At 65.1% G+C, this 50,230-nt stretch carries 41 protein-coding genes and 1 pseudogene; 22 read left to right on the top strand and 20 right to left on the bottom strand.

Annotation, left to right across the window (positions count from 1 at the left end; translation table 11 throughout):
- Positions 1-210 precede the first annotated feature (210 nt).
- The gene (gene ppnN / locus ACGTN6_RS17745) at positions 211-1,572 is read right to left on the bottom strand and encodes a nucleotide 5'-monophosphate nucleosidase PpnN (RefSeq protein ID WP_394594174.1); all 1,362 of its coding nucleotides are present in this window, start codon (positions 1,570-1,572) and stop codon (positions 211-213) included.
- A gap of 153 nt (positions 1,573-1,725) precedes the next feature.
- Here ppnN and ACGTN6_RS17740 point away from each other — a divergent pair, with 153 nt between their 5' ends.
- Entirely contained in the window at positions 1,726-2,694 is a 969-nt protein-coding gene (locus ACGTN6_RS17740) for a LysR family transcriptional regulator (protein ID WP_394594171.1), read from the top strand.
- A gap of 71 nt (positions 2,695-2,765) precedes the next feature.
- Here ACGTN6_RS17740 and gcvP read toward each other — a convergent pair whose 3' ends face one another.
- Together gcvP and gcvH are read right to left on the bottom strand one after the other, a co-directional pair.
- Complete coding sequence (gcvP, locus tag ACGTN6_RS17735; RefSeq protein WP_394594168.1) at positions 2,766-5,660, bottom strand: aminomethyl-transferring glycine dehydrogenase; 2,895 nt, start codon at positions 5,658-5,660, stop codon at positions 2,766-2,768.
- Between the two features lie 76 nt (positions 5,661-5,736).
- Positions 5,737-6,129 carry a glycine cleavage system protein GcvH gene (gene gcvH / locus ACGTN6_RS17730; RefSeq protein ID WP_394594165.1) on the bottom strand — a complete coding sequence of 131 codons (393 nt, stop codon included), beginning with the start codon at positions 6,127-6,129 and terminating at the stop codon, positions 5,737-5,739.
- 519 nt (positions 6,130-6,648) lie between these two features.
- Between gcvH and ACGTN6_RS17725 the strand changes: the two genes are divergently transcribed.
- On the top strand, positions 6,649-8,025 hold the full coding sequence (locus ACGTN6_RS17725; protein WP_394594162.1) for an alanine/glycine:cation symporter family protein: 1,377 nt from the start codon (positions 6,649-6,651) through the stop codon (positions 8,023-8,025).
- Between the two features lie 66 nt (positions 8,026-8,091).
- A complete protein-coding gene (gene gcvT, locus ACGTN6_RS17720; protein ID WP_394594160.1) occupies positions 8,092-9,201 on the top strand; it encodes a glycine cleavage system aminomethyltransferase GcvT in 1,110 nt (369 codons plus the stop codon).
- A 137-nt stretch (positions 9,202-9,338) separates the two neighbouring features.
- Here the strand turns inward: gcvT and ACGTN6_RS17715 are convergent, their stop codons facing one another.
- The gene (locus ACGTN6_RS17715) at positions 9,339-9,809 is read right to left on the bottom strand and encodes a MarR family winged helix-turn-helix transcriptional regulator (RefSeq protein ID WP_394594157.1); all 471 of its coding nucleotides are present in this window, start codon (positions 9,807-9,809) and stop codon (positions 9,339-9,341) included.
- A 420-nt stretch (positions 9,810-10,229) separates the two neighbouring features.
- Here ACGTN6_RS17715 and ACGTN6_RS17710 point away from each other — a divergent pair, with 420 nt between their 5' ends.
- Positions 10,230-12,119 carry an FAD-dependent monooxygenase gene (locus tag ACGTN6_RS17710; protein ID WP_394594154.1) on the top strand — a complete coding sequence of 630 codons (1,890 nt, stop codon included), beginning with the start codon at positions 10,230-10,232 and terminating at the stop codon, positions 12,117-12,119.
- A 75-nt stretch (positions 12,120-12,194) separates the two neighbouring features.
- On the opposite strand, the gene ACGTN6_RS17705 is transcribed toward ACGTN6_RS17710, so the two are convergent.
- The 7 genes from ACGTN6_RS17705 to ACGTN6_RS17675 all read right to left on the bottom strand — a co-directional run bounded on the left by ACGTN6_RS17705 (position 12,195) and on the right by ACGTN6_RS17675 (position 19,856).
- The gene (locus tag ACGTN6_RS17705) at positions 12,195-12,815 is read right to left on the bottom strand and encodes an alpha-ketoglutarate-dependent dioxygenase AlkB family protein (RefSeq protein ID WP_394594152.1); all 621 of its coding nucleotides are present in this window, start codon (positions 12,813-12,815) and stop codon (positions 12,195-12,197) included.
- A 55-nt stretch (positions 12,816-12,870) separates the two neighbouring features.
- Positions 12,871-13,410, bottom strand: coding sequence for a phosphatase PAP2 family protein (locus ACGTN6_RS17700; RefSeq protein WP_394594149.1), 540 nt, complete (start codon positions 13,408-13,410; stop codon positions 12,871-12,873).
- The gene (locus ACGTN6_RS17695) at positions 13,382-14,539 is read right to left on the bottom strand and encodes a glycosyltransferase family 4 protein (RefSeq protein WP_394594146.1); all 1,158 of its coding nucleotides are present in this window, start codon (positions 14,537-14,539) and stop codon (positions 13,382-13,384) included. Before ACGTN6_RS17695 ends, ACGTN6_RS17700 begins: the two co-directional genes overlap by 29 nt.
- A gap of 145 nt (positions 14,540-14,684) precedes the next feature.
- On the bottom strand, positions 14,685-15,599 hold the full coding sequence (locus ACGTN6_RS17690; RefSeq protein ID WP_394594143.1) for a LysM peptidoglycan-binding domain-containing protein: 915 nt from the start codon (positions 15,597-15,599) through the stop codon (positions 14,685-14,687).
- Positions 15,548-16,417, bottom strand: a complete 870-nt coding sequence (locus tag ACGTN6_RS17685; protein WP_394594140.1) for an acyltransferase — start codon at positions 16,415-16,417, stop codon at positions 15,548-15,550. Before ACGTN6_RS17685 ends, ACGTN6_RS17690 begins: the two co-directional genes overlap by 52 nt.
- Positions 16,418-16,917: 500 nt before the next feature.
- On the bottom strand, positions 16,918-18,867 hold the full coding sequence (locus tag ACGTN6_RS17680; RefSeq protein WP_394594137.1) for an acetoacetate--CoA ligase: 1,950 nt from the start codon (positions 18,865-18,867) through the stop codon (positions 16,918-16,920).
- An 86-nt stretch (positions 18,868-18,953) separates the two neighbouring features.
- On the bottom strand, positions 18,954-19,856 hold the full coding sequence (locus ACGTN6_RS17675) for a LysR family transcriptional regulator (protein WP_394594134.1): 903 nt from the start codon (positions 19,854-19,856) through the stop codon (positions 18,954-18,956).
- Positions 19,857-19,991: 135 nt separating this feature from the next.
- On the opposite strand from ACGTN6_RS17675, the gene ACGTN6_RS17670 reads away from it, so the two are divergent.
- A complete protein-coding gene (locus tag ACGTN6_RS17670) occupies positions 19,992-20,693 on the top strand; it encodes a CoA transferase subunit A (RefSeq protein ID WP_394594131.1) in 702 nt (233 codons plus the stop codon).
- Between the two features lie 68 nt (positions 20,694-20,761).
- Positions 20,762-21,424, top strand: coding sequence for a CoA transferase subunit B (locus ACGTN6_RS17665; protein WP_394594128.1), 663 nt, complete (start codon positions 20,762-20,764; stop codon positions 21,422-21,424).
- A gap of 201 nt (positions 21,425-21,625) precedes the next feature.
- Here ACGTN6_RS17665 and ACGTN6_RS17660 read toward each other — a convergent pair whose 3' ends face one another.
- From ACGTN6_RS17660 to ACGTN6_RS17650, 3 genes are all read right to left on the bottom strand, one after another.
- The gene (locus tag ACGTN6_RS17660) at positions 21,626-22,393 is read right to left on the bottom strand and encodes a VOC family protein (RefSeq protein WP_394594126.1); all 768 of its coding nucleotides are present in this window, start codon (positions 22,391-22,393) and stop codon (positions 21,626-21,628) included.
- 147 nt (positions 22,394-22,540) lie between these two features.
- Entirely contained in the window at positions 22,541-22,816 is a 276-nt protein-coding gene (locus ACGTN6_RS17655) for a GrxA family glutaredoxin (protein WP_394594123.1), read from the bottom strand.
- Positions 22,817-23,009: 193 nt separating this feature from the next.
- Complete coding sequence (locus ACGTN6_RS17650) at positions 23,010-23,831, bottom strand: inositol monophosphatase family protein (protein ID WP_394594121.1); 822 nt, start codon at positions 23,829-23,831, stop codon at positions 23,010-23,012.
- Between the two features lie 108 nt (positions 23,832-23,939).
- Here ACGTN6_RS17650 and hybE point away from each other — a divergent pair, with 108 nt between their 5' ends.
- Both hybE and ACGTN6_RS17640 read left to right on the top strand, forming a co-directional pair.
- Complete coding sequence (hybE, locus tag ACGTN6_RS17645; RefSeq protein ID WP_394594118.1) at positions 23,940-24,368, top strand: [NiFe]-hydrogenase assembly chaperone HybE; 429 nt, start codon at positions 23,940-23,942, stop codon at positions 24,366-24,368.
- A 134-nt stretch (positions 24,369-24,502) separates the two neighbouring features.
- A complete protein-coding gene (locus ACGTN6_RS17640; RefSeq protein WP_394594116.1) occupies positions 24,503-25,273 on the top strand; it encodes a 3-hydroxybutyrate dehydrogenase in 771 nt (256 codons plus the stop codon).
- A gap of 299 nt (positions 25,274-25,572) precedes the next feature.
- Here ACGTN6_RS17640 and ACGTN6_RS17635 read toward each other — a convergent pair whose 3' ends face one another.
- Positions 25,573-26,112 (bottom strand): response regulator transcription factor, encoded by a 540-nt coding sequence (locus ACGTN6_RS17635; RefSeq protein ID WP_394594113.1) that lies wholly within the window; start codon positions 26,110-26,112, stop codon positions 25,573-25,575.
- 19 nt (positions 26,113-26,131) lie between these two features.
- The gene (locus ACGTN6_RS17630) at positions 26,132-27,403 is read right to left on the bottom strand and encodes an ATP-binding protein (protein WP_394594111.1); all 1,272 of its coding nucleotides are present in this window, start codon (positions 27,401-27,403) and stop codon (positions 26,132-26,134) included.
- A 336-nt stretch (positions 27,404-27,739) separates the two neighbouring features.
- On the opposite strand from ACGTN6_RS17630, the gene ACGTN6_RS17625 reads away from it, so the two are divergent.
- The 3 genes from ACGTN6_RS17625 (at position 27,740) to ACGTN6_RS17615 (ending at position 33,272) form a co-directional block, all read left to right on the top strand.
- On the top strand, positions 27,740-28,174 hold the full coding sequence (locus ACGTN6_RS17625) for an REP-associated tyrosine transposase (RefSeq protein ID WP_394594109.1): 435 nt from the start codon (positions 27,740-27,742) through the stop codon (positions 28,172-28,174).
- 689 nt (positions 28,175-28,863) lie between these two features.
- Positions 28,864-30,156 (top strand): efflux RND transporter periplasmic adaptor subunit, encoded by a 1,293-nt coding sequence (locus ACGTN6_RS17620; protein ID WP_394594107.1) that lies wholly within the window; start codon positions 28,864-28,866, stop codon positions 30,154-30,156.
- Entirely contained in the window at positions 30,153-33,272 is a 3,120-nt protein-coding gene (locus tag ACGTN6_RS17615) for an efflux RND transporter permease subunit (RefSeq protein ID WP_394594104.1), read from the top strand. Before ACGTN6_RS17620 ends, ACGTN6_RS17615 begins: the two co-directional genes overlap by 4 nt.
- Positions 33,273-33,326: 54 nt before the next feature.
- Here the strand turns inward: ACGTN6_RS17615 and ACGTN6_RS17610 are convergent, their stop codons facing one another.
- From ACGTN6_RS17610 to ACGTN6_RS17600, 3 genes are all read right to left on the bottom strand, one after another.
- Positions 33,327-33,641, bottom strand: a complete 315-nt coding sequence (locus ACGTN6_RS17610; RefSeq protein ID WP_394594101.1) for a helix-turn-helix transcriptional regulator — start codon at positions 33,639-33,641, stop codon at positions 33,327-33,329.
- Positions 33,638-34,327 carry a hypothetical protein gene (locus ACGTN6_RS17605; RefSeq protein WP_394594098.1) on the bottom strand — a complete coding sequence of 230 codons (690 nt, stop codon included), beginning with the start codon at positions 34,325-34,327 and terminating at the stop codon, positions 33,638-33,640. Before ACGTN6_RS17605 ends, ACGTN6_RS17610 begins: the two co-directional genes overlap by 4 nt.
- Before the next feature lie 719 nt (positions 34,328-35,046).
- Positions 35,047-35,631, bottom strand: a complete 585-nt coding sequence (locus ACGTN6_RS17600) for an OmpW/AlkL family protein (protein WP_394594096.1) — start codon at positions 35,629-35,631, stop codon at positions 35,047-35,049.
- A gap of 764 nt (positions 35,632-36,395) precedes the next feature.
- Between ACGTN6_RS17600 and ACGTN6_RS17595 the strand changes: the two genes are divergently transcribed.
- The 11 genes from ACGTN6_RS17595 (at position 36,396) to ACGTN6_RS17545 (ending at position 50,062) form a co-directional block, all read left to right on the top strand.
- On the top strand, positions 36,396-38,159 hold the full coding sequence (locus ACGTN6_RS17595) for an SLC13 family permease (protein WP_394594093.1): 1,764 nt from the start codon (positions 36,396-36,398) through the stop codon (positions 38,157-38,159).
- Between the two features lie 160 nt (positions 38,160-38,319).
- On the top strand, positions 38,320-39,156 hold the full coding sequence (cysQ, locus tag ACGTN6_RS17590; protein WP_394594090.1) for a 3'(2'),5'-bisphosphate nucleotidase CysQ: 837 nt from the start codon (positions 38,320-38,322) through the stop codon (positions 39,154-39,156).
- 188 nt (positions 39,157-39,344) lie between these two features.
- On the top strand, positions 39,345-40,262 hold the full coding sequence (gene cysD, locus ACGTN6_RS17585; RefSeq protein ID WP_394594087.1) for a sulfate adenylyltransferase subunit CysD: 918 nt from the start codon (positions 39,345-39,347) through the stop codon (positions 40,260-40,262).
- A 56-nt stretch (positions 40,263-40,318) separates the two neighbouring features.
- Positions 40,319-40,672: a four helix bundle protein gene (locus ACGTN6_RS17580; RefSeq protein WP_394594085.1), complete on the top strand. Its 354-nt coding sequence runs from the start codon at positions 40,319-40,321 to the stop codon at positions 40,670-40,672.
- A 58-nt stretch (positions 40,673-40,730) separates the two neighbouring features.
- On the top strand, positions 40,731-42,644 hold the full coding sequence (gene cysN / locus ACGTN6_RS17575; protein WP_394594082.1) for a sulfate adenylyltransferase subunit CysN: 1,914 nt from the start codon (positions 40,731-40,733) through the stop codon (positions 42,642-42,644).
- A gap of 239 nt (positions 42,645-42,883) precedes the next feature.
- Positions 42,884-43,279: a DVU3141 family protein gene (locus ACGTN6_RS17570; RefSeq protein WP_394594079.1), complete on the top strand. Its 396-nt coding sequence runs from the start codon at positions 42,884-42,886 to the stop codon at positions 43,277-43,279.
- Between the two features lie 62 nt (positions 43,280-43,341).
- Complete coding sequence (locus tag ACGTN6_RS17565; protein ID WP_394594177.1) at positions 43,342-45,027, top strand: polysaccharide biosynthesis/export family protein; 1,686 nt, start codon at positions 43,342-43,344, stop codon at positions 45,025-45,027.
- Between the two features lie 180 nt (positions 45,028-45,207).
- Positions 45,208-46,020, top strand: coding sequence for an ABC transporter permease (locus ACGTN6_RS17560; protein WP_394594077.1), 813 nt, complete (start codon positions 45,208-45,210; stop codon positions 46,018-46,020).
- Between the two features lie 159 nt (positions 46,021-46,179).
- Positions 46,180-47,070, top strand: coding sequence for an ABC transporter ATP-binding protein (locus ACGTN6_RS17555; RefSeq protein WP_394594075.1), 891 nt, complete (start codon positions 46,180-46,182; stop codon positions 47,068-47,070).
- 110 nt (positions 47,071-47,180) lie between these two features.
- Positions 47,181-48,266: a chain-length determining protein gene (locus ACGTN6_RS17550; protein ID WP_394594073.1), complete on the top strand. Its 1,086-nt coding sequence runs from the start codon at positions 47,181-47,183 to the stop codon at positions 48,264-48,266.
- A 56-nt stretch (positions 48,267-48,322) separates the two neighbouring features.
- Positions 48,323-50,062 (top strand): coiled-coil domain-containing protein, encoded by a 1,740-nt coding sequence (locus ACGTN6_RS17545; RefSeq protein ID WP_394594071.1) that lies wholly within the window; start codon positions 48,323-48,325, stop codon positions 50,060-50,062.
- Positions 50,063-50,098: 36 nt separating this feature from the next.
- Here the strand turns inward: ACGTN6_RS17545 and ACGTN6_RS17540 are convergent.
- Positions 50,099-50,230, bottom strand: a pseudogene (locus ACGTN6_RS17540) (IS481 family transposase); the annotation flags it as partial.

Genomic DNA, 50,230 nt, shown 5'->3' with positions numbered 1-50,230 from the left:
GACTCCAGCGAATGCTGGACCACATGGCGTTTGAACTCCAGGGAGTACTGGCGACGGGTTTTCAAGCGCATAGCACCTTACCTCCGGGGTTGCAGGTAAGGTGTCTACAAATTCAGGGGCACATCAGATCGTAGCGTTGACGAGCACGGCGTGCAGGGTCACTCCATCTTTCTCCCTTCTTCTCTCTCCTCCTTCTTGGTTCTTACTTTATCAGCCCAGCGTATAGCAGGGCTTGTATTCTCCGGCGAGCTTCATTCGGCCCTGGGCGACGAACGAGTTCAGTAGCTCGTCTAGCTTGGTCATCAGCTCGGGCTCTGCGCTCAGGCGGAAGGGGCCGTGGGCCTCGATCAGCCGGATGCCGCGCTCCTTGACGTTGCCGGCGACGATCCCGGAGAAGGCCCGACGCAGGTTGGCGGCGAGTTCGTGGACCGGCTGGTTGCGGTGCAGGGCCAGGCCGGCCATGGACGCGTGGGTGGGCTCAAAGGGCGCCTGGAAGTCTCGCGCCACGGTGAGCCGCCAGTTGTAGTAGAAGGCGTCCTGGCGGGCGCGGCGATATTCGGTGACGCCATCAATACCCTTGCGCATGGTGCGGGCCACCTCGACGGGGTCGTCGATGATGATGTCGTACAGCCGCCGCACCGACTCGCCGAGGGTGTAAACCAGGAACTCGTCGATGCGCCGGAAGTAGTCGGCGGAATCGGCCGGTCCTGTCAGGATCAACGGCAGCTCCATATCGACGTTGTCCGGATGCAGCAGGATGCCCAGCAGGTAGAGGATCTCCTCGGCGGTGCCGACGCCGCCGGGGAACACGATGATGCCGTGTCCGAGGCGCACGAAGGCTTCGAGGCGCTTCTCGATGTCGGGCATCACCACCAGCTCGTTGACGATCGGATTGGGGGCCTCGGCGGCGATGATGCCGGGTTCCGAAACGCCCAGGTAACGGCCTTCAAAGCGTCGCTGCTTGGCATGGGCGACGTTGGCGCCCTTCATCGGCCCTTTCATGGCTCCGGGGCCACAGCCGGTGCAGATGTCCAGCTCGCGCAGTCCCAGGTGGTAGCCGACGTGCTTGGTGTAGTCGTACTCCTCGCGGGAGATCGAGTGCCCGCCCCAACAGACCACCATGCTCGGATCGCGGCTGGGCTTCAGGGTGCCGGCCTTGCGCAGGATGTGGAAGACGGCGTTGGTGGTGCCTTCACCGGTGGTCAGGTCGAAGCGGTCGTGGGTCTGGATCTCGTTGTAGACGTAGACGATGTCGCGCAGCACCGAGGAGAGGTGCTCGCGGATGCCGCGAATCATCTTGCCGTCGACGAAGGCTTCTGCCGGCGCATTGGTGAGCTTGAGCCGCACGCCACGATCCTGCTGGATGACCTCGATGTCGAAATCGGGATAGGTCTCCATCAGGGCCAGGCCGTCGTCGGTCGGGTTGCCGGAGTTGAGTACCGCCAGCGCGCAGCTGCGCAGCAGATCGTGCAGTCCGCTGCGGGAGGTGTCGTGCAGCCGGTTCACCTCGTGCTGGGAGAGAATCTCGAGGCTGCCTTCCGGGGAGATGATGCTGGAAATGGTATCGGCCATGCAGCGCGTCCGTGTCACTGAAGAAGGGAAGGGCGGCGATGCGCCGCCTGTCTTGATGCTACCACGCGACTGGCCGGGGCGCAGCGCTGCGGCGCCCCGGCCGAGCTGATAGAATGAGGGCGCTCCGGTCCCCTGGTCACGATGCGATCCGCCATGTTCAATGCCCAGTATTTCCGCACCTTCATCACTCTCGTCGAGACCGGCAGCTTCACCCGGACGGCGCAGCGCCTGGAAATGACCCAGCCCGGGGTCAGCCAGCACGTCCGCAAGCTGGAGCGCTACCTGGGCAAGTCGCTGATCGACCGCCAAGGGCGCCGTTTCGTGCTGACCGAGGCCGGGCGACGCGCCTACGACTACGCCCTCAAACTGTTCGCCGAGCATGAGCAGTTTCGCCACTCCCTGGACGACGAGAGCCTGGACAGCGGCGAGTGCCGGATCGCCTCGCCGGGCAGCGTGGGGTTGATGTTCTACCCCTTCATTCTCGGCCAGCAGCAGATGCACGCCGGTCTGACGGTGAGCTACAGCTTCGCCTTCAACCACGAGATCGTCACCGACGTGCTGGCCGGCCGCCACGACCTGGGCATCGTCACCGAGGCGGTGCGTCATCCCGAGATCGACTGCGAGGCCTGGCATCAGGAGTCGCTGTGCCTGGTGGTGCCGGCGGACTTCTCCGGTACCGGGCTCGCAGACCTGATGGCTCTGGGCTTCATCGGCTATTCCGACGGCGTCAATCGGGCCGGAGGCATGCTGCGCCAGAACTTTCCCGGCGAATTCCGCTCGATGAGCCACTTTCCGCGCCAGGGTTTCACCAACGAGGTGAGCATGGTGCTCGACGCCGTGGCCCGTGGCCTCGGCTTTACCGTCGTTTCCCGGCTGGTGCTCGAGACCTCGCCCTGGCAGCGCCAGGTCAAGGAGCTGCCACTGCCGAATCCGGTGCAGGAAACCCTCTATCTGATCAGCCGTCGCGGTATGCGCATGCCGCGACGCTACACCCGGCTGCTGGAAGCCTTCCGCGAGCATCGTTTGCACGAGCGCTATGGCCATGGCGAGCCGAGCCTGGGTGAGAGCGGCGAGCTGGGGCAGGGGGGACTGGCCCAGGCCTCGGATGAGAAGGCGGGCTAGCCGACAAGCGCCTTACTCAACGCAATGCGCCCCGCCAATTGGCGGGGCGCATGTCGTTCAGGAGGCAGGGATCACTCCCGGTAGGCGTCGATGCTGGGGCACGAGCAGATCAGCTGCCGGTCGCCAAGCACGTTGTCGACCCGGTTCACGGCCGGCCAGTACTTGGCCGCCTTGACCGCCTCGGAGGGGAAGGCGCCCAGCTCGCGGGAGTAGGGGCGTTCCCAGCTCGCATCCATCAGGTCGGCCATGGTGTGCGGCGCATTGACCAGCGGGTTGTCGTCGACCGGCCATTCGCCGGCCTCTACCCGGGCCACTTCCTCGCGGATGGCGATCATGGCGTCGCAGAAGCGGTCCAGTTCGAACAGCGACTCCGACTCCGTGGGCTCGATCATCAGCGTGCCGGGCACCGGGAACGACATGGTCGGCGCATGGAAGCCGTAGTCCATCAGACGCTTGGCGATATCCTCCTCGCTGATGCCGGAGTCGGCCTTGAGCGGGCGAATGTCGATGATGCACTCATGGGCCACGGTGCCGTTGGTGCCCTTGTAGAGCACCGGGTAGTGGGCTTCCAGGCGCTTGGCGATGTAGTTGGCGCCGAGGATGGCCAGCTCGGTGGCCTCGCGCAGGCCGCGGGCGCCCATCATCTTGATGTAGGCCCAGGAGATCGGCAGGATCGAGGCGCTGCCGAAGGGCGCCGCCGAGACCGCGCCGCAGCCGGCTTCCACGCCGTCCAGCGGGCGCACCACGTGATTGGACACGTAGGGCGCCAGGTGCGCCTTGACGCCGATCGGGCCCATGCCCGGGCCGCCGCCACCGTGCGGGATGCAGAACGTCTTGTGCAGGTTGAGGTGGCTGACGTCGCCGCCGAAGTCGCCGGGCCGGGCCAGGCCGACCTGGGCGTTCATGTTGGCGCCGTCGATGTACACCTGACCGCCATGCTGGTGGACGATCTCGCAGGCCTCGCGCACGCCTTCCTCGAACACCCCGTGGGTCGACGGGTAGGTGAGCATGATCGCCGACAGGTCGTCGGCATGCTGCTCGGCCTTGGTGCGCAGGTCGGCCAGATCGATGTTGCCGGCCTCGTCGCACTCCACCACGACCACCTTCATGTGGGCCATGGCCGCCGAAGCCGGGTTGGTGCCGTGAGCGGAGCTGGGGATCAGGCAGACGTCGCGGTGTCCCTGGCCCTCGGCCTGCTGGTAGCGGCGAATCGCCACCAGGCCGGCGTACTCGCCCTGGGCGCCGGAATTGGGCTGCATGGAAATGTGGTCATAGCCGGTGATCTCGACCAGGAAATCGGCCAGCTCGTCGATGATCTGCTTGTAGCCGGCCACCTGATCCTTGGGCGCGAAGGGGTGGATGCGCGCCAGCTCCGGCCAGGTGATGGGGATCATCTCGCTGGTGGCGTTGAGCTTCATGGTGCACGAGCCCAGCGGGATCATGGCGTGGGCCAGCGACAGGTCCTTGTTCTCCAGGCGCTTGAGGTAGCGCAGCATTTCCGTCTCGCTGTGATAGCGGCGGAAAGTCGGGTGGGTCAGGAAGTCGGACTCGCGGCGGCTGGCCGCGGGAATGCCGCTCTTGCCGGCCTCGACGATCTCGGCGTCGAGCGCGGCCACCGACTGGCCGTGCTCCTCGTCGAGCAGCACGTCGAACAGCAGATCCAGGTCGTGGGCGGTGGTGGTCTCGTCGAGGCTGACGCCGATGTCGCCGCCCTCGAAGTAGCGCAGGTTGACGTCGTGGGCCATGGCGCGGCCGTGGATCTTGCGCGCGTCGACGCCGGTCAGGCGCAGGGTGTCGAACCAGCTGTCGTGAACCAGGCTTACGCCGCAGCGGGTCAGGCCCTCGGCGAGGATGGTGGTCAAGCGGTGGATGCGCCCGGCGATGGTGCGCAGGCCCTCGGCGCCGTGGTAGACGGCGTAGAAGCCGGCGATGTTGGCCAGCAGCGCCTGGGCGGTACAGATGTTGGAGGTGGCCTTCTCGCGGCGGATGTGCTGCTCGCGGGTCTGCATGGCCATGCGCAGCGCGGTCTCGCCGCGGCTGTCCTTCGAGACGCCGATAATGCGGCCCGGGATCGAGCGCTTGAGCTTGTCGGTGGTGGCGAAGAAGGCGGCATGCGGGCCGCCGAAGCCCATCGGCACGCCGAAGCGCTGGGCGCAGCCGACCACCATGTCGGCGCCCAGGGCGCCCGGCTCGCGCAGCAGCACCAGCGACATGATGTCGGCGGCCACGCAGGTCATGATGCCCTTGTCCTTGGCGGCTTGCAGCAGCGGCGCCAGATCATGGACCCGGCCGCCGTCGCCCGGATACTGCAGCAGGGCGCCGAACACGTCGTGCTCGGCCACTTCCGCCGCCGGGGCGATGACCAGCTCGAAGTCGAAGTAATGGGCGCGGGTGCGCACCACGTCCAGCGTCTGCGGGAAGACGTCGTCGGCGACGAAGAAGGCGTTGGTCTTGGCCTTCTTGTTGGCGCGGCGACACAGTGCCATGGCTTCGGCGGCGGCGGTGGCTTCGTCCAGCAGTGAAGCATTGGCCAGGCTCATGCCGGTGAGATCCATGACCATCTGCTGGAAGTTCAGCAGCCCCTCCAGCCGACCCTGGGAGATCTCCGGCTGGTAGGGCGTGTAGGCGGTATACCAGCCGGGGTTCTCCAGCACGTTGCGCTGGATGACCGCCGGCAGATGCGTGTCGTAGTAGCCTTGCCCGATGTAGCTCTTGGCCACGCGGTTCTGGCGGGCCAGGCGATAGAGGTAGTCCAGGGCCTCGGCTTCGCTGCGCGGCGGATCCAGGTCGAGTTCACGACCCAGTCGGATGCCGGCCGGCACCGTGCGTTCCAGCAGGCTGGCCAGGCTGTCCATGCCCAGTGTGTCCAGCATGGTGGCCACGTCGGAAGCCTCGGGGCCATTGTGGCGGCGGAGGAAGGCGTCATGGTTGGCCAGTTCGGCCAAGCGGCGAGTGTCGAAAGCCATGGAATACCCTATTACGAAGTCGTCACCGGAGGACGGGAAGGACGGGCCCGACGCTGGCGGGCCCGGCGGGCTGGGATCAGTCGTCGGCGTCGGCCACCGCCTTATAGGCGTCGGCGTTCAGCAGGTCGTTCAGGGCGCTGTCATCCTCGAGGCGCAGCTTCAGGATCCAGCCTTGCTCGTAGGGTGACTCGTTGAGGGTCTCCGGAGCGTCTTCCAGCTCCTCGTTGACCGCGACCACCTCGCCGGCGAGCGGGGCGTACAGGTCGGAGGCGGCCTTGACCGACTCGACCACGCCGAACTCGTCGCCCTTGGCCAGGGCAGTGCCCACTTCCGGCAACTCGACGAAGACCACGTCCCCCAGCGACTGTTGAGCGTGATCGGTGATGCCGATGGTCACCGTGCCGTCGCCATTCTCGAGGATCCATTCATGGCTTTCGGCGTAGCGCAGGTTGGCAGGGATAGCACTCATGGCATTTTCCTATACGAAAAAGGTTTTCTGATAACGGGGGCATCCTAACGCCCCCGACACCGTTTGGCGAGCCCCGTCGGGGCGAGAAGGCCGCCGGAAGGCGTCGTGCCCTCCATAGCGTAGGCGTCTCGCGCGGCTCTTGCTCGCTCGCCGTCCTGTCACCCGCTCTGCGGGACCTCTCGGCCTCGCTGCCTGGCGGGCCGGTTTGTCCGCCGACGGGGCTTGCCCGGCCCCGAACGTGTCGCTAGAGTAGCCTGTGTTTCTTATAGGAAACAAGTTTCTTTGCTGATCGTCTCAGGGCTCTCAGAGCAGCAGTGAGCCCGGTGCAGCGTGGTCGTCTATGCTTGGCACTGTGATGCTTCGTACTGCAACGGACGGCAATAGCCGGAATTTCCTATAGGAGACTGGAGCGCCAACGGAAGAATCCGCTATGGTACGCGGGTTCGTATCATCGGTGGTATCGCCCGCCCATGTGGCATGCACGTTGGTGCATAACAATAAGCTTTAGGGAGACAAGACGTGGAAACCTTGACCAATATCCTGTCAGCCATCGAGGGGGTCGTCTGGGGCCCGCTGATGCTGGTGCTGCTGCTGGGGGTCGGCCTCTACTTGCAGGCCGGCTTGAAAGTGTTGCCCATCCGCAAGTTGGGTATGGGCTTCAAGCTGCTGTGGCAGGGACGCAGCAGCGCCAAGGGCGAGGAAAGCGAGGGTGAAGTATCGCCTTTCAACGCTCTGATGACCTCGCTGTCGGCGACCATCGGTACCGGCAATATCGCCGGTGTCGCTACCGCCATCTTCCTCGGCGGGCCGGGCGCGGTGTTCTGGATGTGGATCACCGCCCTGGTGGGCATGGCCACCAAGTTCTCCGAAGCCGTGCTGGCCGTGCGCTATCGTCAGGTCGACGAGGCCGGTGATCACGTCGGTGGCCCGATGTATTACATCCGTAACGGCCTCGGCAAGAAGTGGGCCTGGATGGGCGGCGCCTTCGCACTGTTCGGTGCCGTGGCCGCCTTCGGCATCGGCAACACCGTGCAGTCCAACTCGGTGGCCGACGGCCTGGGCGAGTCCCTCGGGCTGCCGCACTGGATCACCGGCCTGGTGATCATGGTGCTGGCCGGCGCGGTCATCCTCGGTGGCATCAAGCGCATCGCCAAGGTGGCGGGCAAGCTGGTGCCGATCATGGCGGTGGCCTACATCGTCTGCGGCCTGCTGGTGCTGATCATCAATGCCGACCAGATCGGCCATGCCCTGGGGCTGATTTTCGGCCACGCCTTCACGCCGATCTCGGCGGCGGGTGGCTTCGCCGGCGCGGCGGTGGCCAAGGCCATCCAGTTCGGCGTGGCGCGTGGCGTGTTCTCCAACGAGGCAGGCCTTGGCAGCGCCCCGATCGCCCACGCTGCGGCGCAGACCAAGAACCCGGTGCGCCAGGGCCTGATCGCCATGCTCGGTACCTTCATCGACACCATCGTGGTGTGCTCGATCACCGCCCTGGCGATCCTGACCACTGCCTGGACCTCCGGTGAGACCGGCGCCGCCCTGACCACCATGTCGTTCAACGCAGCGCTACCCGGCATCGGCCAGTACGTGGTGTCCTTCGCCCTGGCGGTGTTCGCCTTCACCACCATCCTGGGCTGGGCCTTCTACGGCGAGAAGTGCTTCGAGTACCTGTTCGGCGTGGGTGCCATCAAGTACTACCGCGTGATCTACATCCTGGCGATCTTCGTCGGCTCGGTGCTGCCGCTCGGCTTCGTGTGGCTGCTGGCCAGCGTGTTCAACGCCATGATGGCGATTCCCAACCTGATCGCCCTGGCGCTGCTGTCGCCGGTGGTGTTCAAGCTGACCCGCGACTACTTCGACGGCAAGGAAGTGCTGCCCGGCGAAGACCTCAACAAGTGAGCCCTCGGCGGCCGGTCCTGGGCCGGCCGCCCAACCCGATTCCATGGGAAGAGCGATACGACACCGATGAACGAACCACGCAAGACCCCGCTTTACGACCTGCATCTCGAACTGGGCGGCAAGATGGTGCCCTTCGCCGGCTACAGCATGCCGGTCCAGTACGCGCTGGGGGTCAAGAAAGAACACGAACATACCCGCCATGCCTGTGGCCTGTTCGATGTCTCGCACATGGGCCAGGTGCTGCTGCGCGGCACGCAAGCCGACGAGGCGCTCGAGACCCTGGTGCCCGCCGATCTGGTGGGACTGGGCGAGGGCATGCAGCGCTACGGCCTGTTCACCGCCGAAGACGGCGGCATCCTCGACGACCTGATGATCGTCAATGCCGGTGACCACCTCTACCTGGTGGTGAATGCCGCCTGCAAGGAGCAGGACATCGCGCATCTGCGGCGCGGCTTGCCCCACCACGAGATCGAGGTGCTGGACCGCGGGCTGCTGGCCCTGCAGGGGCCCAAGGCGGCCGAGGCCATGGCACGGCTGTGCCCCGCGGCCTGCGAGATGGTCTTTATGCAGCATGGCAAGTTCACCATCGAGGGCATCGACGTGTGGATCAGCCGCAGCGGCTATACCGGGGAAGACGGCTTCGAGATCTCGGTACCCGCCGAGCAGACCGAGGCTCTGGCGCGTCGACTGCTTGCCGAGCAGGAGGTCGAGCCGATCGGCCTGGGGGCCCGCGACTCGCTGCGTCTCGAGGCCGGACTATGCCTCTACGGCCACGATATCGATACCGGCACCACGCCGGTGGAAGGCGGGCTGATCTGGGCGATCGGCAAGCCGCGTCGCCGCGGCGGCGAGCGCCAGGGCGGTTTCCCGGGGGCCGACCTGATCCTGCATCAGGTAGCCGAGAAGGATCACCATCGCAAGCGCGTGGGCCTGCTGGGCGAAGGGCGTGCCCCGGTGCGCGAAGGCGCCGAGCTGTTCGATGCCGAAGGCCATGCCATCGGGGTGGTGACCTCCGGCGGCTTCGGCCCCAGCGTCGGCAAGCCGGTGGCGATGGGCTATGTGGCCATCGACCACGCGGCGGTCGATACCACCGTCTATGCGGAAGTGCGTGGCAAGCGCCTGCCGATGGTGGTGAGCAAGATGCCCTTCGTGACGCCCGGCTACTATCGCGGTTGATCCGATACCGCGGCTGACCTTATACCGTTATCTTCCAAGGTCCGAGTCGACGGCCATCCAGATACCTGGGTGGCCGTTTTTTTATTATCAGCATCAAAGGGTGGATGGTGTCTGCCGGGCAGTATTGACGCCTTCTTTCAACCCGCCTGGCGCACCGGCACCCGGCTCAGGTGATTGTTCTCGTCGGCGATGCGTTGCAACAGCCGGCATAGCGTCTCTCGCTCGTCCTCGCTCAAGGGGGCCATGATCTCCTCCTGCACTTCGTCCACCGAAGGCTCGGCGGTGTGGCGCAGCCGTTGGCCCTCCTCGGTCAGGGTGACCAGCATCGAGCGGCGATCCTCGGGGTTGCGGCGCCGGGCGATCAGGCCGCGTTCCTCCAGCTTGCGGACCACTACCGCTACGGTATTGCGATCCAGTGCCGTATGGCCGCCGAGGGTGATCTGGTCGCTGGGACCCAGTTCCTCGAGGGCGCAGAGCAGGATGTACTGCAGCTGCGTCAGCTGATAGGCCTCGCACTTGCGCAGGAAGATCGCGACGCTGATCTGATGGCAGCGCCGCAGCAGGCTACCGGGAAAGCGGCTGGCGCTGGTGAAGGGAGCGTTGGTCATGTCATGGCGTCTCTTGGTAACGAAGGCGTCAGGCGCAGCCTGGCGGCGGCCGCATTTCGACGGCGACGGCAACGGCTGTCGGGACAGGGGACACCGTAGCAGAGTCGGCCTCGTCGGGCACCCGACGCCGGCGGCCCTGGTGGCGGGCGAGGCGCGCCGTTGCGCGACTTCGGTGACCTGGGCCGCTGTCGAAACCGCTCTTGGCCTGCGTAGCGCCAGTCGCCGTCGAGCCAGGATTCACGGTGGTGTCGATAAAAGTCTAATTGTTCAGGGCTATATTCATCACAATACTGATTAATATGGCCCTGACGGGATAGCGATACCTGATGCAGCCGACACCACCGGTTTGCCCATCAACACTCTCATCAACATTCTCATCAACAACGAAACCCCGTAGCGCACGGGATGGAGAGCGAGCAGATGCAGTACTTCCTCGATGGTTACCGCAGTGGCGATCCGCGGATTCAACCCGCGGCCGAGGGGCGTGGCAGCGGGCAGGGGCCGTTGCCGGAAGAGGTGGACGTGCTCATCGTCGGTACGGGCCCGGCCGGTCTGCTGCTGGCGGCGCAGCTGTCGACCTTCCCCGATATCGTCACCCGCGTGGTGGAGAAAGCCGAGGGGCCCCTCGAGGTAGGCCGTGCCGACGGGGTCGCTTGCCGCACGGTGGAGATGTTCGAGGCCTTCGGCCTGGCCGAGCGGATGACCACCGAGGCCTATTGGATCAACGAGACCCACTTCTGGGGGCCGGATCCCGATGACCAGGCGCGCATCTCCCGGCTCGGCCGTGTGCAGGACGTTCGCGACGGCCTCTCCGAGTTCCCGCATGTGATCGTCAACCAGGCCCGATTGCTCGACTTCCTGCTGGAGTACATGCACAACTCCCCCAGCCGCCTGCGGGTCGACTACCGTCATGAGACGCTCAAGGTGGACGTGCCCGAGGCCGCCGACGAGCGGGTGTCCGTCACCCTCGACACGCCCGACGGCGAGAAGACCGTGCGCGCAAGATACGTGGTCGGCTGCGACGGCGCACACAGCGTCGTGCGACAGTCTATCGGCCGGGTGCCGCAGGGCCACGGCGAGGACAAGGCCTGGGGCGTGATGGACGTGCTGGCGGTGACCGACTTCCCGGACATCCGCTTCAAGTGCACGATCCAGTCCGCTGACGCGGGCAACATCCTGCTGATTCCCCGCGAGGGCGGTTACATGGTCCGGCTGTACGTCGACATGGGCAACATCGCGCCGGACGCCTGGCTGACCAAGGAGCAGGTGCTGGAGAAGGCTCAGGCGGTGCTGGCGCCCTACGCCTTCGAGGTCAAGGAGACCGCCTGGTTCTCGGTGTATCGCGTCGGACACCGGGTCACCGACAAGTTCGACGATGTCGACGACGACCGCATGGAAAGCCGCACGCCGCGGGTGTTCATCGCCGGCGATGCCTGCCACACCCATACCGCCAAGGCCGGCCAGGGCATGAACGTGTCGATGCAGGACACCTTCAACCTGGGCTGGAAGCTGATCTCGGTGCTCGAGGGGCGTAGCCCGGCGAGCCTTTTGCACACCTACAACGCCGAGCGCCACGTCATCGCGGAAAACCTGATCGAGATGGATACCCGCTGGTCGCGGGCGATCGGCGCCGCGCAGGATGCCGACGATCCGCAGGCAGCGATGAAGGGTCTGGCGGAGGTGCAGCGCCAGTTCGTCACCAACAGCGAGTTCACCGCGGGGTTCGCCACCCACTACGCACCGGACCTGCTTACCGGTGACGATACCCACCTGGGCCTGGCTACCGGCTTCCCACCCGGGCGGCGCTTCCACTCGGCCGAGGTCATCCGGCTCGGCGATGCCAAACAGATTCATCTCGGCCACGTGCATCGCGCCGACGGTCGCTGGCGGCTCTATGCCTTCGCCGACATGGTCGACCCCAGAAGCCCGGGCTCTCGATTGAACAAGCTGATGGATTTCCTGGCCAGCGAGGCGTCACCGATTCGCCGCTTCACCCCCGAAGGGAGCGATCCGGACGCGGTCTTTGACGTGCATGCCATCATCCAGCAGTCCCACCTCGAGGTCGACTGGGCCGACATGCATGCCGTCGTCAAGCCGCACAAGGGGCCGCTCGGGCTCCAGGACTACCAGAAGGCCCATGCGCCGGTGCTCGGCACCGACCAGGACATCTTCGATCTGCGGGGCATCGATCGCGGGACCGGCGCGCTGGTGGTGGTGCGCCCGGACCAGTACGTCTCGCTCGTGCTGCCGCTCGATGGCGTCGAGGAGCTCGGCGAGTTCTTCTCCCGTTTCATGGTGGAGCCGAGCTGAGCGTGCGTTGGCAGGCCCTCGTGGCACTCAGGGGGAAGCGCCCTCAGCCAGAAGCGCCCTTAGCTAGAGGCGCCCTTAGCGTGAAGAGATCCAGCGGAAGGTCAGGCTGATCCTGAGTCCCTGACGCCGACGCGGCAGCAGGGCATGCTCGAGCTCGGCCTGAACGCCTGGCCCCATCAGCAGCAGGCTGTCATGGGGCTGGTCGACGTTAAAGGCCGCGGCGCGACGGTCCTTCCAGCGGAAGCGCAGCGGGCGGTCGGCGCCGAGGCTGACGGCGGCAATCAATGGCGCCTCGCCCAGCTCTGGCTCGTCGTCGCAGTGCCAGCCCATGCGCTCGTCGCCGTCGGCGTAGCGATTGAGCAGCACGCTGTTGAAGCGCGTGTCGTGGCCCGCGGCGGCCAGTCGTGCGACGACTGTGTCGCGGATGATCAAGACCGTGGGGTGCCAGGGCGTCGGGGCGAAGTCCCGGCCCGAGTAGCGGTAGGCGGCGTCGCCCATCCACACCTGCCGGCGGGGAATGGGATGATCGCGCCCGTAAAGGCGCAGCACGGGGCGCTGCCAATCCAGCTCGGCGTCGAGTCGCGCCAGGGCATCATCGGCGTCCGGGCCGAGCAGGTCGGGAAAGCGCTGCAGTGGCGGAGTCTCCAGCAGGCGCTCGCCGTTGCCGGGAGAATCCGCGGAAGTGAACAGATCCATCCGCGCAGCGTGCCAGCGGCTGGCCCGATACGCCAGAGCGAGGCGCTGGAAAGCCTCAAGGTGCTAGTGCGAGGCTCGCCAGCGCCATGCCATAGCCGATCGCGGCGCCGGCGGCCACGTCGCTGATGTAGTGCAGCCCGAGCCCGACCCGTGACACCGCGATCAGTGCGGCCACCGGGATCAGCGACGGCAGCAGCCATGGGGTGTGAGCCGCCACCAGGGTGCAGAACATCACCGCGTGCATGGTGTGGCCGCTGGGAAAGCTGTAGCGATCCCTGGCCGGTTCCTGGCAGGCGATGGTCGAGAAGGTGATGAAGGGGCGCTCGCGGCACAGCCGGGTCTTGACCAGCCGATAGAAGGCGATCGCCACCAGCGCGGTGAGCGTGTACTGCAGGGCCAGTCGCCCGCCATCGCGGTCCTGCAGCCAGGGCTGGGCCGCGATCAGTGCCACCCACAGCGGCCAGTCGCCGGCCTTGCTGGCCAGGCGCAGCAGCCACAGCCAGGGGCGATGGATGCTGAACCCGGCCAGGCGCTGGCAGAGATGCCACTCGAGCAGGTCGAGGCGTTCAAACACGACAGGGGCGCGTGGTTTCATCGGACATCTCCCGGGCATGGGTAAGGGCGGCGAGAAAGTCGTCAGTGATGGCGGGCCAGCGATACTGCAGCGCTCGGTCGCGGGCGGCTCGGCCCAGACGGCCATAGCGGGCCGGCTGCTGGCACAGCGCGACGGCGGCTTCGCGAAAGCCGGCCTCGTCGCCGATGGCCAGCTGCACGCCGTTGGCATCATCGTCGATCAGTTCGGCCCCGGCGGCATGGCGGAAGGCAATGACCGCCAGGCCGCTGGCCATGGCCTCGAGCAGCACGTTGCCCCAGGTCTCGGAGATCGACGGGAAGACGAACAGGTCCGCGCTGGCGTAATGGCGGATCAAGTCGTCCGGCGAGACGAAACCGGTGAAATGGGCCTGGGGCAGGGCCCGCTCCAGTGCGGCGCGGCCGGGGCCGTCGCCGACCACCACCAGCTTCATGTCCGGGCGGGCGTCGAGCATGGCAGCGAAGGTGTCGCGCAGCAGGTCGAGGTTCTTCTCCGGAGCCAGGCGGCCGACATACAGCGCCACCGGGTGGTGAGGGTCCGCGCCCCAGGCCTCGCGCAGGGCGGGATCGCGATGCTCCGGCGAGAAGCGCGCGCCATCGATGCCGCGGGCCATCACCTTCACGCGCTCGAAGTCCAGCGCCGTCAAGGCCCGCGCCTGGGCGTGAGTCGGCACCAGGGTGGCGGCGCAGCGGTTGTGGAAGCGGCGCAGCCGCTGTGTGACCAGCGGACGCAGCCAGCCCACCCCATAGTCGCGACAGTAGTGATCGAAATTGGTATGCCATCCGCTGACGACCGGAATGCCCAGCTTCTCGGCGACCGCCAGGGCGGACCAGCCCAGCGGCCCCTCGGTGGCCACGTAGACTGCGTCGGGGCGCTCGTCCTGCCACAGCCGGCGGATTCGACGTGCGGCCGGCAGCCCCAAACGCACCTCGCGATAGCCCGGCACGGAAAACCCCTGGACCTGCAGTTCGCTGCTCATGCCCTCGTCGCGGTGTTGCCCGTCGACGGGGCGTGGGCGAACCAGCTGCAGCGTGATGCCGCGCTGCCTCAGCTGGTCACTGAGCCGCGCCAGGGTATGGGCGACGCCGTTGATGTCGGGTGTCCAGGTTTCGCTGACCAGGCAGATGCGCATGACCGTCCTCGTGCCGTCGGAAGCCGGGATGGCTCCGTCAGCATCGAGGATGCCGAGGCCCGGTGACAGGCCTGCGACATCGGCATGACGCGGTGATGACAGTCGTTGAGAGCCGTCGTCGAGAGCCGTCGTTGCGAACGGCCGCTCAGCGCAGGATCGTGCGCGGGTCGATGGGCTTGCCGCCGTGGCGCATGTCGAACAGCAGGTCATGGCGCCCGGTGGCGGCATGCTGGCCCACGGTGCACAGCGGCGTGCCGCGACTCACGCGCTGGGCGCTATCGACCAGCAGGGTGTCGCACAGCGCATAGACGCTCTGCAGATTGTCCGGATGGTGGACGATTACCACCCGTCCCAGCTGACGCATGCTGCCGGCAAAGCGTACCTCGCCGTTGGCCACCGCCTTGGCCCGGGCGCCTTCCTCGGTCGCCAGCAGCATTGGCTGCAGGGTGCCGCGTCCGTCCTTGCCGAAGTGGCGCGCGACCCGATAGTCGTCCAGCGGCCACGGCCAGTCCTTGGCGCTGCCGGGCACCGGGCCTGGATCCGGTGCCGGCCGCGGCGTCGGGCGCGATGTCGTCGAGGAAGACGCGCTATGGCGACTGCTCGAGGACGTCGCTGCGCCGTGCAGTGGCACCGACACCAGCTGCCCGACACGCAAGTCGGTAGGAGTGACCCCGGGATTGGCCGAGGCAATGCTCACCGGTGAGGTGCCGAAGCGCCGGGCGATGGCACTGTAGGTATCGCCCGGCCGGACCTGGTAGCGATAGGGGCCGCCGGACGGCGCCCGTTCACGGCCACTCGGCACCAGGATACGCTGCCCCACGGCCAGGCCGCGCGGATCGACGCCGGGATTGAAGCGCCGTAGCCGCACCAGCGGGACATCGGCGCGCTTGGCGATCTCACCGAGTGTATCGCCGCGCTGGATGGTCACCCACTCGCCCGCCGGTGAGCCGTGCAGGGCAGAGGGGCCGGCACAGCCGGCCAGAAGGGTCATCAGCGACAGCAGTGCGATCAGAGCGAGTCGAGGCCGGCGTCCTTGGCCTGCCACAGGGCGTTGAGCCATGAGTGGAAGCGTTCCTTGTAGTCCGAGTCCTGGTGATAGTCGCCCTGTGTCATCCACTCGGGGACGGCGAGGCGACGGGCGCTGAGGTGGATGGTGCCCTCGCGGCCGCAGAGAAAGTCCCAGAAGTTGGGATCAGGGCGCGAGTAGCGCAGCGTCACGTCGAGAATACCGCCCAGCCGGTCGCCGAGCAGGTTCAGTACCTGGGCGATGCCGCCGGCCCGGGGCTGCAGCAGGTGTCGGTAAGGGCTTTGTCGGGACGCATGCTTGGCCGGGGTGAAGCGAGTGCCCTCGACGAAGTTGTAGATGGCGATCGGCCGCTCCCGCGCATGCTGGCACATGCGTTCGGTGGCCTCCTGATCGCGCCGGGCCAGGTGAGGGTGGCGTTCGCGCTGCTCGCGGGTCATACGGCGAAGCATCGGGAACTCCAGGGCCCAGAAGGCCAGCCCGACCACGGGAATCCAGATCAGCTGGCGCTTGACGAAGAAGTGCGGCATCGGCAGGCGGCGATGCAGGGCCAGGAACAGCGCGAAGATATCGGTCCAGCTGCGATGGTTGGCCAGCACCAGCCACCATTCGTCACGGCTCAGTCCGTCCGGCAGGTCGAGACGCAGATCGGGCCGTATCCAGTGGCGGATCCACCATAGATTGACGCCGACCCAGCCCAGGGCCACGGCCTGGAGGCCACGCAGCACCCGGCGACGCAGCGGACGCCCCGGCGTCACCAGCTTGAGCAGCGTCAGCGCGATCAGGGGTACCGCCCAGATCAGGGTGTTGAGGGTCAGCAACAGCAGGCTGACGATCCCCCTGAGGGTCGACATGCCGGTCTCCTTGGTGATGGCCGCAAAGCGACAATGCTAATGGATCGCGGCGGGGGTGCCCAGCGGTACGAGTCAACTCGCCCGTGCATGTCCAGGCGCCCCGGGTGGCAGGAAAAGCCTGTGCCCACCGCTATTCGCGCAGCGGAGCTGCGCTCCCACGAAGACCTGCCCGGTGGCACTCAACCTCTGTGGGAGACCTGCCCGGTGGCACTCAACCTCTGTGGGATACCTGCCCGGTGGCACTCAACCTCTGTGGGATACCTGCTCGGTGGCACTCAACCTCTGTGGGAGACCTGCTCGGTGGCACTCAACTCCTGTGGGAGACCTGCTCGGTGGCACTCAACTCCTGTGGGAGCTCAGTTTACTGAGCGATTGGCGCCGACAGGCGCCTGGCGGTTTGCCCACCATTCGCGCAGAAGGTCCGGAACGCCGGACCGTGCGCTCCCACGAAGACCTGCCCGTATTCACATGAAGGGGCGGAGAATCCCCTTCTGGCGTATTTACTCCCTCAACTCGGGCAGATCCTCGAACAGCGCCAGGGCCTCTGGATTGGCCAACGCTTCGCGGTTCTTGACCGGTCGGCCGTGGACCACGTTGCGTACCGCGAGCTCGACCAGCTTGCCCGACAGGGTGCGCGGCAGGGCCTCGACCTGGAGGATCTTCGCCGGCACGTGACGCGGCGTGGCATTGGCGCGGATGGTGTCGCGGATGCGCTGGCGCAGGGCGTCGTCCAGGGTCAGCCCCTCGCGCAGGCGCACGAACAGCACCACGCGGATATCGTCCTGCCACTCCTGGCCGATGCACAGCGACTCCAGCACCTCCTCGACCTTCTCCACCTGACGGTAGATCTCGGCGGTCCCGATTCGCACCCCGCCAGGGTTGAGCACGGCGTCGGAGCGGCCGTGGATGATCAGGCCGTCCTCGGCGGTGATCTCGGCGTAGTCGCCGTGGGCCCAGATGCCGGGGAAGGTGGCGAAGTAGGCCTCGTGGTAGTGCTCGCCCTGCGGGTCGTTCCAGAAGCCGAGGGGCATTGCCGGGAAGGGGCGCGTGCACACCAGCTCGCCTTTCTCGCCGCGCAGCGGGCGGCCGTCGTCGTCGAACACGTCCACCGCCATGCCGAGCCCGCGGCATTGGAGCTGTCCGCGGTACACCGGGCGTATCGGACAGCCCAGCGCGAAACAGGACACGATGTCGGTGCCGCCGGAGATCGAGGCCAGCAACAGGTCGGCCTTGATGTCGCGATAGACGTAGTCGAAGGACTCGTGGGACAGCGCCGACCCCGTGGACAGCACCGCGCGCAGCGACGCAAGGTCGTGGTCGTGCCCGGGACGCAGCCCCTCCTTCTCGCAGGCGGCGAGGTAGCGGGCACTGGTGCCGAATACCGTGACACCCTCGCGCTCGGCCATGGCCCAAAGCGCATCCGGCGAGGGCGCGAAGGGTGCCCCGTCGAACAGCACCAGGGTGGCCCCGGAGGCCAGGCCCGAAACCAGCCAGTTCCACATCATCCAGCCGCAGGTGGTGTAGTAGAAGATCACGTCCGTAGCGTCGATGTCGGTGTGCAGCCGATGTTCCTTGAGATGCTGCAGCAGCGCGCCGCCGGACGAGTGCACGATGCACTTGGGCGTGCCGGTGGTGCCGGAGGAATAGAGGATGTAGAGAGGATGGTCGAAGGGCAGGGCGACGAAGTCGATGTCCTCTGCCCCGTGGGCCAGGAAATCGTCCCAGGCCACGGCCTTGGGCATGTCGGTGAGGTCGGGAGCGTCCGCCAGGAAGGGAAAGACCACCACGCGTTCCAGGCTGTCGAAGGCCTCGGCGATCTCGGCCAGCCGAGCGAGGGTGTCGATGGCCTTGCCGTTCCAGGTGTAGCCGTCGGCGGCGATCAGCACTCGAGGCTCGATCTGGCCGAAACGGTCGAGCACGCCCTGGAAGCCGAAGTCCGGTGAGCAGGAAGACCACACCGCCCCCAGGCTGGTAGTGGCCAGCATGCCAATCACCGCATGCTCGCTGTTGGGCACGAAGCCGGCGACCCGGTCGCCCGGCGTGATGCCCAGCTCGCGCAGCGCCTTGGCCATTGCCGCCACCTGGCGGTATAGCGCGTCGTAACCCAGCTCGCGACGGCGCCCGCGTTCGTCGTGGGCGATCAGCGCCGGGTGCGCGTCGCGCCGACGCAGCAGGTTGGCGGCAAAGTTGAGGCGTGCGTCCGGAAACCAGCGGGCGCCGGGCATGGCCTCGGGGCGTTCCAGCACGCGCTCCCCGCGGGTGTCGGCGACGATATCGCAGTCGTCCCACAGCTGCGTCCAGAACGCCTCGGGGTGTTCGACGCTCCAGGCGTGCAGGGCGGCGTAGTCGGGCAGGGAAACGTCGTGGCGCCGCTCGAGGCGGCGCATCAGCGCGGTCATGTGGGATGCCTCGACGGCATCGGGAGACGGTTGCCAGAGCGGTTCGGCCATGGAACATCCCTCCTGATCGCACTCACTTATCTGGAGCTTAGGAGGTACCCCGAACAACGGCGAGCGCAGGGGCATTTCGGACGCGCCTAGTCCGTGCCCAATACGGGGGTGGTGATCGTCTCCTGTATCACCTCTCGCAGCGCCTGGGCCGCCACCGAGAGGGTATCGGCGTTGGCCGACAGCACGCCGACGGCGCGCTGGATCACCGGCGCCTCGAGGGCCAGGCAGCGCGCGCCCAGCTCGTGCATCTGCTCGATGCACAGCGAAGGCACGGCGCTGACGCCGAGCCCGGCGGCGACCATGCGCCCCACGGTGGTCAGCTGATGGCTCTCGAAGGCGACCGGCAGCTCGATGCCCTGGGCGCCCAGCTGGCGCTCCAGCAGCAGCCGTACCATGGAGGGCCGCTGCAGGGTGATGAAGGCCTCGCTGAGCAGCGTCGGCCAGTCGATGGTGCTGCCTTCGGCCAGCGGCGAATTCGCCGGCACTACGGCCACGAAGCGATCCTCGAACAGCGGCGTGAAATGCAGCGACTCGGGCGCCTCCGGAGCAAAGGCGATGCCCAGCTCAACCCGTTCCTGGCGCACCATGTCGATGACCTGCTCGTTGATCACGTCGTGGACGGTGACATTGATCTGCGGGTAGCGGGCGCGAAAGGCCTTGAGCACCGCGGGCAGCTGGTTGCCGGCATAGGACGGCATGGCGGCCAGGGCAACGCGGCCCAGGCGCAGGGTGAAGCGCTGGCGCAGCAGCTCCTCGGTGTTGTCCCAGTCGGCCAGCAGGCGCTTGGCCAGCGGCACCAGCGACTCGCCCTCCGGGGTCAGCCGCACGCTGCGGGTGCTGCGGATCAGCAGGTGGCCGCCCAGCGACTCTTCCAGATGCTTGATGGCCAGGCTGAGCGCCGGCTGGGAAAGATGCAGGCGTTCGCAGGCCTGGGTGAAGCTGAGGGTCTGGGCCACGGCGAGGAAGGCGCGAAGCTGCTTGACGGTCATGGGTGGCGACTCACGAGAATTTATTATAAAAATAAAAGAATCTATAAAAAAAACAAACTTAACAAATATATTGGCGGTCGCGACACTGCCGATATCCGCGACAACAATCACCTTCCAACCAGGCGAGGCAGCGATATGGCCGGATTCGACAAGCGAGTGAGTTCCTATGAAGAGGCGATGGACGGCATCGAGAGCGGCATGACCGTCATCGCCGGCGGCTTCGGGCTGTGCGGCATTCCCGAGAACCTGATCGGCGAGATCAAGCGCCGTGGCGTCAAGGACCTGACCATCTACTCCAACAACTGCGGCGTCGACGGCTTCGGCCTGGGCCTGCTACTGGAGGACCGTCAGATCTCGAGCATCCACGCGTCCTACGTCGGCGAGAACGCGCTGTTCGAGCAGCAGATGCTCGAAGGCGACATCGAGGTCGTGCTGACCCCCCAGGGCACCCTGGCCGAGAAGATGCGCGCCGGCGGCGCCGGCATTCCCGCCTTCTACACCGCCACCGGTTACGGCACGCCGATCGGCGACGGCAAGGAAGTGCGCGAGTTCAATGGCCGCCACTACATTCTCGAGGAATCCGTGGTCGGCGACTTCGCCATCGTCAAAGGCTGGAAGGCCGACCGCTACGGCAACGTCGTCTATCGCGACACCGCGCAGAACTTCAATCCCCTGGCCGCCACCGCGGGCAAGATCACCGTGGTCGAAGTGGAAGAGATCGTCGAGCCAGGCGAGCTGCCCCCCGACCAGATCCACACCCCGGGCATCTACGTCGACCGCATCATCCAGGGCAGCTTCGAGAAGCGCATCGAGAAGCGCACCGTGCACCAGGGCTGAGCGTTTTACTCACGATCAACGATGAGGCGAGCCTGCTCGTCAATCATTAAAGACAAGAGGCATCAACGATGGCACTGACTCGCGAACAGATGGCAATGCGCGTGGCGCGCGAACTCGAGGACGGCTTCTACGTCAACCTGGGCATCGGCATTCCCACCTTGGTGGCCAACTACGTACCGGACGACATCGACGTCATGCTGCAGTCCGAGAACGGCCTGTTGGGCATGGGCCGCTTCCCCACCGAGGAGGAAGTGGATCCGGACATGATCAACGCCGGCAAGCAGACCGTCACGGCCCGGCCCGGTGCGGCGATCTTCTCTTCCGCGGAATCCTTCGCCATGATTCGCGGCGGCCACGTCGACCTGACCGTGCTCGGCGCCTTCGAGGTCGACCAGAACGGCAACATCGCTTCCTGGATGATTCCCGGCAAGCTGATCAAGGGCATGGGCGGCGCCATGGATCTGGTGGCCGGGGCCGAGAACATCATCTGCACCATGACCCACGCCTCCAAGCACGGCGAATCCAAGCTGCTGGAGTCCTGCAACCTGCCGCTCACCGGGGCCGGCTGCATCAATCGGGTGCTCACCGACCTGGCCTACCTCGAGATCAAGGACGGCGCCTTCATCCTCAAGGAGCGCGCCCCCGGCGTCTCCGTCGATGAGATCAAGGAGAAGACCGCCGGCAAGCTGATCGTCCCCGAGCACGTGCCGGAGATGGTCTTCGCCGACTGAGACACACGCTTCAACACTCGCGACAAGACAACGGCCCGGGCACATGCCCGGGCCGTTGTCGTTGGAGGCAGCCCGTCGCGGTGGCCAAGTGCCGAAAAACTGACCATTCCGAGTGTCCCGGCCAAGCCATGGGGGTCATGGTCGCTTGTGCCGGGGCGATGCACAGCGTTATCCACAGATTTTGTGGATGGACTCGAGATGTCAGGTCAGTTCGCAGCGCGTGTGATGGGGCAGCAGCAGCTCCGCGGCGCGCTCCTGGTTGGCGCTGACATGCTTCTGAACCAGCGCCAGACCGCCGAAGGACAGGCGGTGTTCGTCGCCTTCGGCGAACACCAGCCGTCGCGACAGGCTGGGGTAGAAGCGGTAATTCAGCAGCGGGGAGATCGGCAGGACGCCGTGATGGCGATCGGCATTGCCGGCCAGGCCCGACTGGGCGAGGGCGCCATCGAGGTGGGTGATGTCCTGGCCGATGCGGGAGCAGTCGAAGCCCGGATGATGCAGCCGTGGGCCCATCGCCGCGAGCCAGCCGGCCAGCGGGTGGGCTGCCGCCAGGGTCTGGTAGGTGGACCAGGTCGGCATCGGCCAGGGCCGGCCGCGGCACAGCAGGTTCTGTCCGCGGCAGTCGGCCGGTGACGCCTGGGACACCAGCTGCTGCAGGGTTTCCCGCGGCCTCCGCGACAGGGTGCCGAGCTGCAGCTCGGCCAGCACCAGCCAGGCACCGTCGTCGGGCGCCGCCAGCAGGGTGGCCAGCAGGCCGCGGTCGGCCATGGCATAGCGCTGTACCGGCCGGTAGCCGAAGCGCACCAGGGGCGGCAGCAGGGCCTCCATGGCCCAGGGACCGTGATTGAGCGTCAGCAGCGCCAGATACTCCGGCGGCAGCTCCACCGGCCACAGACGCAGCCCGCCCAAATCCGGATGTTGATGGACATAGTCCAGCCAAAGCTGCTGGACGAACTCTTCCCGTTGCATCCTGCCTACCCTCTGTACGGTTCCCGTGCCCTGAGTGGCAGTGTAAGCGGCGGGGGTGTGGGCAGATTCAACGAGTGAGGAAATGAATCTCATGACGCACGAAGGCCGCCCCGGAGGGCGGCCTTCATGGCACGGGTGGGCGGTTGCTTACTGGGCAGCCGCGGCCGGCAGCAGCTCCTGCTCACGCACGAATTGATCAAATTCGGTGAAGCCGCCGATATGCGTCTGGTCGGCGAAGATCTGCGGTACGGTCTCGACCGGCTTGCCGATGGTCTTCTCCATATCGGCCTTGGTGATGCCTTCCTCGTGGATGTCCACGTAGCGGAAGCCCTGGATGGCATCGTGGCTCTCGAGCTTCTCGGCAAGATCCTTGGCGCGAACGCAGAAGGGGCAGCCGGGGCGACCGAAGATAACGACGAACATGCAATGACTCCTTGCATCGACGATGCATGATAAAGGGGGGAGAAAATCGGCCGCTATTGTGACCCAGGCGAGATCGTTTGGCCAATAGGCGGCGCCTGATGCCGCGATAACTCTCTGCTATAGCCCTCTGCTATAACTCTCTGCTACAACCCTCTGCTCTGGCGCTCCCGTCGGGCGCACGGCGGGGCGGAGATCAGACGCTGCCGTTGTCGCTGACGTCGGCGCGCCGCAGCAGCTGGGCGAGCGGGTCGTGGATGGCGGGGCTGGTGACCAGCAGGTTCTCGCCATACAGGTCCTCGGGAATGCCTCCCGGCACGGGATAGAGATGTCCGGTGCGCGCGCCCGCCTCGCGGGCAACCAGCAGTCCGGCCGCCAGGTCCCAGGGCGAGACGCTCTCGTAGTAGGCGTCCAGGCGGCCGCAGGCCACCGCGCACAGGTCGAGGGCCGCGGAGCCGGCGCGGCGCACGTCCTGGCAGTGGGTGAGCACGGCGGTCAGGCGGCGCATCAGCGGCGGGCGGCTGTCCTGGCGATAGGGAAAGCCGGTGCCGACCAGGCTGTGTGACAGGCTGCGTGCGCCGCTGACGTGTATCGGCTCGCCGTTGCGCCAGGCGCCGCGACCGGCCAGCGCCGTAAAGGTTTCGCCGAGGAAGGGCGCGTGGACCACGCCGACACGCAGCTGGCCGCCGCTGGCCCAGCCGATGGAGACCGCCACATGGTGCAGTCCATGGGCGAAGTTGACGGTGCCGTCGATGGGATCCACCACCCACAAGGCCTGGGGCTTCTCGAGCGCCTCGCGGTCGGGGGCAAGCTCTTCGCTGAGTCGCGACTCGTCCGGGAAGCTCGCCTGGAGGCGTTCGCTGATGTAGGTGTCGACCTCCACGTCGACATCGGTGACCAGCTCCTGGCCGTTCTTGTAGCGATGATCGAAGCCGCCTTCCTCGCGGGCCTCGACGATCAGCCGGCCGGCGTGGGTGGCGATGTCGACGGCGATTTCCAGGCGCTGTTCGGGGGACATGGCGGCTCCTCTGGGTGAACGAACGCCTCCATGCTAGCAGGCCCTCCGTCCCATGCCGAACCCCGCCGTGGCGGTTATACTGGCGGCCCCATCGCTCACGGAGGCAGAATGCAGGCACTCACGGCCGAGCAGTACGACCGCCTGGCACGTCTGGCCCAGGCCTGGCAGCGCGAACACCTCGTGGCGGCCAAGGTCGAGCCTCACTTCAATCCGCGGCTGGGCGTGGATGCGCTGTGTTTCCAGCCCTGGACGACGGACCAGGGCCACCACGGCCTGCTGGGTGCCCTGATCACCCCCGTCTCGCTATCGCTGGTATGGATGCCGAACGACGCCGAACGTCCCGCCCAGGCGCCCGGCGATCGCTTGGTGCTGGCGCTGCCCTCCGGCCGCTATCCCTTCCACGCCGAACGGCTCGGCGATGACATGCGCCTGTGGCGCTGCCCGCTGCTCGACGACCTATCCGACCTCGAATCACTGGCACACGGCAGCCGGCTGGCCCAGCGGCTGATGGAGCAGGTGATGGAGGGGGAAGACTGAAGAGGGAAGAAGGAAGAAGCCCGCAGTCCGAAGCCCGAAGCCACACCGTCTTCTGGTGCACTGCGGCAAAGGCTCATATGCTGGAGGCACACTCACCACTCACCCCCAGCCACGAATCGGAGCGAGGAGATACCATGACCGCCCAAAGTACCACCCCACGCGTCGCGCTGGTGACAGGCACCAGCAGCGGGATCGGCGAGGCCGTCGTACGCCACTTCTGTGAACTGGGGCATCAGGTCCTGGCCGTGGATTTCAATCCCGCCGGGAAGGAGGTCGCGGAACGTGCCGGGGCCGCTTTCTTCCAGGCCGACCTGACCGATGGCGAGGCCTGCAAGGCGGCGGTGGCCGATGCCCTGAAGCGCTTCGGCCGGCTCGATATCCTGGTCAACAACGCCGGCATCCAGCACGTCTCGCCGATCGAGGACTTTCCCGAACAGCAGTGGCGGCGCATCATCGACCTGATGCTGACCGCGCCGTTCCTGCTCACCCAGGCCGCCTGGCCGTCGATGCGCGAAGCCGGCTGGGGCCGTATCGTCAATATCGCCTCGGTGCATGCCCAGGTCGCCTCGCCGGGCAAGTCCGCCTACATCAGCGCCAAGCACGGGCTGATCGGCCTGACCAAGACTGCCGCGCTGGAAGGCGGCCCCCAGGGCATCACCGCCAACGCCCTGTGTCCGGCCTACGTGAAGACACCGCTGGTCGACAACCAGATCGCCGACCAGGCCAAGCTGCACGGCATGGAAGAGCAGGAAGTGATCGAGCAGATCATGCTCAAGAACGCCGCCGTCAAGCGACTCATCGACCCCGACGAAGTCGCCTCGCTGGTCGGCTACCTCGCCTCCGACGCCGCCGGCGCCGTCACCGGCGCCAGCTGGAATATCGATCTGGGGTGGACGGCGCAGTAGCCCGGCTTCACCGGCTTAAGCTTGAAGAGCGGTGCTTCGCACCTGGAAGAACGCCCGCTTCGCGGGCTTAAGCTGGAAGCTTGAAGAAAACCCGGCCGGGCTTCGCCCGGAGCTTGAAGTCATAAGCTTGAAGCTGGAAGAAAACCCTTGACCCCATGATGGCGGGGTTCATGCTGCCTTCCAGCTTCCAGCTTCCAGCTTCCAGCTTCCAGCTTCCAGCTTCCAGCTTCCAGCTTCCAGCTTCCAGCTTCCAGCTTCCAGCTTCCAGCTTCCAGCTTCCAGCTCCGGCAAAGCCGGGTTCAGCGCCTCACCGGCCTCTTCTGCAGCTTGCGCTGCAGCGTGCGGCGGTGCATGCCGAGCGCTCGGGCGGTGGCGGAGATGTTGCCGTCGTGCTCCTGGAGTACCTTCTGGATGTGCTCCCAGGTCAGGCGGTTGATCGACGGCGGATGCTCGGCGACTTCGGCCTCGGGGTCGCCTTCCTCACGGGAAAGGGCGGTCAGCACTTCGTCGGCGTCTGCCGGCTTGCACAGGTAGTTCACCGCGCCGAGCTTGATGGCTTCCACCGCCGTGGCGATGCTCGAGTAGCCGGTCAGCACCACCACGCGGCAGTCCGGCACCAGTGCCAGCAGCTCGGGCAGCAGCTTGAGGCCCGACTCCTGTTCCAGCTTGAGGTCCAGGGTGGCCATGGTCGGGCGGTGCTGACGTGCCAGCGACAGCGCCTGGGTTGCATCGTGGGCCACCAGTGCATCGAAGCCGCGCCGGCTCATGGCGCGATGCAGCACATGGCAGAACATCTCGTCGTCGTCGATGATCAGCAGGCGTTCGGCAGTCTCTTGCATGGCTTCCTCGCGGGTCGTGTCAGTTGGCGGGCGCGCTGCGAGGCAGTGTCACCTCGGTCAGGGTCCCGCCTTCGGGATGATTGTACAGTCTCACCCCGCCGCCGAAGCGGTTGATGGTGGCGTGGGTCAGGAACAGACCGATCCCCAACCCCTTGCTCTTGGTGGAAACGAAGGTCTCGCCGAGCTGGTCGGCTATGGTCAGCGAGACCCCGGGGCCGTGGTCGCGGATGTCGATCACCACCTCATCGGGGTTCCAGTCGAGCTGGATCATGATGTCGTTCGGGTTGGCGTCGGCGGCGTTGTTGAGCAGGTTGGTCAGCGCCTGGGCGAGGGTAGTGTCCACCGCCAGGCGCGGGGTGCCCCGGCGTCCGGTCACCTCAAGCCGATAGCCGACGTCGGGGCGCAGCACCAGCCAGCGTTGCACCACTTCGGCCAACCACTCCTGGGCATCGCGGATCTCGGGGCGGGCCATGCGCCGCCGATCGGCGTTGTCTACCAGGTGCCGCAACCGCGACTTGCAAGTGTCGACCTGCTCGCGCAGCAGGTCGATGTCCTTCTCCAGCAGCTCGTTGCCCTTGGCATCCTCACGCATCTCCTTGAGCAGCACCGCCATGGTCGACAGCGGGGTGCCCAGCTCGTGGGCGGTGCCGGCGGCCTGGGTAGCCACCGCCAGCACTTGCTCGTTGCGCAGCACCGCCTCGCGGGTCCGCGACAGGGCCTGTTCGCGGCCGCGCAGGGCGCGGGCCATCTTGAAAATGAAGAAAGTCACCAGGCCCGCGGAGAGCGCGAAGTTCATCCATACGCCCAGGATATGCAGGCTGATGCCGTCCTGAAGATGCGGCAGGCCGAGCTGCGGCACCGGATGATAGAAGAACATCAGGAAGCTGGTGCCGGCCAGGCCGGCGGCGGCCACGCCCCAGGCATATCGCCAGGGCAGGGTCGCGGCGGCGATGGTCACCGGCACCAGGTAATAGTTGATGAACGGGTTGGTGGCGCCGCCGGTAAAGTAGAACAGTAGGGTCAAGCCGGCCATGTCGGCCAGCAGGTGCGCCAGGTATTCGCGATGGGTGACGTCCCGCGGGCGGCCCAGCCGCCACCAGGTACCGATGTTGATCAGCGCCATCACCACGATCACCGCGCCTACAGCGGGCAGGTCGAGCTCGAAGCCGAGCCCCTGCACGCCGATGACGATGCCGGTCAGGAAGCCGGTCCAGGTGATGCCGCGCACGATGGTCAGGCGCACCATGTTGCGGTTGGGGGTGGACAGCGGCAGGGGCAGGGCGGCTTGCATGGGCACTCCACGAGACAAGGGCTGAACGATGATAACCGATCCCCGGGGGCGCCCGTCGCCCCGCGGCGATCTGTCGCCCGGCGCATCGCATGCTGGACAATCGCGCAGAAGATCTGCGCGCCCACGAAGACCTGCCGGTGGCACTCAAGCCCTGTGGGAGCGCTCTTCAGAGCGCGAAAGCAGAGCCTCGAGGTATCCAGTCATCCCTCGCGCAGCAAGCCGGAACGCCGGACCGTGCGCCCCCACGAAAGCCTGCCGGTGGCTCCGACTTGCATGGCGCGAGGATCCTCTGCAGCTGCTAGGGTGGATGGAGGTCACAAGAAGTGAACTTTCATCATGCCGGCTTCCCACTCTTGCCGCCTCAGGAAGGGGCGCAGTTCCTCGCCCGGTTACTGCTACCTGATCACCATGGTGACGGCATCCCGTCGCCCGGTGTTCCGCGATTACCGACATGCTGCCAGCGCCTCTCGCCAATTCTATGCTCCGGCCGTCGTCCAGCACGGCGATACGCTCTGCTACGTGGTCATGCCTGACCATGTTCACTGGCTAGTACAGTTGAAGGGTGACCTGTCCTTGCTGGTGCGAATCTATAAGTCGCGGGTATCCATCGCAGTCGGCAAGCCAATCTGGCAGCCGGGTTTCCACGATCATGCCCTGCGACATGAGGAAGAGCTCAAGGCCATGGCCCGCTATGTGGTGGCCAACCCCCTGAGAGCTGGGCTTGTGAGCCATATTACTGATTACCCTTACTGGAATGCGGTCTGGTTGTGAACCTCGCTGAGCCTCATGGTAGACAACACAAAAACCATCGCGCAGCGAGCTGCGCTCCCACGAAAACCTGTCCGATGGCTCCGACTCGCTGAGTGGGGCTCTTCGTGGGAGCGCTCTTCAGAGCGCGAAAGCGGAGCCTCGAGGTATCCAGTCACCCCTCGCGCAGCAAGCCGGACCCGGACCGTGCGCTCCCACGAATGCCTGTTCGGTGGCACTGATGCACTGAGGGGTGCTTTTCGTGGGAGCGCTCTTCAGAGCGCGAAAGCGGAGTCTCGAGGTATCCAGTCACCCATCGCGCAGCAGAGCGGAACCCGGACCGTGCGCTCCCACGAAAACCTGCTCGGTGGCACTCAAGCCCTGTGGGAGCGCTCTTCAGAGCGCGAAAGCGGAGCCTCGAGGTATCCAGTCACCCCTCGCGCAGCAAGCCGGAACGCCGGACCGTGCGCTCCCACGAAAACCTGCTGGTGGCACTCAAGCCCTGTAGGAGCGCTCTTCAGAGCGCGAAAGCGGAGCCTCGAGGTATCCGGTCATCCCTCGCGCCGCAGAGCCGGAGCCGGACCGTGCGCTCCCACAAAAACCTGGCAGGTGGCTCCGATTCGCTGAGGGGTGCTTTTCGGTGTGCGCTGGTCGTCGGAGCCGGTCGGTATTGTATATTGGGGATCTCGAATCCTGGCCAATGAGCGTGCTCGATGCGACGACTGCTGATCCCCGTGCTGTTCCTGGCCCTTGGCCTGGGGGCCTTCCTGGGGCTGCGCGCCACCCGGCCCGAGCCTGCCCAGGTGGCGCCCCAGGAGCGCAGCTGGCGGGTCGAGACGCTTGTCGTCGAGCTGGCATCGCACACGCCGCTGCTGCCGCTGTATGGCGAGATCGTGGCGCCGGAGACGATCACCTTCACCGCGCCGCTCCCCGCCCGCGTCGCCAGCCGCCCGGTGCGCGATGGCCAGCGGGTGGCCGAGGGCGAGACGCTGGTCTCCCTCGACGAGGCCGACGTGGCGCCCGTGGTTGCCCGCGCCGAGGCCCGGGTCGCCGACCTCCAGGCGCAGATCGACGCCGAGCGGGTGCGTCAGGAAAGCGACCAGACGGCGCTCTCGCGTGAGCGGGAACTGCTCGACAACGCCCAGCGGCGGCTCTCGCGAACCCGTTCGCTGGCCGACCGCAACCTGGCCTCGCCGTCGGCGCTGGACGATGCCCGCGATGCCCTGGCCCAGGCCCGCGTCACCGTGGATGCCCGCGAAGGCGCCATTGCAGGGCACCCGGCACGGCTGGCGCAGCTTGAGGCGGGGCTCGCCGAGGCCCGGGCCAGTCTCGCCGAGGCCCGCCGCGACGCCGAGCGTTCCAGCGTCGCGGCGCCTTTCGATGGCATCGTCAGTAGCGTGGCCGTGGCGCCCGGCGAGCGTGTCGCTGAAGGTGCCGAGCTGCTGTCGATCTATCCCCTAGACGGCCTCGAGCTGCGTGCCCTGGTGCCCAACGCCTATCTCGCCGAGCTGCAGGCCGCCCTGGATGCCGGACAGCACCCGATCGCCCTCGGCGAGGGCGAGGGCGCGGGCTTCCGGCTGAACGGTTTCGTCGGCGAGAGCGCCCCCGGCGGCACCGAGGCGATCCTGCGGCTCGACGGCGAGCCCCATGGCCTGCGACCGGGCAGCCTGGTGGACGTGCGCTTGCAGCGTCCGGCCGTGCCCGAGAGCCTGGCGGTGCCGGCCAGTGCGCTGTACGGCGACGATGTGCTCTACCTGCGCGACGCCGACGATCGCATGCATCGCCTCCAGGTGCTGCGCCATGGCCTGGTGGCCGGCCCCGATGTGGCGGGTCGTGGAACCAGCCCCGGTGATAGCGCCGGCGCGCGTCTCGCCCCGTCGGGCGACAGCTGGGTGCTGGTCAGCGGCGAAGGGCTCAGCGACGGCCAGCGGGTGATCGTCACCCACCTGCCTAATGCCGTCGAGGGGCTCAAGGTCGAGGTCGCCGGCGACGAGGAGGACGCATGAGCCGCCGCGGCGGGCCGCTGGGTTTCTTCGTTCATCACCGAGTCGCCGCCAACCTGGTGATGCTGGTCATGCTGCTGGGCGGCGCCCTGGGCCTGACGCGCATGAACATCCAGTTCTTTCCCGACTTCGCCCTCGACGTGGTCAGCGTGAGCACGGTGTGGAGCGGTGCCGCCGCGGAGGACGTGGAGCAGGGCATCACCCAGCCGCTGGAGCAGCGCCTGCGCAGCGTCGACGGCCTCAAGCGCATGACCTCGACGTCGGCCCAAGGCGTCTCCAGCATCACCCTGGAGTTCCGCGAAGACACCGACCCGGTGCTGGCGCTGGACGACGTGCGCCAGCGGGTCGATGAGTTCACCCACCTGCCGGTCGACGCCGAGGAGTCGCGGATCAGCCGGATGGCACACTACGAGCCGGTGGCGAGGCTGCTGATTCACGGCGGGGTATCCGCCGATGAGCTGCGCCACCTCGCCAACCGCCTGGAGGACTCGTTGCTGCAGGCGGGTATCGACCGGGTGGAAACCCAGGGTCTGCCCGAGCAGCAGATCAGCATCGAGGTGCCCGCGGAAAGGCTGCAGGGCCTGCAGCTGAGCCTCGACGAAATCGCCGAGCGCATCGACGTCATGTCCCGTGATTTGCCCGCCGGGCTGCTCGGCCAGCAGGACGGTGCCCGCGAGCTGCGCGCCATCGAGCAGCGGCGCAGTGCGGCCGGCTTCGCCGAGCTGCCGATCCTCAGTAGCGACCGCGTCCAGATACGGCTCGGCGATATCGCAACCATCCGCCAGGAACCTCGCGAAGGGGAAGTCACCCTCAGCCAGGACGGCCAGGCGGCAGTGGAGCTGCTGCTGCAGCGCACCGCCGACGGCAACTCCCTGGCGGCTGCAGACACCCTGCAGCGCTGGCTCGACGAGACCCGCCCCGGGCTCCCTCCCACGGTGACCCTCGAGGTCCACGACGAGACCTGGCAGCTGATTGCCGAGCGCATCTGGCTGCTGATCGGCAACGGGCTGGGCGGCCTGCTGCTGGTGCTGGGCCTGCTCTACTTCTTCCTGCCGGCGCGGGTGGCCTTCTGGGTAGCGATCGGCATCCCCACGGCCTTTCTCGGCGCCATGGCGACCTTCTGGATCATCGGCGGCTCGATCAACATGATCTCGCTGTTCGCGCTGATCATGGCGCTGGGGGTGATCGTCGACGACGCCATCGTGGTCGGCGAGGACGCCGACGCCCACTTCCGCCAGGGAGAGGCGCCGCGGCACGCCTCGGAAGGTGCGGCGCGGCGCATGCTGTGGCCGGTCATGGCCTCGTCGCTGACCACCATCGCGGCCTTCATGCCGCTGCTGATGGTGGGCGGCGTGATCGGCAGCATCCTCGGCGACATTCCGATGGTGATGATCTGCGTGCTGGTCGCTTCGCTGCTGGAGTGCTTCGTGGTGCTGCCCGCGCACCTGCGCAATGCCTTCGTGCCCGCCCGTTCCGCCAGGCGCCACCCGCTGGCGCGCGCCCGCGAACGCTTCGAGGCCGCCTTCGACGCCTTCCGCGAGGGGCCGTTCCGGCGCTTCTCGGCGCTGACCCTGCGCTACCGCGCCGCCACCCTGGCCGCGGCGGTGGCCGTGGTGCTGGCCACGGTGGGGCTGCTGGTCGGCGGGCGGCTGGCCTTCAACTTCTTCCCCACGCCGGAGCCCAACGTGCTCTACGCCAACGCCAGCTTCGTCGCCGGCACCGATCGCGAGCGGATCGACGCCTTCCTGTCGCGGCTCGAGGCGAGCCTCGAGGCCACCGACGAGGCGCTGGGCGGCGAGCTGGTCAGCCATGCCGTGACCCGTCACGGCGCGGTGATCGCCGAAGGCGCGGCCGGGCGAAGCGGCGATAACCTGGGCTCGATCATGGTCGAGCTGGTGCCTTCCGACGACCGCACCGTGCGCAACGCCGAGTTCATCCGCGCCTGGCGCGATCGCCTGGCCCTGCCGGCGGGGCTCGAGAACCTGACCATCACCGAGCGCAGCGCCGGGCCGCCCGGCAAGGACGTCAACGTGCGCCTGACCGGAGAGTCCGCCGAGGCCCTGAAGCGTGCCGCCGAGTCGCTGTCGCGTTCCCTGACCCAGCTACCCGGCGTACTTGATACCGAGGACGACATGCCTTGGGGCCGCGAGCAGCTGATCTACCGGGTCAGCCCGCGCGGCGAGGCGCTGGGGCTGACCACCCGCGAGCTGGGCCGCCAGCTGCGTGCCGCCTTCGACGGTCAGCTGGTGCAGGTCTACCAGGACGGGCCCGACGAAGTCGAGGTGCGGGTGCTGCTGCCCCGCGAGCAGCGCGAGCGCCTGGCCTCGCTGTCGCGGCTGTCGATCCGCACGCCGGACGGGCGCTTCGTGCCCCTCGACCAGGTCATGTCGCTTGACCATCGCCAGGGGTTCGAGGCGCTGCGCCATGCCGACGGGCGCCTGGCGGTGGAGGTCACCGCCGAAGTGGACACCGCGGTCAACACGCCCGATCGCATCCTTGCCAACCTCGAGGCTTCGGTGTTGCCGGCGCTGATGCGCGATCACGGCGTGCGCTACAGCTTCGAGGGCCGCGCCGCCGACCAGCGCGACACCTTCGCCGACATGCGCGTCGGGCTGATGGTCGGGCTGGCGCTGATGTACGTGGTGCTGGCCTGGGTATTCGCCTCCTGGAGCCTGCCGCTGATCGTCATGGCGATCATTCCGCTGGCCCTGGTGGGGGCGCTGGTGGGGCACTGGCTGCTGGGGCTGGACCTGACCATGCTGTCGCTCTTCGGCCTGTTCGGGCTGTCCGGCATCGTGGTCAACAACGCCATCATCCTGGTCACCTTCTATCGGCAGCAGCGTCACCGAGGGCTTGCGATCGACGCCGCGCTCAACGAGGCCGTGGTGCAGCGGGTGAGGGCGGTGGTGCTGACCTCGCTGACCACCATCGGCGGGCTTATGCCGCTGCTGTTCGAGACCTCGCTGCAGGCCCAGTTCCTGATTCCCATGGCGGTGTCGATCGCTTTCGGCCTCGGGCTCTCGACGCTGCTGGTGCTGGCGGTGATCCCGGCGCTGCTCAGCTACCTGGAACACCTGCGCATGCGCCTCGGGCGCGATGCGCTGCCGGAATCGACCTGAGCCCGGCGGCCGGGTGGCTTGTAGGGGGCAGCCGATCCGCCGATCGGAGGTGGGTCAGAGAGCACCGCCCTCGACCAGTTCCGCCAGTAGCTCGGGCTGCCGTGGCAGCAGGCCGACCCTGAGCCCCAGCGGCCGGAAGACTCGATCGAGGCTCGCCATGGAAGCGTTGCCCGCATCCCGCTCGATGTCCGACAGGGTACGCCGGCTGACGCCGGCCAGCTCGGCGTAGGCCGTCTGGGTCAGGCCAAGCACCTCGCGGCGCAGGGTGCGCAGCACGCGGCCCTCGGTCGTCTCGCCGCGCATCAGCAGGCGTAACTGTTCGAGCAGTGCCGCCTGGCGGTCGTCTGGAGAGCGCAGTCGAGGCTTCATGCCAGCCCCCAGCGTGCCAGGCGGGCATCGAGATGGTTCAACCCCACCGCCGGCATATCCAGGATGCGCGCCGGTACGCCGCGATCCGCCAGTCGGTCGCGAAGGCCTCTCAGCCGTTCGCCCTGCGCCTGCAACTCGGCCATCAGCCGCTCCGGCGCCACCAGGTCGCCCAGGCTGTCGGCGACGGCTGGCCAGTCGATGTCGCCGCCTCGTTCCAGTTCAGGCCCCCACTGGGTAGTCCGGGTGATGCCCTCCGGGTCGGCCTTCATGGGCGCGAAGTCGTAGACCGGGGCATGCCAGATGCCCTCGGGACGCTTGAGCAGGGCGGCATTGCGGCCGTGATTGTCGGAGTTGCCGAAGGCCATGTTAAGCAGGTCGCTGTCCTGCTCGCCGGCGCTGAGATCCTGAAGGTCCAGATGATCGACCCAATATCGGCGGCTGGCACCTGTGGGCATGATGTCCTCGAGAAAGCCGAACCAGCGGCCACAACGATGGGTCATCATCAGTTCGACGGGCAGGGTCAGGCTGCAGGCGTGTTCATCATCGTGGAACATCCATGCCAGGGCATACTCCTGAAGGTAGCCGAGCCTGGCAGGCCCTCGGGTTCCCAGCTCGGGGGAGGGCAGTTCGACGAGCGCCGCATCCTGCCAGCGTGCTTGATGATAGATCTGAAGGGTCAGTTGCATGGCGAATCATCATGAGCAGTATAGTGCTCATGATAGTGTCCAGTGACAGAAAATGCGAAGTAAGCTGCTCAAAAATAGGCGAGGTGATAGTTTTTGAGCGTCATACTGCTCATTTGAATGAGCCAGCCCCTGTTCGCCTCCGTGCAGTCGAGCCGGAACGCCGGACCGTGTTCCCCCACGAAGACCTGCCGGTGGCACTGAGCCCTGTGGGAGCGCTCTTCAGAGCGCGAAAGCGGAGCCTCGAGGTATCCAGTCACCCCTCACGCAGCAAGCTGCGCTCCCACGAAGACCTGCCGGTGGCTCTGGCTTGCTGAGAGGCACTTTTCGGCGAATGGCGCCGTTAGGCGCCCGATAGTATCCAGAACCCCAACTTCTCGCGCAGCAAGCTGCGCTCCCACGAAAACCTGCTTGGTGGCACTGAGCCCTGTGGGAGCGCTCTTCAGAGCGCGAAAGCGGAGCCTCGAGGTATCCAGTCACCCCTCGCGCAGCAAGCCGGAACGCCGGACCGTGCGCTCCCACGAAGACCTGCCGGTGGCACTGAGCCCTGTGGGAGCGCTCTTCAGAGCGCGAAAGCGGAGCCTCGAGGTATCCAGTCACCCCTCACGCAGCAAGCTGCGCTCCCACGAAAACCTGCTTGGTGGCTCCGGCTCGCCATCGCCCAAACGCAAGCATGCCGGGCGCTGGGCCCGGCATGTGTTACGCGTCATGCGGCAACGGCATCAGAAGCGATACGTGATGCCGCCACCGATGGTCACGGGGTTGAGCTTGACGGTGCCGAGGTCATTGCCGTTGCGCTCGGCTTCCGCATCGATATCGGCATATTGGGCAAAGCCGGAGACGCTGAGATAGTCATTCACCATCAGGTCGACGCCCAACTGGCCTGTTACGCCGTAATCAGAATCGATGTCGATATCACCCGCTGATGTGTCAACGTTAGAGAAGTGGGTGTAGTTTACGCCCAGTCCCATGTAAGGCTGAACGCGAGAATCCAGGCCACCCAGCGGATAATAGTTCAGCAGCAGGTTGACCGGCAGGCGGTCGACGGTGCCTAACTCTTGGCCGGCCAGGCCGAAGTCGTGCTCGATCTCTTCACTGGTGGACAGTTCAATGCCGAACTTGTCGTGGAACAGATAACCACCGGCCAGAGTGGCGCCACCTTCGTCGGAGACGTTGTGGGTCTCGATGTCGCTTTTGGCGTAGCCGCCGCGGACGTAGACGTCGCCCGCCTGATACGCCATGGCCGCGGAGCTGGCCAAGAGCATGGTGGACAGGGTGCCGATGGTGAGTAGGGCAGTTCGCTTCATGATGATCTCCATTTCATGTTGGGGCATTCCCTGCGAATCCTAAGAATCATTGTCTTTTGATGTGTTTGTCTTCAAAGCCGGGTGTGACATTTTGTGACTATTTAGTCGCCATCTTGGCAGGTTGGTGCGGTGCTACAAAGTCACCCGCCGAAGTTTGACGTTATTCTCGACTTGCGCCAAGTAATATATCCAAATAGTTGGCTTACCTGACTTGAAAGATAAAACATATCCATGCCGAATTTGACATTGTTCATGATTATTCATGGCTAGGGCCGAGTCATTGAAGCCTTGCTATGTTTCCTGACTTTCGGGCTGCTTGGGTCGACCTGCTGCCAAGCGATGACTTTCTTATGTGGTGCGCCTGCGAGGGGCTGGCAGGCTCGAGGAGGGCTACAGCCATGGCTTCACTTGCCGCGTGGCCTGGTTGACATCCTGAGCACGACCTATCAATCGGGGCGAGTTAGGCTGAATACTGCACAGGAAATAACCTTGTTCGACTTGGCTATTTTAGCAAACGCTATTGTACGCGTCTACGGTACCCTTCCTTGCTTAAGGTGAGTCTCTTAACTCTGATTGTCGCTATGTGGCGACTAGCTGTAAGGAGTGTGAGCCCGTATAATGCGCACCTCATTGGTATTCTCATATAAGCCGATCACAGGACGTGGTACATAGGCATCGGCGCCATCGTTGATCAAGGGCAAGGGAATCGCCCGGTGTCAATCCCCGGGCGGTAGCGTGCCTGCTCAGTTGGAGTAAGTTTTTTCATGGCATGGGATGCCTGGCTCAGTCTGTCGTGCGTCGTTGCCGTGCTGCTGGCGCTCGCCCTCACTCGCATCGCCCCGGATGCGCTGCTCATGGCCTCGCTGGCCTTTCTCGTGGTCAGCGGCGTGCTCGATCCCTCCCAGGCACTTGCCGGCTTTTCCAACCCGGGGGTGATGACAATCGGCGCCCTGTATGTGGTCGCCGCCGGCCTCAAGGAAACCGGGGCCGTGCTGTGGGTCGCCAATGCGCTGCTTGGCCAGCCCGCGACGCTCAAGCGTGCGCAGTGCCGGATGCTGGTGCCGGCATCGGTACTCAGCTCCTTCATGAACAACACCACCGTGGTGGCCATGTTCATCCCCGCCATCCAGGAATGGTCGCGCAAGCTTGGGCTGACGCCCTCCAAGCTGCTCCTGCCCCTGAGCTACATCGCCATCCTCGGCGGCACCTGTACCCTGATCGGCACCAGCACCAACTTGGTGGTGGACGGCCTGCTGCAAAGCGAAAAGCAGGTCTCGATGGGCATGTTCGACCTGGCGGCGGTGGGCATTCCGGTGCTGCTGATCGGCGGGGCCTTCCTGATGCTGTTCGCCGACCGCCTGCTGCCGCGCCGCGAAGGGGTGATCGAGCAGCTCGACCACGCCCGGGAATACAGCGTCGAATTCGTGGTGGCCGAGGGCGGTGCCCTGGTCGACAAGACCATCGCCGAGGCCGGGCTGCGTAACCTGCGTCACGGCTACCTGGTTGACATCGAACGCGGCGGACGCTTGATGACCGCGGTGCCGCCGGATACCCAACTGATGAGCGGCGACGTGCTGATTTTCATCGGCGCGCCGGAATGTGCCCGCGAGCTGCGCCGGGTGAGAGGCCTGACCCCGGCCAACGGCGACGTCCACAAGCTCGACATCGACAATCACCACCGCTGCCTGGTCGAGGCCGTCATCGGGTCGGACTTCGCCGGGCTCGGCCAGACCGTCAAGGACTCGCGCTTCCGTTCGCGCTACCAGGCGGTGATCCTGTCGATCTCCCGCCAGGGCCAGCGCCTGCCGGGCAAGGTCGGCGACATTCAGCTGCAGGTCGGTGACACCCTGCTGATGGAGACCGGCCAGCAGTTCGTCGAGCAATATCGCTACCGCAAGGATTTCCTGCTGGTCAGCGCCCTGAACGATTCCACGCCGCCCGACTTTCACAAGGCGCCCATCGCCATGGCGGTACTGTCGATGCTGGTGCTGTCGGCGGCCTCGGGCATGCTCTCGATCCTCGAGGCCGCTCTGCTGGCGGCCGGCGGCATGCTGGTGACCGGCTGCATTACGGTCAGCAAGGCACGCCGCTACGTCGATCTGTCGGTGCTGATCGTGATCTCGGCGTCGTTCGCCCTGGGCGCGGCGATGACCACCTCTGGCGCCGCCCAGGTGATCGCCGGAGCGCTCGTCGACGCCCGCATGGCGCCCTGGCTGGCGCTGGCGATGGTCTATCTGCTGACCACGCTGTTTACCGAACTGATCACCAACAACGCCGCCGCGGTGCTGATGTTCCCCATCGCCATGTCGGTGGCCGAGCAGTTGGGCGTCGACTTCATGCCTTTCGCCGTCGCCATCATGTTCGCCGCCTCGGCCAGCTTCATGACCCCGCTCGGCTACCAGACCAACCTGATGGTCTACGGCCCCGGCGGCTACCGCCTGCTCGACTACCTGAGGCTCGGCGCCCCGCTGAGCCTGATCGTCGGCACCACCGCCGTCGGGCTGATACCGATGGTTTGGCCGTTCTGACCGCTTCGCGGTCAGAGAGCTGGAAGAGCGCTGCTTCGCGGCTGGAAGCTAGAAGCTGGAAGAAAACCCGCTGATCTAGCTGCTCGGTGCATGGGTTTTGACCTTGGGGTGACTTCCAGCTTCAAGCTTCCAGCTCATGGCTTGTTTTAAAGGAGTTTTCGTGACCGATTTCGTAACTAACGACCTGCGCGCCCGCCTGATCGATGGCGTGCATGCTGCGGGCCGCCGCGTGCTGGCGGTCTATGAGCGCGATTTCGCGGTCGAGACCAAGGACGACCAGAGCCCGCTGACCGAGGCGGACATGGCATCGCATCACGCGCTGGTCGAGCTGCTGGAGGCGGCCACGCCCGAGGTGCCGATCCTCTCCGAAGAATCCGGCGACATTCCCTACGCCACTCGCCAGACCTGGCAGCGCTACTGGCTGATCGATCCGCTGGACGGCACCAAGGAATTCATCAAGAAGAACGGTGAGTTCACCCTCAACGTGGCGCTGATCGAGGACGGCGTGCCGGTGTTCGGCATCGTGCACGCCCCGGTGCTGGGGACGACCTGGGTCGGCCAGCATGGGCAGGGCGCCTGGAAGCAGGGCACCGCGGGCTCAGCCGAGCCGATTACCGTGCGCGCGTTGCCGAACCCTGAGCAGGAGGCCTGGAAGATCGTCGGCAGCCGCTCCCACGGCTCGGCCGAATTCGAAGCCTTCTGCGCCGAGCTGCCGGCCCACGAACGGGTCTCCATGGGCAGCTCGCTCAAGCTGTGCCTGGTCGCCGAAGGCGCCGCCGACCTCTACCCGCGCCTCGCCCCGACCAGCGAATGGGACACCGCCGCCGCCCAGGCCGTGGTCACCGCCGCCGGCGGCGACGTGCTCAACGCCCACACCCTCGAACCGCTGCGCTGCAACCAGCAGGACAGCGTGCTCAACCCGTTCTTCATCGTCAGTGGTCAGCGCGACGAGCGCTGGGAAAACGCGCTGCGCTTCCAGCGCAAGCTTGAAGCTTGAAGCCGGAAGTCCCCGGCTTCGCCGGGAGCTAGAAGCCGGAAGCTTGAAGCTGGAAGAAACCCCACGGGAGCCCAGCTTTGGGCATGGTTTTGACTTTGGTGTTTCTTCCAGCTTCTAGCTTCCAGCCGCGAAGCGGCGCTCTTCTAGCTTCGAGCCTTCCCCATTGAATTGGAAAACTTGGATACTCCATGACTGAGATAACCCCCGAACGCCAGACCCACCTCAAGCAGCTCGAGGCCGAGTCGATCCACATCATCCGCGAGGTGGCGGCCGAGTTCCGCAACCCGGTGATGCTGTATTCCATCGGCAAGGATTCCTCGGTGATGCTGCATCTGGCGCGCAAGGCGTTCTACCCGGGTACGCCGCCGTTCCCGCTTATGCACGTCAACACCACCTGGAAATTCCGCGAGATGATCGAGTTCCGCGATCGCATGGCCGAAAAGGCCGGCATGGAACTGATCGAGCACATCAACGAGGAAGGCCGGGCCGCGGGCATCAACCCGTTCGATCACGGCAGCTCCAAGTACACCGACATCATGAAGACCCAGTCGCTGAAGCAGGCGCTGGACAAGCACCGCTTCGATGCCGCCTTCGGCGGCGCGCGCCGCGACGAGGAAGCCAGCCGCGCCAAGGAGCGTGTGTTCTCGTTCCGTGACAAGCACCACCGTTGGGACCCCAAGAACCAGCGCCCCGAACTGTGGAACACCTACAACGCCAAGGTGAACCAGGGCGAATCGATTCGTGTGTTCCCGCTCTCCAACTGGACCGAGCTGGACATCTGGCAGTACATCTACCTCGAATCGATCGACATCGTCCCGCTCTACTACTCCGCCCCGCGCCCGGTGGTGAACCGTGACGGCATGGACATCATGGTCGACGACGACCGCCTGCCGCTGGAAGACGGCGAAGTGCCCGAAGAGAAATGGGTCCGCTTCCGCACCCTCGGCTGCTACCCGCTGACCGGCGCGGTGGAATCCAAAGCCACCACGTTGCCCGAAATCATCCAGGAAATGCTGCTCACTCGCACCAGCGAACGCAGCGGCCGCGCCATTGATCATGACCAGGCGGGCTCGATGGAGAAGAAGAAGCGAGAGGGGTACTTCTAACGCGCCTCAGGCGCGTTAGAAAGACGGAAGAGGGAAGTTGGAAGAGGGAAGAACGTATGGATTTCGAACGCCTGGATGTCTGGAAGCGCTCTGCACGACTATCCGCGTCGCTGTACCGGCATTTTGCTGATTCCCGTGACTTTGGCTTCAAGGATCAGATTACTCGATCCGGCTTGTCCGTCCCCAGTAACATCGCCGAGGGCATGGCTCGGCACTCCGTCAAGGACCGAACCCGATTTCTCTATATTGCCAAGGGCTCTTGTGCTGAACTTCGGACACAGATCTACATTGGCATTGAGATAGGCTACATCGATCGTGAGGAGGGGTATTGTTGGATCAACGAAACCAAGGAAATCGCCGCTATGCTGAGCGGATTGATCCGCAAGCAGGAAGATTTCGGCGCAGGCTGAGTGGTTTTTCTTCCTTCTTCCTTCTTCCTTCTTCACTCTTATTTCTAAAGGCTTCGTCATGTCACACCAATCCGCTTTGATCTCAGACGACATCGAAAGCTACCTAAAGGAACACGAGCAGAAAGACCTGCTGCGTTTCATCACCTGCGGTAGCGTCGACGACGGTAAGTCGACGCTGATCGGTCGCTTGCTGCACGATTCCAAGATGATCTACGAGGATCAACTGGCGGCGATCACCCAGGCGTCCAAGACCAGCGGGACCACCGGCGATGAGGTGGACCTGGCGCTGCTGGTGGATGGCCTGCAGTCCGAGCGGGAGCAGGGCATCACCATCGACGTGGCCTATCGCTTCTTCTCCACCGACCGGCGCAAGTTCATCATCGCCGATACCCCTGGGCATGAGCAGTACACCCGCAACATGGCGACCGGCGCGTCGACCGCCAGCCTGGCGGTGATCCTGATCGATGCTCGCCACGGCGTGCAGACCCAGACGCGTCGCCACAGCTTCATCGCCGACCTGCTGGGCATCCAGCACCTGGTGGTGGCGATCAACAAGATGGACCTGGTCGACTACTCCCAGGCGCGATACGACGAGATCGTCGCCGAGTATCAGGAAATTGCCGGCAAGCTCGGTGCACCGGACATCCGCTTCGTGCCGCTCTCGGCGCTCAAGGGCGACAACGTCGTCAACAAGAGCGAGTCGATGAGCTGGTACGACGGCCCGGCGCTGCTCGAGCTGCTCGAAACCGTCGAGATCACTCACGACCAGAACCTGCGCGACCTGCGCCTGCCGGTGCAGTACGTCAACCGGCCCAACCTCGACTTCCGCGGCTACTGCGGCACCCTGGCCGCCGGCGTGATGAGCCCGGGCCAGAAGGTGAGGGCGCTGCCGTCCGGCAAGGTCTCCACCGTCGAGCGGCTGGTCACCTGGGACGGCGACCTGGACGTAGCCTATCCCGGCCAGGCGATCACCGTGACCCTGGAAGACGAGATCGACATCTCGCGCGGCGACTGGCTGGTGGCCGAGCACGAACAGGTGCCGCTGGCCAACAGCTTCGAGGCCGACATCGTGTGGATGCACGAGACCGCGCTGGAGCCCGGCAAGCTGTACGACATCAAGCTGGCCACCCGCGACGCGGCGGGCAAGGTGGCGGCGATCGACTACCAGGTCGACGTCAACACCCTCGAGCATCGCCACGCCGACCACCTGGACCTCAACGCCATCGCCCGCTGCCGGCTGGAACTGACCGCTCCGGTGCCGGTCGACGACTACCGCACCAGCCCGGGCACCGGCAGCTTCATCATCATCGACCGGCTGACCAACATCACCGTCGGCGCCGGCATGATCCACCAGCCGCTGGATAGCGAGCTGCCCTACGAGTTCCGCGACAACGACAGCAAGGCCAACGTGGTGTGGAACCGCACCAGCGTGACCCAGGGCATGCGCGAGCAGCTCAACGGCCACGCCGGCAAGTGCGTGTGGTTCACCGGCTACTCCGGCTCCGGCAAGTCGACCCTGGCCAACGCCCTGGAAGTGGAGCTCAACCGCCGCGGTTATCACACCATGCTGTTGGACGGCGACAACATCCGCCACGGCCTGTGCAAGGACCTCGGCATGGGCGAGGCCGACCGCGCCGAGAATATCCGCCGCGTGGGCGAAGTGGCACGGCTGTTCGCCGAGGCCGGGGTGATCGTGATCACCGCCTTCATCTCGCCGTTCCGCGCCGACCGCGACGCCGCCCGTGAGCTGTTCGACGACGGCAGCTTCATCGAGGTGCACGTCAACACGCCGCTGGACATCTGCGAGGAGCGCGATCCCAAGGGGCTCTACCAGAAGGCGCGCGAGGGCAAGATCCTGGACTTCACCGGCATCAACAGCCCCTATGAAGTGCCGCGTGACGCGGAAGTCACGGTCAACACCCAGGAAATGAGCCAGCAAGACATGGTCAGCCGCCTGCTCAAGGAGCTATAAGCTCACGAGGCTGTAAGCTCAAGGGCTATAAGTGTGGGCCTGGCGCTGCGATAGTGGCGCCAGGCCCTCGGTGGCCAGCCACTATCGAAGCTCATTCGTCATTGTCGGGGAACGCAGGTCCCAGCGGCCTGCGTTCCCCGACAATGATTCATGAACAATACCGCAGGAAACTCGTCATGCACGATATCCCCACTTGCCGATCAAGCTTGGCGCGGGCAAGGCGACGCACGGCGCGTCGGATGCCACGCCAATGGCAGATGTTCACGCCGCTGCTGATGGCGCTCACGCTCGGCCTCTCCGGCTGTGCCGCGCTGCAGCCGCAGGCAACGCAGAGCGGCTCGGTGATGGCCGATGCCAACGCCGGGCAGCCGCTCGGCGACAACCTCAACGGCTTTCTCAGTCAATCGGCCCCCGGCAGTGCGCTGGCCCTCAACAGCAGCCCCTGGGGCGGCAACGTCCAGGTGATGGCCGATGCGCCATACTACGCGGCCAGCGGCCGTACCTGCCGGCAGCTTCAAGTCACCCAGTTGCGCAGCGGCAACGTGCGCTTCGAGGTGGCCTGTCAACTGGCCAACGGCCAGTGGGCCAGCCAGCGGTTGGTGACGCAAACCGAGTCAGGGAGGACTCGCCGGTGAACCATCGTGATACTTCATGGCTAAGCGCCGCCCTGGTGACGGGCCTGCTGGCCCTGCCCAGCATGGCCAATGCCCAGAATCTCACGCCTTCGCTGGGCCTTTCCGACCAGCAGGGGGCGACGGCAGCCGCAGCGGCCGCCCAGGCCACTGGAGAAGGCGAGAGCGTCGACGCCAACCCGCGAGCCAACTGGAATAATGCCAACTATGGTCCAATCGCAAACTATGGCCCCGTCGCCAACCCGCCCAAGGCGGAGATGGATGAGCTGCCGCCGTTCGGTGCCAACCTCTTCGAAGGCGGCTTTCGCGGTGCCATGGCCGACGGCCTGAATGCCGGTTACAAGGTCAAGCCTGGCGACCAGGTCACCCTGCGCGCCTGGGGCGCGGTGGAACTCGACCGCACCATGGCGGTGGATGCCCAGGGCAATGTGTTCATTCCCTCGATCGGCCCGGTGCAGGTGCAGGGCATGAGCAGCCAGCAGTTGGATGCCCAGGTGCGCCAGGCGATCAAGAACGTCTACCCGCAGGACGTCGAGGTCTACACCAACCTGCAGGGCGTGCAGCCGGTCGGCGTGTTCGTTACCGGCTACGTCGATAACCCGGGGCGCTATGCCGGCACGCCGTCGGATTCGGTGCTCTACTTCCTCGACCAGGCCGGCGGCATCGACCAGGACCTCGGCAGCTATCGCCAGATTCGGGTCGAGCGCAACGGTCGCACCGTCGCGACGGTCGACCTGTACGACTTCCTGCTCGACGGCGACATCCAGCGCCCGCAGTTCAAGGACGGCGACACCATCGTCGTCGAGGAGCGCGGCCCGGCCATCGCCGTCACCGGCGACGTGAAGCGCGAGTATCGCTACGAGCTGACGGGCCAGCAGTTGAGCGGCGCTGACGTGACCCGCCTGGCGCGCCTGCGCAGCGGCGTGTCGCACGTCCTGCTGCGCGGCGATCGCGCCGACGGCCCGTTGGCCGATTACGTTCCGCTCAGCGAATTCGGCAGCCGCACCGTGCAAAGCGGCGACGAGGTGCTGTTCAGCTCCGACCAGCGCAGCGAAAGCATCGTCGTCGAGCTGCAGGGCAGCTTCTTCGGCCCATCGCGCTATGTGCTGCCGCGCAACGCACGGCTCGGCGAGCTGCTCGATGCCGTCAGCGTGCCCAAGGAAATGACCAGCGTTCGCGACATCTCGATCCTGCGCGAAAGCGTCGCCGAGCAGCAGGAAGAAGCCCTGGACAAGAGCCTGCATCGCCTGCAGACCACCTATCTGGGCTACCCGGCACGCACCGCCGCCGAAGGCGAGATCCAGGTACGCCAGGCCGAGCTGATCGAACGCTTCGTGCAGCAGGCCTCGCAGGTTGAGCCCACCGGCCAGCTCGTTGTGTCACGCCGTGGCCAGGGGCTCGCCGACGTGCGTCTGCAGGACGGCGACGTGATCCGGATTCCCGAAACCAACGACGCCATCCTGCTCAGCGGCGAGATCACCATGCCCCAGGCGGTGGTGTATACCCCGGGCATGTCCGTCGACGACTACATCGAACAGGCCGGCGGCTTCACCCCGCGCGCCAACGACGACGAAGTGCTGGTCGCCCATCGCAACGGCGCCGTGGTCCCGGCCGGTGATGCACGGCTGAGAGCCGGCGACGAGATCATCGTTCTCCCGCGCGCCCCGACCAGCAACATCGAACTCGGCAAGTCGATCACGCAGATCCTCTACCAGGTGGCCGTGGCCACGAAGGTGGCGCTGGATCTCTGACCGGCTTGCGCCGGGAGCTGGAAGCTTAAAGCTAGAAGCTGGAAGAAAACCCAAGGTCAACACCATTACCCAAAACTGGTCTCCAGTGGGTTTCTTCCAGCTTAAGCCCGCGAAGCAGGCGCTCTTCCAGCTTCTAGCTCCCGGCGAAGCCGGGGACTTCCAGCTTTCATGGATAAACCAATGACACAGCCAACTTCCTCTGCCACTCCAACGCGTCGCACGCCTTGGCAGGTAACCCGCAGCGTCTGGTACGCGATGTTCATGCGCGAGGCCGTGTCTCGTACCATGACCGATCGCATGGGCTGGTTCTGGATGATCTTCGAGCCGCTGGCCTTCACGCTGATCATGGTGGGGATTCGCGCCTTCATCCGCGGCGATAAACTTATCGTTGGCGCCGACTTCATTCCCTGGATGATCGTCGGGATGATGGGCTTCTTCCTGATCCGCGAAGGCATGATGCGGGGCCTGGGCGCGGTGGAGGCCAACAGCGCCCTGTTCGCCTATCGCCAGGTGCAGCCTATCGATCCAGTGCTGGTACGCAACTTCCTGGAAGGCATGCTGCGCACCTTTATCTTCCTGCTGTTTATCGTCGGCGGGCTGATGCTGGGGCTGGATATCAACCCCGACGACGCCATTGGCGCTTTCGCCTGGTGGGCGTCAGTCTGGGCCCTTGGCCTTGGCCTGGGCCTGATCGTCTCGGTCGTAGGCGGCTTGGTGCCGGAAGTGGCCAAGATCGTGCGCATGATCAATATGCCGCTGCTCATCCTCTCCGGGGTGATCTTCCCGCTGAACCATCTGCCGCACTGGCTGCTGGAATACCTGATGCTCAACCCCATCGTGCATGCCCTCGAGCTGCTGCGGGCGAGCTTCTTCGAGGGCTACCACGTCGTGCACGGCACCAGTGCCACCTATTTCTGGATGTTCACGCTCTCCACGCTTGCGCTGGGGATGCTGCTGCACGTTCGCTTCAAGGACAAATTGAAGGCTAAGTAGTCGTAAGCTGGAAGAGCGCCCGCTTCGCGGGCTTAAGCTTGAAGCTTGAAGAAAAAACCTTGACCCCATTCCCATGATGTTGGGGCATGCTGCCTTCCAGCTTCCAGCTTCCAGCTTCCAGCTTCCAGCTTCCAGCTTCCAGCTTCTAACTAAGATTCCATGATCCACATCAACGGCCTCTACAAGCGCTACCACAACCACCATGGCAGCGATTGGGTACTCAGGGATATCAACCTGACGATTCCCAGCAACGTCAGTGTGGGACTGATAGGACGCAACGGTGCCGGCAAGTCGACCCTGCTGCGGCTGATAGCCGGTATGGATAGCCCCGAACGGGGCACGATCGAGCGCGGCTGCCGCGTCTCCTGGCCCATCGGGCTGGCCGGGGGCTTCCAGGGATCGATGACCGGCCGACAGAACGTCAAGTTCGTGGCGCGGGTGCACGGTGGGCGAGGCAACGTGCAGGGAGTGATCGACAGGGTCCAGGAATTCTCCGAACTGGGAGATGCCTTCGACGAGCCGATCAAGACCTACTCCAGCGGCATGCGGGCCCGCCTCAACTTCGGGCTTTCCCTGGCGTTCGACTTCGACGTCTACCTCTCGGATGAGGCAACGGCGGTCGGCGACCGGGCGTTCAAGGAAAAGGCCAAGAAAGCCTTCAAGGACAAGGTGGGGCAGGCCAGCCTGATCATGGTTTCACACACCGAGGGCATTCTGAAGGAGCTGTGCCAGGCGGGGGTCTATCTCAAGGAGGGGCAGGCCATCTGGTACGACGACATCGAAGACGCCATCACCGCCTACCACGATGACACCGATAACTCCCAGGCGCGCCGCCAGCCAACGCCGACGAGCCTGCCGGAAGCCCAAGAGTACCTGCGTCTGTGCAAGCAGGAATTCGATGCAGCCAAGGCCGCCTTCGAGCAGGCCAAGGCCGATGACCTGATTCCACGCGAACGCAAGGTCTTCGGTGATGCCTTTCGGGCCGCCGGCGGACGGTTACAAGACGCTCGTCGGCATGTTCAAGCCATGCAGTCTTCGGAAGACGACTGATTCGATCCGATAGCAAACTCTAACGTGATCACCACCAGCGGCGTGCAACCTGCCCGTCATCGATGGTGGTCGTCCTTGCAGCTTATAGCTTACGGCTTACAGCTTATCTCATGAAACAACTTCTGAAACAGCAGCCCCACTGGGCTCTCGCCATCGTGGCGATTCTGCTCGTCAGCTTTTACTGGTCCGTATGGGCAGAGGACCGCTATGTCTCTCGCGCCACCGTCGTGCTCGAAAGCCCGCAGATCGCCGCGCCGGAGATGGACTTCTCCTCGGTGATCTCGTTGGGTGGCAGCGGCGATAGCGATCTTCTGCTGCTGCGCGAATACCTGCTCTCGGTGGACATGCTCAAGCAAGTGCAGCAGCAGCTCGATTTCCGCAGCCACTACAGCACCCATGGCGACCTCTTCGCGCGGCTGTGGGATGCCGATGCCCCCATTGAGGAGCTGCATGACTATTACCTCAAGCGCGTCACCGTCGAAATGGACGAGTACGCCGGCGTGCTGAATATCGAGGTACAGGCATACACCCCGGAATTCGCGCATCGCATGACCGAGCTGCTGCTCAAGGCCGGCGAGGCGCATATGAACGATATGGGCCAGCGTCTGGCGGACGAGCAGGTACAGTTCCTCGAGCGCCAGTTGGGTCGCCTGAGCGACCGGCTGGATGATGCGCGCGCAGACCTGCTGGCCTTCCAGAACCGCGAAGGGCTCGTCTCGCCGACGCAGACCGTGGAGAGTATCAACCAGGTGGTGGCGTCGCTTGAAGGCAAGCTGGCGGAGTTGCAAGCCCAGCGCCAGGCCATTTCCAGCTACCAGAGCAGCCGCTCGGCCGACATGCAGCGCATACAGAGCGAAATCGACGCGATGCGCGAGCAGATCCAGCAGCAGCGCGATCGCCTGGCCCAGGCCACGGGAGAATCGCTGAATCGCATTTCCTCCGAATACCAGACGCTGGAGCTCAAGGCCCAGTTTGCTCAAGAAACCTATTCCAGTGCCTTGTCGGCCCTGGAAAACACTCGGCTTGAAGCTGCGCGCAAGCTCAAGCAGGTAAGCGTGCTGCAAAGCCCCCTGATGCCGGAGTATCCCACCAAGCCGGATCGCCTGTACAACGCGACGGTGTTTGCTCTGGTCACCATATTCCTGGCGTTTATCTTGAATATGCTGTTACTGATCATCCGCGATCATCGGGACTAAGCAGTCGCCAAGCCGACTATTTATCTACTAATTCGACGACAAACTGATGCTATCGTATGAAGATCACTTTTTGGGTCACCTGCTACAGTCCGCCAGAGACGTTAGCTAATTGGTTGAAAAATCTCGGCCATCAACCTGAATGGCTAGGCGACGAAGAGCCGGGGGCTATGCTAAACCAGGAAACCCAAGCAGTCCCCTTGTTGCTTGGTTACCATCCCCCGGAGATAGCGCTTCAGCAGGCTATGCAGCAGGGAGAGAAGCCTCAGGAGGCAATGGAGCGATGGGCCGAGCAGGCCCGACGACTGATCAACTGCTTCAAAGCCAACCGTGAAGCGGCAGTGCTGATCGACTTAAGTGATTTGCACCGGGCACCTCTCGAAGGCTATGCATCACTGATGGACTATTGGTCCATCGAGGTTGAAAGGCCCGAGTCGCTCTCACCGTTGACCTTGCCGTCGGAAGCGCCAGATAACGATCGTGAAACCGTCGAAGATGTAGCTTTGAAGCTCTTAGCTCGTGAGGCTGTGCGTCAATTTCCGGACTGGCCTGACCTTTCATCACAACTGGAAGCGTGTAGTTTGCCTTTGGTGGATAGCCAAGTGTCTCTAAACGGCACAAATATTGAAGAAGATATAGAGTCGCTATTCCAAAGTTGGCAGACTGAACAGCAGCGCCGGCAGGCAACTTTCGATAGTGAGATGGCCTCCCAGCAAGCTGCTCTGAAGGACAATGCTGAGCTGAAAGAGGAAAACCGGCTGTTGCTGGAGCAGCTTCACCTAGTACAAGAAGAGTTGGAAAATGTGTTAGGGAAGAATCAGACTCTGAGCAAGCAGCTCAGTGCGCTTACAGGCGAGAAAGATGCTTTGCAGTACCGGTTCAATGAAAGCTCAACGACGGTTGCTCAGCTCAACGCACAGTTGGAGAAGCGACGCAAAGCTCACGAGCAAGCCGCTGAACGAATGAAGCAACAGGAGAAGCATCAAAATGGGCAGCAGCGGCAACTAAAGGAACTTCAACAGTCGCACAAGTCGTTATTGTCACAGAAGGAGACCCTCGACAAGCAGCTGGCATCATTGCAACAGGCAGAGAAACAACGTTCTGCTTTTGAGGAAGAAAACCATTTGCTACTGGAGCAGTTACATCTCGTTCAGGAAGAGTTGGAACGCATTATAAGAGCTAGTCAAGATCAGCAACGCCGTCTGGATGGAGAAGAGCAGCAGCGTCAAGAGTTGCAGGAGAGTCTTGAGGAGAACGAAGGCAAGCGTCAGCTGCTCCATCAGCGTCTGGAACAAAACGAACAGATGCAAAACCTGCTCCAGCGTCGTCTTGCCAAGCTACGGACAGTGTACGAGACTCGTGCCCGAGAGCTTAGCATTGCGGAGACGCGCTTGGCCGAGCAACGCGCAGTAGAGCGTACTCGGGTGTTAGAGTTGGCCGCTGTGCTGCAGGAACGTGCTCGCGGTGAGGGACGATATGCCCGTAAAGCTCTAAAGCGGGAACGTGAGGTGGTGATGGCCTCTGGTTTGTTCGATCGTGACTGGTACCTAGAACACTATCCGGCCGTAGCTGATTCCGGAATGGATCCGCTTACACACTACCTCAAAGCTGGTGCTGCCGAAGGGTATAACCCCAGTGCTACATTCGATACGACTTGGTATCTGCTGACTTATCACGATGTGGCCAAGAGCGGGCTTAATCCACTGGTGCATTTCATTCGATTCGGTCGCCTGGAACAACGTACACCGCATCCTCATCTCCCGGCGCTCCCGGCGCCAGCGATCGCCATGGCTGAGTAGAACCAACGGCGCCCTCGTGGTGACGGCATTTCCCTCTTACCTGTCGGGTCCCGTGTGATTGACTACCCGCTTGGTAAATAACTCAGGACGCTTGGTCTGCCATTCTTTCATCATCGCAATCGGTGATTGATGGTGCAGCGCCTTCTGCGGGATGTGGTGATTGTACAG

It is taken from the genome of Halomonas sp. B23F22_20 (genome assembly GCF_043496985.1).
In the GTDB taxonomy this organism is placed as follows: domain Bacteria; phylum Pseudomonadota; class Gammaproteobacteria; order Pseudomonadales; family Halomonadaceae; genus Halomonas.
Note: the sequence above shows the minus strand (reverse complement) of the source record. Positions and strands in the feature narration are given on the sequence as shown.

What these genes read in the sequence shown, in the direction of transcription:
- ppnN (WP_394594174.1), bottom strand. Translation starts at nt 1,572, where the DNA reads ATGGCCGATACCATTTCCAGCATCATCTCCCCGGAAGGCAGCCTCGAG.
- ACGTN6_RS17740 (WP_394594171.1), top strand. Translation starts at nt 1,726, where the DNA reads ATGTTCAATGCCCAGTATTTCCGCACCTTCATCACTCTCGTCGAGACC.
- gcvP (WP_394594168.1), bottom strand. Translation starts at nt 5,660, where the DNA reads ATGGCTTTCGACACTCGCCGCTTGGCCGAACTGGCCAACCATGACGCC.
- gcvH (WP_394594165.1), bottom strand. Translation starts at nt 6,129, where the DNA reads ATGAGTGCTATCCCTGCCAACCTGCGCTACGCCGAAAGCCATGAATGG.
- gcvT (WP_394594160.1), top strand. Translation starts at nt 8,092, where the DNA reads ATGAACGAACCACGCAAGACCCCGCTTTACGACCTGCATCTCGAACTG.
- ACGTN6_RS17715 (WP_394594157.1), bottom strand. Translation starts at nt 9,809, where the DNA reads ATGACCAACGCTCCCTTCACCAGCGCCAGCCGCTTTCCCGGTAGCCTG.
- ACGTN6_RS17710 (WP_394594154.1), top strand. Translation starts at nt 10,230, where the DNA reads ATGCAGTACTTCCTCGATGGTTACCGCAGTGGCGATCCGCGGATTCAA.
- ACGTN6_RS17705 (WP_394594152.1), bottom strand. Translation starts at nt 12,815, where the DNA reads ATGGATCTGTTCACTTCCGCGGATTCTCCCGGCAACGGCGAGCGCCTG.
- ACGTN6_RS17700 (WP_394594149.1), bottom strand. Translation starts at nt 13,410, where the DNA reads ATGAAACCACGCGCCCCTGTCGTGTTTGAACGCCTCGACCTGCTCGAG.
- ACGTN6_RS17695 (WP_394594146.1), bottom strand. Translation starts at nt 14,539, where the DNA reads ATGCGCATCTGCCTGGTCAGCGAAACCTGGACACCCGACATCAACGGC.
- ACGTN6_RS17690 (WP_394594143.1), bottom strand. Translation starts at nt 15,599, where the DNA reads ATGGCTCAACGCCCTGTGGCAGGCCAAGGACGCCGGCCTCGACTCGCT.
- ACGTN6_RS17685 (WP_394594140.1), bottom strand. Translation starts at nt 16,417, where the DNA reads ATGTCGACCCTCAGGGGGATCGTCAGCCTGCTGTTGCTGACCCTCAAC.
- ACGTN6_RS17680 (WP_394594137.1), bottom strand. Translation starts at nt 18,867, where the DNA reads ATGGCCGAACCGCTCTGGCAACCGTCTCCCGATGCCGTCGAGGCATCC.
- ACGTN6_RS17675 (WP_394594134.1), bottom strand. Translation starts at nt 19,856, where the DNA reads ATGACCGTCAAGCAGCTTCGCGCCTTCCTCGCCGTGGCCCAGACCCTC.
- ACGTN6_RS17670 (WP_394594131.1), top strand. Translation starts at nt 19,992, where the DNA reads ATGGCCGGATTCGACAAGCGAGTGAGTTCCTATGAAGAGGCGATGGAC.
- ACGTN6_RS17665 (WP_394594128.1), top strand. Translation starts at nt 20,762, where the DNA reads ATGGCACTGACTCGCGAACAGATGGCAATGCGCGTGGCGCGCGAACTC.
- ACGTN6_RS17660 (WP_394594126.1), bottom strand. Translation starts at nt 22,393, where the DNA reads ATGCAACGGGAAGAGTTCGTCCAGCAGCTTTGGCTGGACTATGTCCAT.
- ACGTN6_RS17655 (WP_394594123.1), bottom strand. Translation starts at nt 22,816, where the DNA reads ATGTTCGTCGTTATCTTCGGTCGCCCCGGCTGCCCCTTCTGCGTTCGC.
- ACGTN6_RS17650 (WP_394594121.1), bottom strand. Translation starts at nt 23,831, where the DNA reads ATGTCCCCCGAACAGCGCCTGGAAATCGCCGTCGACATCGCCACCCAC.
- hybE (WP_394594118.1), top strand. Translation starts at nt 23,940, where the DNA reads ATGCAGGCACTCACGGCCGAGCAGTACGACCGCCTGGCACGTCTGGCC.
- ACGTN6_RS17640 (WP_394594116.1), top strand. Translation starts at nt 24,503, where the DNA reads ATGACCGCCCAAAGTACCACCCCACGCGTCGCGCTGGTGACAGGCACC.
- ACGTN6_RS17635 (WP_394594113.1), bottom strand. Translation starts at nt 26,112, where the DNA reads ATGCAAGAGACTGCCGAACGCCTGCTGATCATCGACGACGACGAGATG.
- ACGTN6_RS17630 (WP_394594111.1), bottom strand. Translation starts at nt 27,403, where the DNA reads ATGCAAGCCGCCCTGCCCCTGCCGCTGTCCACCCCCAACCGCAACATG.
- ACGTN6_RS17625 (WP_394594109.1), top strand. Translation starts at nt 27,740, where the DNA reads ATGCCGGCTTCCCACTCTTGCCGCCTCAGGAAGGGGCGCAGTTCCTCG.
- ACGTN6_RS17620 (WP_394594107.1), top strand. Translation starts at nt 28,864, where the DNA reads ATGCGACGACTGCTGATCCCCGTGCTGTTCCTGGCCCTTGGCCTGGGG.
- ACGTN6_RS17615 (WP_394594104.1), top strand. Translation starts at nt 30,153, where the DNA reads ATGAGCCGCCGCGGCGGGCCGCTGGGTTTCTTCGTTCATCACCGAGTC.
- ACGTN6_RS17610 (WP_394594101.1), bottom strand. Translation starts at nt 33,641, where the DNA reads ATGAAGCCTCGACTGCGCTCTCCAGACGACCGCCAGGCGGCACTGCTC.
- ACGTN6_RS17605 (WP_394594098.1), bottom strand. Translation starts at nt 34,327, where the DNA reads ATGCAACTGACCCTTCAGATCTATCATCAAGCACGCTGGCAGGATGCG.
- ACGTN6_RS17600 (WP_394594096.1), bottom strand. Translation starts at nt 35,631, where the DNA reads ATGAAGCGAACTGCCCTACTCACCATCGGCACCCTGTCCACCATGCTC.
- ACGTN6_RS17595 (WP_394594093.1), top strand. Translation starts at nt 36,396, where the DNA reads ATGGCATGGGATGCCTGGCTCAGTCTGTCGTGCGTCGTTGCCGTGCTG.
- cysD (WP_394594087.1), top strand. Translation starts at nt 39,345, where the DNA reads ATGACTGAGATAACCCCCGAACGCCAGACCCACCTCAAGCAGCTCGAG.
- ACGTN6_RS17580 (WP_394594085.1), top strand. Translation starts at nt 40,319, where the DNA reads ATGGATTTCGAACGCCTGGATGTCTGGAAGCGCTCTGCACGACTATCC.
- cysN (WP_394594082.1), top strand. Translation starts at nt 40,731, where the DNA reads ATGTCACACCAATCCGCTTTGATCTCAGACGACATCGAAAGCTACCTA.
- ACGTN6_RS17570 (WP_394594079.1), top strand. Translation starts at nt 42,884, where the DNA reads ATGCCACGCCAATGGCAGATGTTCACGCCGCTGCTGATGGCGCTCACG.
- ACGTN6_RS17565 (WP_394594177.1), top strand. Translation starts at nt 43,342, where the DNA reads ATGGCCAATGCCCAGAATCTCACGCCTTCGCTGGGCCTTTCCGACCAG.
- ACGTN6_RS17560 (WP_394594077.1), top strand. Translation starts at nt 45,208, where the DNA reads ATGACACAGCCAACTTCCTCTGCCACTCCAACGCGTCGCACGCCTTGG.
- ACGTN6_RS17555 (WP_394594075.1), top strand. Translation starts at nt 46,180, where the DNA reads ATGATCCACATCAACGGCCTCTACAAGCGCTACCACAACCACCATGGC.
- ACGTN6_RS17550 (WP_394594073.1), top strand. Translation starts at nt 47,181, where the DNA reads ATGAAACAACTTCTGAAACAGCAGCCCCACTGGGCTCTCGCCATCGTG.
- ACGTN6_RS17545 (WP_394594071.1), top strand. Translation starts at nt 48,323, where the DNA reads ATGAAGATCACTTTTTGGGTCACCTGCTACAGTCCGCCAGAGACGTTA.